Genomic DNA, 57,671 nt, shown 5'->3' on the forward strand with positions numbered 1-57,671 from the left:
TTGAGTTTAATGATGAAAACACCTAATTTTATACATGAAAAAACCAGCCAGGTAAACCTGACTGGTTAATATATTTTTTATTCTAAAATCTGTCAACCTATTTTAGGACGACTCATGATGAAAACCTTAGGAAATAAGGCTTCTTGAAATAACAATTTTTTGGATTTCTGAAGTTCCTTCATAAATCTGGGTGATTTTTGCATCACGCATCATACGCTCTACGTGGTATTCTCTCACATATCCGTTTCCACCGTGAATCTGTACTGCTTCGATAGTAGTATCCATTGCTACCTGTGAAGCATATAATTTTGCCATAGCTCCCGATTGTGAAATATCCTGCCCGGCATCTTTTTCACTGGCTGCTTTAAAGCAAAGCATTCTTGCCGCAGTGATTTGTGTTGCCATATCGGCCAATTTGAAAGCAATTGCCTGGTGTTTGAAAATTTCTTTACCAAAAGCTTTACGCTCCTGAGAATATTTTAAAGCCAGTTCGTAAGCTCCGGCAGCAATACCTAAAGCCTGGGAAGCAATACCAATACGGCCTCCGTTTAATACACCCATTGCAAAGTTAAAACCAAAACCGTCTGCACCGATTCTGTTTTCTTTTGGTACTTTAACATCTGTAAACATTAAAGAGTGTGTATCGGATCCGCGGATACCCATTTTTTGTTCTTTTGGTCCGATCTCAAAACCAGCCCAGCCTCTTTCAACGATAAAAGCATTGATACCTTTGTGTCCTTTTTCTACATCTGTTTGTGCAATTACAATATAAGTAGAAGCAGTATTACCATTTGTAATCCAGTTTTTAGTACCGTTTAATAAATAGTAATCCCCTTTGTCAATTGCTGTTGTTTTTTGTGAAGTAGCATCAGAACCAGCTTCCGGCTCCGATAAACAGAAAGCACCAATAACTTCTCCTTTAGCAAGAGGAACCAAATATTTTAATTTTTGTTCTTCGTTACAGTATTTTTCAAGACCTGCACATACTAAAGAGTTGTTAACTGACATAACAACCGCAGCAGAAGCATCAATTTTAGCAATTTCTTCCATCGCTAAAACATACGAAACGCTGTCTAATCCTGCTCCGCCATATTTTGGATCTACCATCATTCCTAAGAAACCAAGTTCCGCCATTTTCTTTACCTGTTCTTCTGGGAATTTTTGGTGTTCATCTCTTTCAATTACACCCGGTAGTAATTCAGTTTGAGCAAAATCACGAGCCGCTTGCTGTATCATTAAATGCTCTTCAGTCAGTTTAAAATCCATTTTAATTTAAGTATTTTGTTTGCGTGTTTTTTTAAAAAGTTCCCAAATATAGGGTATAAATATCATACTTTCAACTGGATTGCCTAATTTTAACCCATGCAAAATAGTGTATATAAAGTTATCGGTGTAATGTCGGGGACTTCCCTGGACGGAATTGATCTGGCAGTTCTGGTTTTTACTTTTCAAAATCAAAAATGGACCTATACAATTCAGGAAAGTGACACGGTGGGTTATTCTGCTGATTGGGTTGTAAAATTAAAAGAAGCCGTTTCGTATTCTGAATCCCGGCTGAAAGAACTCAATAAAGATTATACGGAATTGTTAGCGAAGGTGATTCGTGATTTTATAAGCCGGCATGATATTCAGGAAATTGATGCGGTCTGTTCCCACGGGCATACGATACTGCATCAGCCGGAAAAAGTATTTACGCTGCAGATTGGCAATCTTCCGGAAATAGCCGCACTTATTCATCAGAAAGTGGTTTGTGATTTCAGGGTTCAGGATGTGGAACTGGGCGGACAGGGTGCACCTCTGGTTCCGATTGGCGACCGCCTGCTTTTTTCAGGATATGACTACTGCCTGAATCTGGGTGGTTTTTCCAATGTGTCCTTTGAAGAGAACGGAGAACGCATCGCTTTTGATATTTCTCCGGTAAATACGGTACTGAATTTTTATGCCGGTAAACTGGGTTGTGATTATGACGACAAAGGGAAGCTGGCTGCTCAGGGAACTGTTTCGGAAGCCTTGCTGGCCGAATTGAATGCGCTGCCGTTTTATCGCAAACAGTATCCGAAATCACTGGGGTTTGAATTTGTAAAAGAAACAATTTTTCCGATCATTGAACAGTATTCCATTACTGCAGAAGCAGTGTTAAGAACGTTTACGGAGCATATTGCTTTCCAGATTGCCGAAGCGTTGCCGGTTAAAAAAGGAAAATTGCTGGTAACCGGCGGCGGTGCCTACAACGATTTCCTGATTGCGCTTTTGAAAGGCCATTTGCCGGACATGACCATTGCCATTCCGGATCCGAAAACAATTGAATTTAAAGAAGCCCTGATCTTCGGATTATTGGGCGTTTTAAAACTTCGGAATGAAGTCAATGTGCTGGCCAGCGTTACCGGAGCCAGGTATAATCACAGTTCCGGAAGAATTTATGATATACAGTAAAAACTTTGAGACTTTAAGAGTTTCAAGCTATATTTGTGCCACTTAAAAAACAACAATACAATAAAATTATATACAATGAAAGATTTATTGAAGAAATTCGAAAATAAAGAGCCGGAAGTAGTATTCCATTGGAAAGATGCTGAAACAGAAGCAGAAGGTTGGACGGTAATCAACTCATTAAGAGGTGGAGCAGCCGGAGGAGGAACCCGTATGCGTAAAGGATTAGACATGAATGAGGTTCTTTCACTTGCCAAAACAATGGAAGTGAAGTTTTCGGTTTCGGGCCCGGCTATTGGCGGTGCAAAATCTGGAATTAACTTTGATCCTAACGATCCGAGAAAAAAAGGTGTATTACAACGTTGGTACAAAGCGGTTTCTCCATTATTAAAAAGTTACTACGGAACCGGAGGGGATTTGAATGTTGATGAGATCCACGAAGTAATTCCGATGACAGAAGAATGTGGGGTATGGCATCCGCAGGAAGGTGTTTTTAACGGACACTTTAAACCGACAGAAGCTGATAAAATCAACAGAATTGGACAATTACGCCAGGGAGTTGTAAAAGTGATTGAAAACACGACTTTCTCTCCGGACATCAACAGAAAATATACGGTTGCCGATATGATCACCGGTTATGGTGTGGCGCAGGCGGTACGTCATTTTTATGATATTTACGGTGGTAATGTTGCCGGTAAAAAAGCAATTGTTCAAGGATTCGGAAATGTAGGTTCTGCTGCCGCATTCTATTTAGCAGAAATGGGTGCGAAAGTAATCGGTATCATCGACAGAGACGGTGGTGTGATCAAAGAAGATGGCTTTACATTTGAAGAGATCAGAACATTATTCCTGAATAAAGACGGTAATAAATTGGTAGCAGACAATATGATCCCTTTTGAAGAGATCAATGCTAAAATCTGGACTTTAGGAGCGCAGATCTTTACGCCATGTGCTGCTTCAAGATTGGTAACAAAAGAACAGCTTGACAACATGATCGCTTCCGGATTGGAAGTTATCTCTTGTGGTGCGAATGTTCCTTTTGCCGATAAAGAAATTTTCTTCGGTCCTATTATGGAAGAAACCGATAGCAAAGTGAGTTTAATCCCTGACTTTATTTCCAACTGTGGTATGGCGCGTGTATTTGCCTACTTCATGGAGAAAAAAGTTCAGATGACGGATGAAGCTATTTTTAACGATACGTCCGATACGATTCGCAAAGCCATTGAAAAGGCACATGCGTTAAATGCTGACAAGAAAAATATCAGTGCGACAGCCTTTGAAATAGCACTAAAACAACTTTTATAATTAAAAAACACCCAACGAAAGTTGGGTGTTTTTTTTAACTAATAATTATTTACCTTTATCTCCGTTATATAAAAAGGAATAATATTTGCTAATACTATAAAAAGCATCTTATTTAATAGACAATGAAAGGATTCGAAACGGAACAGGAAAAGAAATCATTCGTAATAACAACCATCTTATGCGGGCTTATTGTTGCGCTGTTGTTTCTTTTGAAATTTACGTCCAGTCTTGATATCATGCAAATGCAGCTGGAAGGCGGAGGCGGAGGTGGTATTGCCGTAAATTTCGGTGATAGCGATGTGGGTTCCGGGAAAAACTTCCGGAGCGAGGTTTTAAACGTAGCCAATCATGCTAAAGCAACTCCGGCAGCTCCGGCACCGGAGGAGGAAATAATCGGTCAGGATTATGACGATGCTCCGGTAGTGGCAACAACTAAAAAGACAGAAAAAACAAAACCGGTTATCAAACCGGTTGATAAACCGGCAGTGGTACCGGAGAAAAAACCGTCCAAATCGACCAGTGATGCCCTGGCAAATTTGTTAGGCGGATCTAAAAACGGTGGTGACGGCGATGATAAAGCCAGTGGCAATAAAGGAAAACTGGACGGCGATAAAAATGCTTCCGGTTATTATGGCGGCGGCGGTTCCGGCGGTGGAAAAGGTTCCGGTGACGGAACCGGTGAAGGCAGCGGATCGGGATCCGGAAAAGGCGGCGGTTATGGAAGCGGTAACGGAACCGGTGTTGGAAACTACCAGCTGGCCGGACGTAAAGCGATTTCGAAACCACGCCCTAATTATAACTGCAATGAAGAAGGGCAGGTTGCCGTAGCGATCGAAGTGGACAAAAACGGAAAGGTTATTGGCGCAGAACCCGGAGTAAGGGGAACAACCAATGCCGCGAAATGTCTGCTGGACCAGGCTAAAATAGCCGCACTGCAAACAAAATTTGACCCAAACCCGGGCGCACCTGACAAACAGGTCGGGAAAATTATATATAACTTCAAGTTGACAGAGTAAAGAACTTCTTTACTCTTTTTCTTTTACAGCAAATGAATTATCAGGAAACTTTGAACTGGATGTTTGCACAACTTCCAATGTTCCAGCAACAAGGCGCTTCTGCCTATAAAAAAGATTTAACGAATACCTTACTGCTTTGCAAACATTTGAATAATCCTGAAAAAGGGATCAGAACGATACATGTTGCCGGTACGAACGGCAAAGGTTCGACCTCTTCAATGATTGCTTCCGTTTTGCAGGAAGCAGGATACAAGACAGGATTGTACACGTCGCCGCATTTAAAGGATTTCAGGGAACGTATTAAGATTGACGGTGTGGAAATACCGGAAACGTATGTTTGTGATTTTATAGCGCGTAATAAGGCTTTTTTTGAATCCGGTCATCTGAGCTTTTTTGAAATGACTGTCGGACTGGCTTTCGAGTATTTTAAGGACCAGCAGGTCGATGTTGCAGTGATAGAAGTAGGAATGGGCGGCCGGTTGGATTCGACCAATGTGATTACACCGCTGGTTTCGGTGATCACGAATATCGGTTTTGATCATACGCAGTTTTTAGGCGATACTTATGAGGCGATTGCTTTTGAAAAAGCAGGAATCATTAAACCCGGTATTCCGGTGGTTGTGGGCGAATATAATGCCGCAACCCAACCGGTTTTTATTGCAAAAGCCAAAGAGTGTGCTTCGGAGATTTATTTTGCTTCCGATCTGGAACAGCAGGATTATCCGACAGCTTTGCTGGGCGATTACCAGGCGCACAATAAAAAAACAGTATTGCAAACCATCGAGGTACTGAAAAATGTTTTTACGATTTCGGAAGAAAATATAAAAAACGGCTTGTGGCATGTGGTTAAAAACACAGGACTTCACGGAAGATGGGAGCAGGTTCATAGCAATCCTAAAGCAATTTGTGATACGGCACACAATAGTCACGGGCTGAAAATTGTGCTGAATCAGATAAAAAAGGAACAATTTGAAAAATTATTCTTTGTTTTAGGAGTGGTAAATGATAAAGATCTGGAAACGATCCTGCCTTTATTTCCAAAAAATGCAAAATATTTTTTCTGTAAACCAAATGTTCAAAGAGGGCTGGAAGCTTCCGTTTTACAGCAAAAAGCAGCCGGATTTGAATTATTTGGAGAAGTATATAATTCTGTTTCAGAAGCTTATGCGGAAGCGTTGCGTACAGCGGGAAAAGACGACTTTATCTACGTTGGCGGAAGCACTTTTGTTGTAGCGGAAATTTTATAAATTTTTTTTCGATTTTGTTTGCAGATATAAAAAAGTGTCCTATATTTGCACCCGTAATCAGGAACACAATTACTGATCACAACAACAAAAAGGGCGATTAGCTCAGCTGGTTCAGAGCACCTCGTTTACACCGAGGGGGTCGGGGGTTCGAACCCCTCATCGCCCACCAAAAAACTCCTTAAGAAATTAAGGAGTTTTTTATTTTAATATACCTTCCTAATACAAACCGTCTGGTTTGTTTACTGTTTAAAAAACAAATCTCACCTTATCAGAAAAACGTCAATCATAGTTTTTTAAAATTATAGCCTGATTAAGTTTACCCCGCGGGAACTTGAAAAATGGAATTAAAGACAAACAGATTAAGTAATCTGCATAATCATTACCCCCGGTTTATCATAATTTAGAGGTCTGGGCTTAATTCAAAGATAGTTTAATGTGTAGGAAAATTATGTTTCATTTAACTTAAACCATAGATATTATTAACAGTTACTAAAGCAAATTATTATATGTTTGACCTTAACAATCAAATTCTATTTTATGAAAAAAAACTATTTACTAATTATCATTTTCTTTGCCTTTTATTCTGTAAATGCTCAAAATGAAAACGCTGAAAATGTAAAAAAAAATGAATTAAAATTAAATGTAGTTATCCCGCTAGTTGGCAGTGCATTTGAAGGGACTTACGAAAGGAACTTAAACAGTAAGTCATCCATAGGTGTTACGGGTTTGTATGTATTTAATGATAATAAAAATGAGGATATGAATTATTTTGTAGCACCCTATTACAGAAGATACTTTGGGAAGAAATTTGCTTCTGGTTTTTTTGCCGAAGGATTTGGAATGTTAAGTTCAATAGATGGAAAAAAAATATACACATCAGAAGATCATTCAGTATATACAGAAAATCCCGATGTTATTGATTTTTCACTTGGAGTTGGTTTAGGAAGTAAATGGGTTACTAAAAGTGGAATTATATTTGAAGTTAATGCTGGCTATGGAAAACTATTATTTAACGCTGATAAAACTGACCATACCATAGTTGCGAGATTTGGTTTTCATGTAGGCTATCGATTTTAAAACAATAATTGAATAACACTTTTTAGAACGTCGGGCATAATTAAAGTTACTAACGAAAATATCCAATCAGTTAATACTACTGGTAACAACGATTTCACGTTATTGTTGTTTTCGTTGTGGAAGTTTTAAGACCAAAATATTCTTCATTTTATATTTTTGAAAAAAGTCAAAATTGGGATTAAGTGTTCGATTGTAACCCCTGACAGTCCACACTAACACAAAAACCGCGATTGGTAACAATAGCGGTTTTTGTATTTATTACAACTCATTGCTATAATGGGTCATTTTTTCTTCTTCATGTTTAGTAAAATAAAAATGGGATCCTTAATGGTAATTTTTAAATTAGTACATTTACTTTTGTTATAAGTCACGTTGTTTTTAACATACAAATGGCCTTTACATCTATTTAAAGTCTACAATTTTTTATACCCTAAAATGTCCATATTAAAAAATATAAGGGAGCAACAAAATCTTACTCAGGAAGAATTAGCGGATCGATCCGGTATTTCGACAAGAACAATACAAAGAATTGAAGCGGGAACAAAACCGAAAGGATATACCCTAAAAATATTAGCAAAGACATTAGGTGTTAAAGAAGAAGAGTTACTGCACAAAAAAGTACAGGAAGCAATTGCAGGAAATCCGGAAGAGAAGGCAATCCGTATGGAAGAACCGGTTTTAGTAAATTATTCATTAATAAAATTAATCAACCTTTCGTCGATACTCTTTGTCATTCTTCCACCCCTTAATATTCTTCTTCCGGTTGTATTGATGTTTGCAACGAAGCAGAAAAATCAGGTAATCAAACAAATTATTTCGATTCAGATTATCTGGACAATTGCAGCGCCCATTATATTTATGATGGTAATTTTTACAAAGCCTGGAAATAAGGTTACATTGTTTACGATGGTAGCTCTGGTTTTAGTGAATATTTACATAATCCTTAGAAATGCAATGGAGATCGATAGAAATAAAAAGCTGTATTATAGGTTGAATTTCAGTATGATATAAGTTTGTCAGGTATTTGTCGGGTTATTGTCGGGAAGATTTTTATGATTTACGGAAACGTATTTTTAATCTTTGCCGAAAATACGAACAATGGCAAAACAACTTTTTTTAGGCTTCATTTTGCTCATCACTTTTGCGCAAGACAGTAAAGCTCAGGTTGAGCGAAATTCCCGTTTATATACTACAATACTTTTAAAAGACAGCCTGCTTTTTAATGCAGGGTTTAACACCTGCGACATATCCCAATTTGAAAACCTGCTGGCTGACCAGTTTGAATTTTTTCACGATAAGGATAGTATTTCGAACAAACAAAAGTTTCTTAATGATTTAAGAAATGGATTATGCAAATCACCAACAACCTATCGATCAAGAAGAGAATTGGTATCAGGAAGTACCCGGGTTTTCCCGCTGTATAAAAAAAACGTTTTGTATGGAGCGGTTCAAACAGGCGATCACCGGTTTTACGAAACCATTTCAGGTAACAAAGAAACGTATGCAGGTTCGGCAAAATTTACGCATGTCTGGCTGTTGCAAAAAGGTGTCTGGAAACTTGCTAAAGGTTTGAGTTTTGACCACCAGGACACTGATAGTGCCCGTTACCAAGCTGCCGGTTTTGATAATGATGCGGTAATAGAAAAATGGATGAAGGAAATCCATCTGCCAACTTTAGGAATCGGGGTTATTAAAGATGGGAAATTACAGCAGGTAAAGGTTTTCGGATCGTTGCAAAATGGAATTTCGGCACCCTATAATACTATTTTTAATGTAGCGTCATTGACCAAACCGGTGACTGCAATGGTAGCATTACAATTCGTTAGTTCAGGTAAATGGAATCTGGATGCGCCTGTTTATAAATATTGGACTGATCCCGATGTTGCACAAGATGAAAAACACAAAATATTGACGACAAGACATATTCTTACGCATCAAACAGGATTTCCCAATTGGCGATGGAATAATGAGGATGGAAAGCTGCATTTTGAATTTACTCCGGGAACAAAATATCAGTATTCGGGAGAGGGTTATGAATACCTGCGGAAAGCGCTGGAAAATAAATTTCATAAATCACTGGACCAATTAGCGGCAGAAATGATCTTCAAGCCATTGAAGATGACCGATACAAAATATATTTGGACAGAAAGAACAGATAGTACAAGATTTGCAAGGGGATATAACAACCAGGGCAGGCCTTATAAAACGGTTAAGCATAAAACGGCAAATGCGGCAGATGATTTGCTGACAACGATAGCGGATTATGGTAATTTTCTGGTAAGCGTACTGAATGGCGATGGATTATCAGAAAAGGTATTTACTGCTATGATGAGCAAACAGGTTGCGATCAAAAAGGATAAATATTTTGGATTGGGTTTTGAAATCTATGATTTAGGGAACGGAACGATTGCGTTATCGCACGGCGGTGCCGATCAAGGCTGCCAGACAATCGTGTTTTTATTGCCTGAAACCAAACAAGGGCTTATCATATTTACTAATGCAGATGAGGGTTATAAAGCTTATGAAAAAATCCTGACGCACTATCTGGGCGAATACGGAAGAAAAATAATAGCTATAGAAATGCATGCAGAATAATATGGTACGGCAGCCTTCATGTTTTTAGTCTGTGCTTTATAGGTAATATCAGAAGCGGGATACCCGGTTTTTTAGTCATACAATAAGTAATAGTTATTTAAATAGAAACAGCAAGAAACCGGTGCTGCTATTTTGTGTTTTATTTAAGAGTGATACCGTTTATATTTGTAAGTGATATCATATAAAACCACATCTTAATGAAACAGCTACTTCAAATCCTTTTTCTTTTTTTGACAACGTATGGATTTTCTCAGCAAAGCCTGCCGGTTATAAAGGCTGCCTCCAAAGCGGCTACCATACACGAAGAGGGACAGCTCAAAAGAAAATGGAACGTAAGTCCGGAAATAAAAATAGATGCTTTTACGACCAATAAACTTATCCGTCCGACAGCCATAAAATTTAAAACCGATATTGATTCCATCGGCTTTATCCTGAAACCGGGGCAGTACAAAGACTTTATTGTTTTGCTGAATGGCAAGGATTCCTGCTATACAAGAATTGAAAGTCCTGCAATCAAAGATTTCAGGAAATTAAAGCCGGAAATCCATGATACGATTCCGCTTTTCATCAATAGCCAGAATACGATTTCCGTTAAGGCTGTCCTGAATAAAATAGATACCTTAAACCTGAATTTCGATTCCGGAGGCACAGAGCTGGTGCTGATAGAAGAAACGCTGAATAATAAAGTGAAAAGTAAATTAAAACTTTACAACACCCCTTACGAAGTTGTGATCGGGAGCAGGGTGTATAAAACGAAAGTATACGATACCAAGGTAACAGGAAATGGTACCGACGGGCTTATAGGCTGGGATCTTTTTGACGGAATGATTGTAGAACTTAATTATGATAAAAATATAATGGTGATACATTCCAGGCTGCCTAAAGCTTTAAAGCGTGACAAAGCAGCTGTAAAACTGAATATGAAGTATTTTAATTACCGCTTTTTTACAGCGGCACAAATTGCCCATCGCGGGACTAAAGTAAACGACTGGTTCCTGTTTGATACGGGTTACCAAAGAACCGTAATGCTGGATAATGACCTGCTAAGAGAACAAAAATTTCCTGCCGATCAAATGGAAGTGATTAAGAAAGTGATCATGCGCGGTACCAAGAACAACGAAATTCCTGTAATAACCTCAAATCTGGAAAGCCTGAAAATAGGGAAACACGATCTTAAAAATGTTCCTGCACAAATAATGACAACCAGCAAAACGATGTTTGATGCCAACATTCATATCCTGGGGAATGAGGTTTTGAAAAGGTTTAATACTTTTATGGATTTTCAGGAAAACGTTGTTTACCTGCAGCCGAGTCATTTATTTAATGCGGATTATATCGAAAAGACATAAGGTGTGCTTTTGGAAAATTCCTGCTTCAAAGCAATCCATGATATCGGTAATTTTAAATGGTATTAAAAAGGGAGCGGCCGTCTGGCTGTAATTCCCGATACTTTATAAAAAAAACCACAGCTTAGCTGTGGTTTTTTTATTTATTGGTCATAACTTTTCTCAATTTCTTTTAGTGCATTGATAATGCTTTCTGTTTTGTCATACTCTTTGCGCATCTGTTTTTTACCAATGATAAAATAGGCTATGAGCATCCAGGCAATAAAGACGGTTAAGCCGACGGTTTTGAACATTACCGACATTGGCTGCATCACTTCTATAAAGTAAAGTCCGCTGGCAATGCTTAACAGGACAAAATAAAGCAGTGTGTATTTGGTACTTACTTTCTGCTGGAAACTGTAAAAATGCTCCATTTCAGATAAAACTACTTTTGGCGAAAGGGTCAGGTCAATTTTTTTTAGCATGTTGAGCTGGTACAAACGTAACGCGGAATAGGCTAAAATAGTGAACAGCATTAAGGCCACGCCGGTAAATGTTGTTGCCATTTTAAAGTCAATGCCGCAAACAATTCCGCCGATAGCGACAGTGGTTAATAAAAGTACCATAACCTGTATGATGATCTTATTTGCCATTTGCTTTTTCGCTTTCTTTGCTTTATCGATAATGACGGTAACATCGGGAAGTGTGCTTTCTTTTTGTTGCTGCCACAGCTCTTTCAGATTATCAAACTCTTTCATATTTCTTATAGATTGTGCTTAACTGTTGTTTAATACGGTGGATTTTTACTCTCAGGTTGCCTTCTGAAATTTCGGTCGCTGCGGCTATTTCTGAGTAGGGAACGTCTTCCAGCAGCATCGTAATGATCAGCCTGTCGGATTCTGCCAGTTCGCTGATGCATTTGTATAGCAGCTGGATCTGTTGTTCTTTGCTGTCGGGCTCTTCTGTTTTTAAATGAATGTTGCTGTTTTCAATAGCCGTTGTCTTTTTATTTTTTTGAGAACGGATATGATACAGGCAGGTGTTCACGGCAATACGGTATATCCAGGTGGCTATTTTGGATTCTCCCCTGAACTTGTCATAGTTTTGCCATACTTTGATAAAAACTTCCTGAAGCAGATCGTCGGCTTCCATCGCGTTTCCGGTGTATCCGAGGCATATCCGGTGTATTTTAGCCGCGTATTGGGCGTATAAATCCCTGAAAACGGTATCTCTTTGCTGCTCTAATGTCACGTGTGCTTATTTTGAATTTAAAAAAGTATCGATTTCCGTATAAAACCATTCCGGCTGGTCATACATGATAAAATGTTTGCTGTCGGCAACTTTAATGGTTTTGTTCGGAAGGGCGGCATATTGCTGGTTGTAAATTTTCGCACTGTTTTCTTTGGTGTTGAACAAGCTTGTCAGTACTAATACAGGGCTTTTAATGCGGGCAATATCTTTTCGCAGGTCTGTTAATGACATTTCGATAATCGTGGCACCAAGGGTTCTTCTGTCGCTGGCGTAGCTCCATTCGGCAATCTGTCTGGCTCTGGTGGAGTCCTGAACCTGATATAGCATCGCTTTGGTCATATAATCCACATACCCTTCGTTTGGAATGGCTTTAAAGTTGTTGATAACGGCTTCCAGGTTGTATCTCGGATCGTCTTTTAAAGAATCGGCTGTAATGTCGGGATTGGTTAAGGCGGAAATAAACGGAACACCATCCACGCAGATTAATTTGCCAAATAAATCCGGTTCGCTGCTGGAAAGCCAGAGTCCCATAAAAGCACCAAGACTATGACCGATTACAATAGGCTTGTTCAATTTGTTTGTTTTTACATAGGCTATGATTTCATTGTGAACAGTCTGTAGTATCGGGCTGTCTATTGGTTTTGTCCCGGCATAACCGGCAAGGGTTAAAATGTGCAGTTGGTATTTGTTTTTTAAATGATCGGCAGTCTCTTTCCACACATCGCCGCTGCAGGAATACCCCGGGATTAATACTACCGGTTTTCCTTTTCCGATTATTTTTACATCAAATGATTTTTGCTGTGCAAAAGAAGTGAAACCAAGAAATACGATCAGTATTGTAAAGATTACATTTTTCATAAGGTTTGTTTTTTTTATGATTGGTTGTTCTTTTGATACCGATGTATACCATTTGTTACAAAAAAATATAAAAAAATGAAAAACGCCACATTCGTGGCGTTTTATTATAGCAGTTCCAGGGTTCTTTCCAGAGCCATTCCTCGGGAACCTTTTATCAGTATTACAGCGTTTTGTGGTATTGCAGACCTGAATTTTTCAGAGAAATCCTCAAAACGGGCAAAGAAGTGCAAATGCGGGTTTTGTGTTTGATTGGCATAAAAATCATTGCCGATAAAAAACGTTTCGATCTCGTGATTGTTGCTTAAAAGCTGAACGATATTTTTGTGTTCTTCAAGGCTTTCTTTGCCAAGCTCGAACATGTCTCCTAAAATAGCTATTTTGGGAGCGCCGTCCAGTTGTGTAAAGTTTTCAATAGCGGCACTCATACTGCTTGGATTGGCATTGTAAGCATCCAGTATGATATGGTTCGAATTCTTTTCGATCAGCTGGGAGCGGTTGTTGTTTGGGATATAATTCTCAATGGCGTTTTTAATATCGGCTGTGGGAACATTGAAATATTTCCCGATACTGATTGCGGCATTGATATTGTTGGCATTGTAAATACCGATGAGGTGCGATTGGATTTCGGTCCCTTCAAAGCCGATTTTAACCATAGGATTGGCAGAAACGGCATCGATTTTCACATTGGCTGCCTTGTCCCGGGAAAATGTGTAGCGGGTTATTGCCTGTGTTTTTTCCTCCTGTATAGTGTCGTCCAGATTTACAAAAGCCGTTTTGTCGTGCTGTTCCAGGTATTGGTATAGCTCGCTTTTTCCTTTTATTACGCCTTCCGTTCCCCCGAAGCCTTCCAGGTGGGCTTTGCCAAAATTAGTGATATAACCAAAATCCGGCTCGGCTATGGAGCACAGTAATTCAATTTCTTTTTGGTGGTTGGCACCCATTTCAACAATTCCGATATCGGTATGCTCGTCAAAAGATAGCAGCGTCAGCGGTACGCCAATATGATTGTTCAGGTTGCCGATCGTGGCTTTGGTGGTATATTTTTGTGAAAGAACCGTATTGATCAGTTCTTTGGTGGTTGTTTTACCGTTGCTCCCGGTTAAAGCAATTATGGGTAAGCCAAGCTGCTTCCGGTGATAGTTGGCCAATGCCTGTAAGGCTTTTAAACTGTCGGTTACCAGGATCATTTTGTCGGCATCCGTCAGGTACTTTTTATTGTCGATAACAACAAATAAAGCGCCTTTGTTTAACGCTTCCTGAGCAAAGGAATTGGCATCAAAGTTTTCACCTTTCAGGGCGAAAAATAAAGAGTTGGGTGCTATTTTTCGAGTGTCGGTACAAATGGTTGTACTTTGTAAAAAACACTGGTAAAGTTCTTCTATTTTCATAGCGTGAAAGTAATAAAAAAAATAAAAGCCCTAAAATAGTTTTAGGGCTTTTAAAAAAGTATGTATGAAAATTTTATTATCCTCTGGCTTTTTTCTTACCGGATTTTGGTCCTACTTTCGACATCGCACATCTGAATCCGATGTAGTCAGTAGCCATATCTTGTGGATAGTATCTTCTTGATGCCGGATCCAACCAGTAAGCTCTGTCTCTCCAAGATCCACCTTTGTAAACTCTACTGTCGTCGTTTACTAAAGTTGTTCTTTTGTTAGAGTGGTCATATTTTCTAATAAGATTTCCTAAACTGTCTTTCGTTACAGAGTGCTCTGGCGAATCGTACATTTTATTCTTATTGTTTTTCTTCTCGTCAGCACCGTCTTCTTCATTTCCGAAGTTGTAAAAACGAGTCGATTGTTTATCACCATCTCTGTAGTTTCTGTTGTCGCTCTTAGAGAAGTTTTGTCTTAAATAGGTTTCGTTGTCGTCAATAGCTACCTGAGCAATTTGTCCAGGGAAGTTTCTTGCCATGATTCTACCATTACTTAAAGTATCATAAGTGATGTTTTCTGTAGTAACCATTTCCACTTTTCCATCTTCACCAATTTTGTTTTTCATGTAGATGTTACCTCTGTAGTAGTTGAAATCATTTGCTTCATCATCTACAATCGGTCTGTAAACGTCAGCAACCCATTCGGCAACGTTACCAGCCATATCATACAATCCAAAATCGTTTGGTGGGTATTTTTTTACTTCGTTAGTGATATCAGCACCATCGTCAGACCATCCTGCGATTCCGCCGTAATCTCCTTTTCCTTGTTTAAAGTTGGCTAACTGGTCACCTCTGTACTGTCTTTTTCCAGAACGTGTGTACTGACCACTCCAAGGATATTTTTTCTTTCCTTTATAAGTATTGTACTCTCTGATTCCTCCTAAAGATGTAGCAGCATATTCCCATTCTGCTTCTGTTGGAAGTCTGTACTCCGGTAAGATGTTACCGGTAGTTCTTTGAGCATATACGTTTTTAGCGTCTTCTTTACCCGCTAATTTATTTCGTTGACCTTTGTAAACCAATTCTTCGTTACCACCATAAGTAGTAGAAGGAGAAGCTAGGTAAGATTCTGTACTGAAAGTACTTTCTGCTTTTGCCTCTGTGATTTTCGAATCTTTTTTCAAGTATCCATCTCTCTCTAAGATAGCCTCGTTAACACGATCCGTTCTCCATTTGCTAAACTCAACAGCCTGGATCCAGTTTACACCAACTACCGGGTAGTTTGCATAAGCAGGGTGTCTTAGGTAGTTGTTGGTCATAGTCTCGTTATATCCTAAACGATTTCTCCATACCAAAGTATCCGGTAATGCACCAACGTAGATGTTTTTATAATTCTCATCTGTTGGAGGGAAAATAGTTTTTAACCAAAATAAGTATTCAGTGTACATGAAGTTGGTAACCTCAGTCTCATCCATATAGAAAGACTGTACGTGTTGCTGATTTGGAGTGTTGTTCCAATCATGCATTACATCATCTTGTACTTTACCCATTGTGAATGTTCCACCCTCAACGGCAACCATTCCTGGAGGAGTCTCTTGTTTTTTGTACTTCGCATTGTATTGGAAACCACCTTTTTTATCGTTGATTTTCCAACCTGTAGCTGCAGAAGTTCCTTTTGACCCTGATTTTTTACTACAACCAGTAAAACCAATTGATAGCGATAATGCAGCCATCAATTGTAAAGCCATAATTCTGTTGATTTTCATACTTTCAGTTAGGTATAATTTTAGTGCCGCAATATAATAATTAACCATTAAACGACAATAATTTTTTTGTGATTTATTAAAACTAATTATAAATTTTTGTTAAATATAATAGTAAGAACGTTGGATGCTAATATATATTGTATGAAATTAGTTTTTAAAAAAAATATTTTTTCTCTTTGTAATATATGTATAATTAATACGTTTTGAATGTTGATGAAAAAATATATACTCTTTATCTTTTTATTTATTAGCCTGCTTTCCTTTTCGCAGCAGAAAGAACATATTGTTATTACATGGAAACCGGCCGCAGCGATAAGCTATGAAACGGTTAAGTATACCGTGCCGCAGTTTGCTTCCGAAAACTTTGAATTTAATGCCGATTTGAAGGCTGTCCGCTATAAAAAAGCATTCCCCGTTAACGGATTTGTAGATGTTAAATCGCTGAAAGTATTCAATATTGTTTATGAAACCGTTTCGAGAGCAGATTTAAAAGACCTGTCCGTTACCTCACTCAGTGATAGAATCAATGAAAAGCTGGAGTATTTTATTGCAAATGACGAGCAAAAAGCGATCCTTATTTTTTCACCTATTATTAAGGTAGGCGACGGTTTTAAAAGAGTCGTTTCTTTAGATATTGATTTTTCTTCCGGCAGTGCTGCCAAATTACCGGCGCAGAACTTTAACGTAAGTGCCGTTTCCAATTCTGTTTTGGCTTCCGGAGATTTCTACAGGTTTTATGTGGAACGTTCCGGGGTTTATAAAATTTCCAGAAGATTTTTAGAGCAATTAGGGATGAATGTCAATATCGATCCCCGGAAACTTAAAATTTATGGCAATGGCGGAAGAATGCTGCCCTTGTTAAACAGTACGCCATATCCGGATGATCTGACGGAAAATGCGATTCAGGTTATAGGGGAAAATGATGGCGAATTTGGTGAATACGATTACATTGTGTTTTATGCCGAAGGACCGGAAGGCTGGAACAAAGAAAGTTTGACGAATGTTAATTTATATAGTGACCGCTCCTTTTATTATATAACCACGAAAGGCGGTGACGGAAAACGGATCAATACCAATGTGCAGCCAACGGCGGCAGTAACAACAACAATTAACCAGTTTGATGACTACCAGTTTCATGAGGTGGATAAAATCAACATCGGGCGTTTGGGAAGAAAATGGTTCGGGGAATCGTTTAATTTAGAAAATGAGCAAACGTTTAAATTCCAGATTCCGAATATTGTTACATCGGTTCCGGTAAAAATCACGGTAAATGCGGCGTCTGCTTCCTATGGTGTTTCTTCTTTTCTGGTAAAAGCCAATGAGCAGACCATCGGGACCATCGGATTCAGTTCTTTGGATCCGGATGTGCATGTGGCAGCTTATGAAACCCAGTTGCAGGGCAGTTTTAATGCAACCTCCGGAGAGATAGCTGTGAAAATGACTTACGATAACGGTGGTGTGCCGTCCTCAAACGGTTACCTGGATTTTATTGCTTTAGAATCCAAACGGCAGCTGTCGGGATATGGGAAACAATTTTTGTTCTACATAAATGATGCGGCTAATAATATAGGTGTAGGAGAGTATGTCGTGTCAAATGCTTCCGGAATCGGGCAGGTTTGGGATGTTACGGATATTTATAATGTTACAAAATTTGAAAATACCGGTCTGGGTACTTTTTCCTTTAGAGCTAATCTGGGTGAAGTCCGTAAATATATAGCGGTTGATTATAACGATTTGTACACGCCGCTGAGTGATGGTACAAACCGTATTGCCAATCAGGATTTAAAAGGAACGATTTTTAAAAACCAGCAAGGCGAATTTCAGGATATCGATTACCTTATTATAACACCGGGTTCTTTAAACGGACAGGCGGAGCGTCTGGCTAATTTTCACCGGAACTATTCGGGACTGAATGTGAAAGTGGTGAATCTTGAAAATATTTATCCGGAATTCTCTTCCGGTAAACAGGATATAGCAGCGATACGAAACTTTATAAAATATGTGTACTGGAATGCTTCGGCAACCAATAAGAGAGTGCGCTATGTAAATATGTTCGGAGATGCGTCGTTCGATTATAAAAACCGTATTCCGAATAATACAAATGTCGTTCCGGTGTTTCACGGACTGAATCCGAATGATTCGAAAGTGAATAATTCGCAGAACTTTTCGGCGTATGCCTCTTTTATGTCGGATGATTTTTATGTGTTGATGGATCCGAATGAAGGAACAATGCTAACGACTTCCGGATTGGATATTGCTGTGGGTAGAATGCTGGTAAACTCTAATCAGCAGGCTGCGGAAATGATTAATAAAGTGCTGGAATATCACGATGAGAAATCCTATGGAAGATGGCGTAACGGTTATGTGCTGATTTCGGATGATGCCGATAATACTACCGATGCTACATTACAATTTGATCTGAATGCATTGGGTGATGAACTGTATCAGAAAAAGCCGTTTGTGAACGTTAAAAAAATTCATACCGATTCCTATATTCAGGAAGTGGCGGCAGGAGGGGAGCGTTATCCTAAAGCCAGACAGGATATTCTGGATGCTTTTGCCCAGGGTTCTCTGGTTTTTAACTATTTCGGACACGGCGGGGAAGACGGTTTGGCGCAGGAAAGAATTTTTGATAAAGCCGATGCGCAAAATCTGACCAATCGGTACCGTTATCCATTGTTTGTTACAATTACTTGCGAATTTACACGTTTTGATAATCCGTACCGTCCAACCGGAGGAGAGTATATGTACTGGAATACTGCCGGAGGTGCTATCTCTTTAGTGGCAACAACCCGTGAAATAGGGATTACTACCGGATTGAATATGAATAAATCATTGAGTAAGTTTTTGTATTCTTTCGGATCGGATAATTATGATACGATGGCGGAAGCATTGCGAAGAACAAAAAATGAAAACCTGACGGAAAACAGAAATGTCGTGTTTTTTATTGGAGATCCGGCTGTAAAACTGGCTATTCCAAAACCAAAAATCAGGCTTACAAAAGTAAATGATGTTCCGGTGGCACAATCTACCGATGTTTTACAGGCACTGGCGCATGTGAAATTAACCGGAGAAGTGACAGATGAAAACGATAATTTACTGACAAACTATAATGGTGATTTAGCGGTACAGATCTTTGATAAGAAAATTTCCAGAAGCACTTTAGGGAATAATGGAACCTCAGATAATAACGGACTGATCATTATGAACTTTACAACACTGGGAGAAACGGTTTTCAGAGGGAATGCATCGGTTACTAACGGGGCATTCGAATTTGGATTTGTAATGCCTAAAGATATCCGTATCCCGGTAGGAAACGGAAGGATCAGTTTTTATTCGAAAAAGAAACTGGTGCTGGAAAATCAGACCGGTTATGACACGCTGATAAAGATCGGAGGGATTAATGCCAATGCAGCGGTAGATAACATGCCGCCGAAAGTGCGTTTGTATATGAATGACGAATCCTTTGTGTCGGGCGGAATCACGAATGCTTCCCCGTTCCTTTTAGCGTTTTTGGAAGACGAAAACGGGATTAATACAGCCAGTGGAATCGGGCATGATATTGTCGGAATCCTGGATGGCGACGAGACCAGGCCGTATGTGATGAATGATTATTATGAAACCTTTCCGGATGATTATACTAAAGGAAAGCTGCGATTCCCGTTCCGGAATTTAGCGAAGGGATTGCATACGCTCACATTTAAGGCATGGGATGTTTATAACAATTTAGTGACGGCCGAAATTCAGTTTATAGTAGTGGGCGATGAAGGATTGGAACTGGATAAAGTGTTAAATTATCCGAATCCTTTTGTAAGTTATACCGAATTTTGGTTCTCCCATAACAGCCCTTATGAACCTTTGGATGTACAGGTGCAGATCATGACGATTACCGGAAAAATTGTTAAAACAATTAACCAAACCGTACTAACAGAGGGGTTTCTGTCGCGTGACATCAAGTGGGATGGCAGGGACGATTTTGGAGATCGGATCGGAAAAGGAGTTTATGTATATAAGTTAACCGTTAAATCTGCCGTTTCAAATAAAAGGGCAGAAAAGTATGAGAAACTTGTAATCCTTTAATAAAATATTATATTTGTTGAATTAAACCAAATAAAAACGGATGAGAAAAATTGCAATATTATCGTTGTGTTTATTTGCAGGCGCAACGCAATGGATGAATGCGCAGGATAGAGTTATTACAACCGGTGTTCCCTTTTTGATGATCGCTGCAGATGCAAGAGCAGCTGGTATGGGGGATATAGGTGTTTCCAGTTCTACCGATGCATATTCACAACAATATAACCCGGCTAAATATGCTTTCGCATTAACAAAACAAGGGTTTTCAGTGAGCTACACCCCCTATCTTACTTCCATTGCTAATGATATTTCGTTAGGGCAGATAACTTACTTTAATAGAATTAATGAGCGTAGTGCTTTTGCAGGAAGCTTACGTTATTTTGGTTTAGGAGACATACAGTTAACAAATGCTTCTGGGGATATGTTAAACACCGTAAGTCCGAATGAATTTGCTTTGGACGGGTCCTACTCGTTAAAACTGAGTGATCAGTTTGCCATGGCGGTTGCCGGACGTTATATCCGTTCCAATCTGAAAATTAATGACGGAACGAATGACGCTTCTGCAGCAAACACTTTTGCGGTTGATATCGCGGGATTCTACCAGTCGGAAGAAATCGCTTATTCTGATTTCGACGGACGTTGGAGAGCTGGTTTTAACTTCCAGAACATGGGGCCGAAAATCAGTTATGATAACGACGACTTAAGCAGTAACTTTTTACCGGCTAACTTAAAGTTAGGAGCGGGATTCGATTTTATTCTGGATGAATACAATAAAGTTTCCGTAATGGGAGAAGTGAATAAGTTATTGGTGCCAACGCCACCGGAAGTAACAGATGTTAACGGTGACGGAGTAATTGATAATAACGACAGAAATATTGCTATTTCCGATTACAGAAAAACAGGATGGGTTTCCGGAATGTTTAAATCTTTTGGTGATGCACCGGGCGGTGTTAGCGAAGAGTTAAAAGAATTTACCTGGGCTTTGGGAGCAGAGTATCTGTATCAGGATGCCTTTGCACTACGTGCCGGTTACTTTAATGAAAGTGAATTAAAAGGAGCCCGTAAATATTTTACTATGGGAGCCGGATTTAAATACAGTGTTGTAAAAGTAGACGTTTCTTATTTGTTCTCTACGTCTAAAGTTAGAAACCCACTTGAGAACACCTTGCGTTTCTCCTTAACATTCAATTTTGGAGATTCTTATGATGAATATTAGCAGATAGATAAAATAACAAACAAAGTGTCCAAATTCCGTACGGAATTTGGATTTTTTGTCTAAAAGAAGTTTAGAATGAAAAAGATAGATTTTACTACTTCATTTTTGGTTTATGATTCAGAAAATGAATTGCCGGAAGATGTTAAACCTTTAATGGAGCAGGCAGTAGCGATCCGGAAAAAAGCGTATGCGCCATACTCGAAATTTAAAGTAGGAGCCGCCATCCTGTTGGATAACGGGAAAGTAGTGGTTGGTTCCAATCAGGAAAATGCAGCCTATCCGTCAGGATTATGTGCCGAAAGAGTAGCAATATTCCAGGCCGGAGCAATTTATCCGGACGCACAGATTTTAAAAATAGCCATTTCGGCCACTTCCGAAGAAAAACCGGTCGAATCGCCTATCCCGCCATGTGGCGCCTGCCGCCAGTCGATAGCGGAATATGAATTCAAACAGGAAAATCCGATTGAATTGTATTTTATGGGAGAAGTAGGAGAAGTGTACCACTCGGATTCCCTGAAAAATATATTGCCTTTCCACTTTGATAAAAAGTTTTTATAGGAATTAAAGTGTTAGCCGTGTAACTATTTTATGCCGGATTGTGATGCGATAAAGGGAGGAACTTCTTTATCGTTAATGAAGAGTGTCTTTGTGAAGCCGTTTTTTAAAAGTTGATAAAAAATTAACGAAAATACATCCGTGTAAATTTTCACGTGTTCGGGCGATGTCTTATTTTTGCACTTCGCAAAATTGTGTAATGTGCCATGTTCTGCTTCAACAGATAAGGGACAACAGCAAAAGTAAAAGCAATATGAAAGAAATTACAAAAGAAGTTTACCTTAAATGGTATGAAGATATGCAGCTTTGGAGAAAGTTCGAAGACAGACTTGCTGCATTATATATCCAACAAAAAGTTAGAGGTTTTTTACATTTGTATAATGGGCAAGAAGCCGTTTTAGCAGGTGCACTTCACGCAATGGATCTTACAAAAGACAAAATGATTACTGCTTATCGTAACCACGTTCAGCCAATTGGTATGGGTGTCGATCCGAGAAGAGTAATGGCAGAACTTTTAGGAAAAGCAACCGGAACGTCTAAAGGATTAGGCGGATCGATGCACATTTTCTCTAAAGAGCATGGTTTTTATGGAGGTCACGGAATTGTTGGAGCGCAGATTCCTGTTGGAGCGGGTATCGCATTTGCGGATAAATATTTCGAAACAGGCGGAGTAACCTTAACCTATTTTGGTGATGGAGCAGCCCGTCAGGGATCACTTCACGAAGCCTTTAATATGGCGATGTTGTGGAAACTTCCGGTTGTATTTATTGTTGAAAACAACGGTTATGCAATGGGAACGTCTGTAGAAAGAACAGCAAACCATACCGACATCTGGAAATTAGGATTAGGATATGAAATGCCTTGCGGACCTGTAGACGGAATGAACCCGGTGAAAGTTGCCGAAGCAATGGCGGAAGCTATTGACAGAGCCAGAAGAGGGGACGGACCTACATTTATCGAAATGAAAACATACCGTTACAGAGGTCACTCTATGTCGGATGCACAACACTACAGAACAAAAGAAGAAGTAGAAGAATACAAAAAAATAGATCCGATTACTCAGGTATTGGATGTGATTAAAGAAAATAACTATGCTACCGAAGCAGAAATCGAAGCGATTGATCAGCGCGTAAAAGACTTGGTTGATGAGTGTGAGAAATTTGCAGAAGAATCGCCATACCCGGACTTAAACGTAATGTATGACGTAGTGTATGATCAGGAGAATTACCCATTTTTACCACATAAATTATAATCGATTATGGCAGTAGTTATTACCATGCCACGTTTAAGCGACACCATGACAGAAGGTGTTGTAGCGACCTGGTTAAAGAAAGTAGGAGATGTTGTTAAAGAAGGCGATATTCTTGCTGAGATAGAAACAGACAAAGCGACCATGGAATTTGAATCATTCAATTCCGGTACCTTGTTACATATAGGAATTCATGAAGGAGAATCGGCACCGGTAGATGCATTGCTTGCAATCATCGGAACACCGGGAGAAGACATTTCGGCACTATTGAATGGTAGCGGAAAAGAAGCCACAGCGCCTAAAGAAGAAGCTCCGGCAAAAGCGGAAGAAACCAAAACTTCCGATAAACCACAGGCAGCTGCAGCTATTCCTGCAGGTGTAAAAGTGGTAACCATGCCGCGTTTAAGCGATACCATGACAGACGGAACAGTGGCAACTTGGTTGAAGAAAATCGGGGATACTGTTGCGGAAGGTGATATCCTTGCTGAAATTGAAACGGATAAAGCAACTATGGAGTTTGAATCGTTCAATTCCGGAACACTATTGTATATTGGTGTTGCAGAAGGGCAAACAGCTCCGGTAGACAGTATACTGGCAATCATCGGACCTGCGGGAACAGATGTTGCCGGAATTGCAGCCAATTATACTTCTGGAGGAAATGTTGAAGCTCCGGCTGAAGAAAAAGCAGCTGAGGTAAAAACAGAAACAACAGCAGTAGCAGCGGAATCACAGGCAGCGGATAACAGCAGAATCTTTGCTTCTCCGTTAGCGAAAAAAGTAGCTCAGGAAAAAGGCGTTAATCTTTCTCAGGTAAAAGGTTCCGGTGAAAACGGACGTATCGTTAAGAAAGACGTTGAAAATTATACACCGCAGCAAACTGCAGCGGCAGCACAGCCACAAAAAGCAGCAGAACAAACAACTGCAGCGGCTGCACCACAGGTGAAACCATTTGTTCCGGCAGGAGAAGTTTATGCAGAAGAAGTGAAAAACTCACAAATGCGTAAAACAATTGCCCGCAGACTGGCCGAATCAAAGTTTACAGCACCGCACTATTATTTGACCATTGAAGTGGCTATGGATAATGCCATCGCTTCCCGTGAAATGATCAACGGATTGCCGGAAACGAAAGTTTCGTTCAACGATATGGTTATCAAAGCCTGTGCCATGGCATTGAAAAAACATCCGCAGGTAAATTCACAATGGAAAGATGATGTAACCGTTATCAACCACCATGTGAACATCGGAGTAGCAGTTGCTGTTGAAGACGGATTGGTAGTACCGGTATTGCGTTTTGCAGACCAGCTGACGTTGTCTCAAATCGGGGCTAATGTAAAAGATGTTGCCGGAAGAGCAAGAAACAAAAAATTACAACCTGCAGAAATGGAAGGGAGTACATTTACCGTTTCTAACCTGGGAATGTTCGGTATTACTGAATTTACATCAATCATCAACCAGCCGAACTCCGCTATTCTTTCGGTAGGAGCTATTGTTGAAAAACCAGTAGTTCGCAACGGACAGATCGTTGTCGGGAATACAATGAAAGTAACGTTAGCCTGCGATCACAGAACTGTTGACGGAGCTACCGGAGCACAGTTTTTACAAACACTAAGACAATATTTGGAAAATCCGGTGACAATGCTTGCCTGATTCCGGAAATTATCACAATAAATAAAATCCCGTCCTGAATTTCAAGACGGGATTTTTCTTATTTTAGCAAAAGTGTAAAAAACATTTTCAATGAGAAAAATACTCTACTTTTTGCCCTTTTTGTTTTTAGGATGTTCAACATCCAATACTAAAAAAGCGGATGATAAATCGGTTACGGCTGTTAAAACGGCTTATCAGGTACAACAGAAATCGGTTTCCGGTACTTTGGAATACCTGGCTTCAGATGAACTACAGGGACGTGATAGCGGAAGTGAAGGAATCGAAAAAGCGGCGCAGTTTTTAGAAAAGATGCTTAAGGATAATAATATTAAGCCCTATTTTAAAACCTATAGAGATACTCTTGGAAACTTCGACAAACCGGCCTATAACATTGTAGGGGTGATTGAAGGGAATGATCCGAAACTAAAAAAGGAATATGTGATTATCGGGGCGCATTACGATCATATCGGATTGGCGCAAAAAGCGATCAATGGCGATAATATTGCAAACGGGGCAAATGATAATGCCTCCGGAACAACGGTAGCTTCCGAAGTCGCTAAATACTTTGCCAAAAATAAAACCAACAAAAGAAGCCTGCTGATTGTTTTTTTCTCGGCAGAAGAGAAAGGATTGCTGGGATCGTATCATTTAGCGAAGAAACTGAAAGCACAAAACTTTAACCTGTATTCCATGCTGAATTTTGAAATGCTTGGTGTACCGATGAAAAGAGATTTTGCTTCGTATATAACCGGATTTGGAAAATCGAATATGGCTAAAAAAATAAATGAATATACCGGAAAGAATACAGTAGGTTTTTTACCGGTTGAATTGCAGTACCGCCTGTTTATGGCATCGGATAATTACCCGTTCTTTGTGGAATTCCATGTGCCGGCACAAACAGTATCAACATTCGATTTTGAAAACTTCGAATATTACCACCATGTTTTTGATGAGTTCAAGCTGATGGATACGGCACACATGGCTGCCTATGCACAGGAAATTATTCCGGCTGTAGAAGGCATGACCAACTCTAAAGAAAAAGAAATCAAATTAAATTAATGCAAAAAAGGAGGTGTTGCAGCATCCTTTTGATTACCATAAAAAATGAAAAATATTATAATAACAGGAACCAGCAGAGGTATAGGATATGAATTAGCCTTGCAGTTTGCCAAAGCCGGACACAATGTTTTAGCTATTTCAAGAAAACAACCGCAGGCGCTATTGGAAAATGAAAAGGTTACGTGTTTAAGCGTTGATTTATCAGTAGAAACAGAACTGGAAGAGGTGAAACAGTTTATCGTGACCTCCTGGAAAAAAGTAGACATTATCATTCATAATGCCGGTTCTTTATTGTTAAAACCGTTTGCTGAAATTGAAGCTCAGGAATTTGAAAATATCTATAAAGTAAATGTTTTTGGTGTTGCTAACCTGACCAGAATTTGTTTGCCCTATTTGCAAAAAGGAAGCCATGTGGTCACCATAAGCAGTATGGGAGGGATTCAGGGAAGTATGAAATTTGCCGGATTGGCGGCTTACAGTTCCAGTAAAGGAGCGGTGATTACGTTATCGGAATTACTGGCAGAAGAATATAAGGAAAACGGTATTTCGTTTAATGTTCTGGCATTGGGTGCGGTACAAACCGAAATGCTGCAGGAAGCATTCCCGGGTTATGAAGCCCCGGTTTCGGCAACGGAAATGGCGGATTATATCTGTAATTTTGCCCTTACCGGGAATAAATATTACAACGGAAAAGTGTTGCAGGTTTCTTCTACAACACCATAATACAACGAGAAGAAAGGTAAAAGCCAGGAAAGAAGATGAAAGAGAAATTAGCTCCCTACATACCGGAACATGCTTTGGACAATATCTTTGAGCTTATTAAGGCAAATCGTGTCCATCTGAAAATTGTGAATGAAAGGGTAACCCGTCATGGCGATTACCGAAAACATCCCGACGGTTACCATCAGATTACCGTAAATGCCAGTTTGAATAAATACCGGTTTTTGATGACATTGATTCATGAGATTGCCCATTTGGTTGCTTTTGAAAAATTTGGCAGAAATATAAAACCGCATGGCGATGAATGGAAGCTTACTTTTCAGCGTTTAATGGTTCCCTATTTGCGTCCGGAGATTTTCCCGGGACAATTGCTGCCGTTACTGGCAAGACATTTCCGGAATCCGAAAGCGAGCAGCGATACCGATGCAACTTTAGCATTAGCCTTAAAACAATTTGACCCCGCAAACGATAAAAATTATATCTTTGAGATTCCGTATGGAAGTGTTTTTCGTATCCATAATGGCAGAATCTTTAAAAAAGGAGCACAGCGAATCAAACGTTTTGAATGTATGGAAGTGAGTTCGGGAAGAGTATATCTTTTTAACCCCAATGCAGAAGTAGAATTATTGCCGAACTAAACGAACAGAAAATAAATAAAAGCCACGTGCAAAGTGGTGCTTTACAATGAATAAAAATTATTACGCAATATTAATGGCCGGTGGAGTCGGATCCCGATTCTGGCCAGTCAGTACTGTCGATTTCCCAAAGCAGTTTCACGACATGTTAGGAACAGGGGAAACATTAATTCAAAAGACCTTTAGCAGACTTTCCAGGATAATTCCCGCAGAAAATATTCTGATTTTAACCAATGAGCGTTACAACCAGCTGGTGCTGGAACAATTGCCTCAGGTAAAGCAGGATCAGGTGATTTTAGAGCCTGTAATGCGAAATACGGCACCTTGTATACTGTTTGCTTCTTTAAAAATTCAAAAGCAAAATCCGGACGCCTTAATGGTGGTTGCGCCAAGCGATCACTGGATAGAGGATGAAGAACAATTTATAGCAAACCTGGAGCGGTCGTTTGAATGTTGTAAAAAAGACAATGTGTTGATGACTTTAGGGATTTTGCCGACTTTTCCGAATACCGGTTACGGTTATATCGAGTTTAATAAACTGGATAATAATCCGATAAAAAAAGTCGTTCAGTTTAGAGAAAAACCAAACTATACCACTGCAAAAAGCTTTATTCAAAGCCGAAACTTTTTATGGAATGCCGGAATCTTTATCTGGAGCGTACAGTCCATTATAGAAGCTTTTGATACCTTTTTACCGGAAATGGTAAGTTTGTTTGAAAAAGGAAAAGCCTATTATAATACTCCCCGTGAACAGGAGTTTATCAATGAGCACTATGCTGATGCCGAAAATATCTCGATTGATTATGCGGTATTGGAAAAAGCAAAAAATGTATATGTATTGCCGGCAACGTTCGATTGGAACGATTTGGGTACCTGGGGTTCATTACATGAAAAACTACCGAAAGACGAACAGTTTAATGCGGTTGTAAATGCGACTATGATCTTGGAGAATGCATCTAATAATATTATTCGTACCGAAGGAAAGAAACTGGTTGTAATTAATGGGCTGAGTGACTTTATTATTGTGGATAAAGACGATACGCTGTTGATCTTTCCTAAAGAGAAAGAGCAGGAGATCAAGAAAATTAGTGTCCTGTTGGATAAAAAATAAAAAGAGCCGTATGGCTCTTTTTTTATGATTCTCTGTTTTGTGCTTTTCGTACCTTTTTAAACAGGTTCGAAGAGTATACGAAATCAACAATGGCTTCATTGTCGGTTTTGAAAATTTCTTTTTTGGTTCCTTCCCAGGCTAAGACACCTTCTTTCAGGAAAATGATCTTTTCGCCAATTTCCATAACGGAGTTCATATCGTGGGTGTTGATCACCGTTGTAATATTGTATTCTTCCGTAATTTCCTTAATTAGGTTGTCAATTACAATAGAGGTTTTAGGATCCAATCCGGAGTTGGGCTCATCGCAAAACAGGTATTTCGGATTGTTTACTATTGCACGGGCAATAGCCACACGTTTCTGCATACCTCCGGAAATTTCGGATGGTTTTTTCTTATGGGCATCAATCAGTTTGACACGCTCAATAACAAAATCAACGCGTTCCTGGATTTCTCTCGGACTTTTGTTGGTAAACATTTTTAAAGGGAAACCAACATTCTCTTCTACCGTCATCGAATCAAAAAGCGCACTGCCCTGGAATACCATTCCGATTTCTGTACGCAAATCACGCTTTTCATCATTGGTAAGATCGGAATAAATTCTGCCGTCAAAGGAAATGGTTCCTTTGTCGGGCGTGTGAATTCCCAGTAAACTTTTTAAAAGTACCGTTTTTCCGGAACCACTCTGTCCAATGATAAGATTGGTTTTTCCGGTTTCAAAAATGGCAGAAATGCCTTTTAGTACTTTGGATTCACCAAATGATTTTTCTATATCTTTTACTTCTATCATTTCTAATTGGTTAAAAGTAATTGTGTTAAAATATAATTGGCCAGAATAATAGCCACACTCGTCCAGACGAATGAAGTTGTACTGGCTTTACCTACTTCAAGAGCACCGCCTTTCATGTAATAGCCATGGAAGGAAGGGATCGTTGCCAGTAAAAGAGCGAAAACAACCGTCTTGATAAAGGCGTAGGTAACGTGAAACGGGTTAAATTCTACCTGTAACCCGGTCATAAACTCGTCACTGGAAGCAAAACCACCGTAAACACCGGCAATCCAGCCGCCTAATATTCCTAAAAACATACTCAGTCCGATAACGAACGGATACAGGAGTAAAGCAATTACTTTTGGAAAAACAAGGTAGTTCAGGGAGTTTACACCCATTACTTCCAACGCATCAATCTGTTCGGTAACCCGCATTGTTCCAATACTGGAAGTGATAAAAGAACCCATTTTACCGGCCATAATGATGGAGATAAAAGTAGGGGCAAATTCAAGAATCACAGATTGTCTTGTAGCAAAACCAATAAGGTATTTCGGAATTAACGGATTGGTTAAATTTAAAGCCGTTTGTATGGCGACAACACCTCCAACAAAGAATGAGATAAAAGCAACAATTCCAAGAGAACCGATAATCAAATCATCTATTTCTTTAAAAATCAGCTGCTTCATCGCCGACCATTTTGTCGGTTTGTTGAAGACTTCCTTCAACATCAGAAAGTATTTTCCTATTTGAGATAGATATCGAATCATAATGTTTAATAAATCTTGGCTAAAATACCAATAAGTTACGAGTTATGGGGTATGAATAGGGAGTTTTTTGGCTTACAGCAACTTCGATTTCATTTTCTGCAGGCGGTATTTCCGGATAAAACGGCCTTGTTCCGGAGTAACCAGATAAGCCTTTTTATGACGCCATGCCTTGAAAAAACCAACGATATAATCCACGAATAAAAGCGGTTTCTTTTTTAATAAAGCCAGCTTTAAGGAAGCAATGGCAGTAATGAAAAAACCATAACGAAGACTGTAAAAAGCTTCTCCCTGTTTGTAGCGGGCTGTTTTGTTATAGTTGGCTCCTGTAGGTTTTAAATGCTTAACCTTTAAAGTACTGTCCGTAACAACTTTCCAGTTGTAGAATTTGCACAGCAATTCGTCAACGGTGTCCCATCCCATAGCAGGTTTTAAACCGCCTATCTGATGAAAACACGCTTTTCGGTAGGCTTTAAAAGCCCCGCGGATGTGGTCTTTATCGGTCAGGTTTTCCAATATCCAGTCGCCGTTTTTTTCAATATAGGCAAATCCGCCGGCCATACCAACACGTTCGTCTTTTTGGAAAGCAGCGATTATGGTTTCAAAATAATTATCGGGCAAAATTAAATCGGCGTCCAGTTTTACAAGAATGTCATAATTGTCATCAATAACTTCCAGTCCTTTTTGAAATGCCTGGATGACTTTGCTTCCGGGTAAATGAATCGCATCCGATTTTTTTTCAATCACAGAAATCCAGGGATATTTCCGGGAAAAATCGTTTACAATTGCTCCGGTATCATCGGTAGAATTGTCATTCACCACCACCACTTTTTCGGGTAGTACTGACTGCCCGGCTAACGATTGTAAGGTTAAAGCGATATAGGCTGCTTCATTATGTGCCGGTATAATGATATAATACCTCATTATTTTACTTTTTCAGCGTAAACAATGTAGTATCTCGGCGTGAAACGGCGTAGTATAGGGCGGATTCCGATTTGTTTTACCGGATTGGTGAATTTTTGACGGTCCAGTACTTTCCAGCCTGTTTTTTCTAAAAGCCAGTCCAGCTGCCAGTCTTCAAATTCATGGTAATGTCTGTCCCACATATCTGTTTTGCTGCGATAAGCAGGCGAAAACCAAAGGCGTAACGGAATGGAAAGTACCAGTTTATCGGATTGGATGTTTTCCAGTATTGTATACGGATTCAGTAAGTGCTCGAAAATTTCAAAAGCCGTGGTAACGGTGTATTCATTTTGATGTAAAGAAGACTGATCGATGTCCAGGTCTTCCCCTGTGGTATTGGATACGCTATAACCGTTTTCTTTCATGATCTTTGAAAACGGATTTTCTACTCCCAGGTCTAATATCGACTCGGAAGTAGAAATATGTTTTTGAAGGAATTCTAAAGTGTGTTTAAATCTTTTGTTCGGAAATGTTTTTTCGTACATAGTTATAATCGATAAACGAAGGCGTTTATGTTCATTCCTGCGCCTACGGATGCAAAGATAATAACATCTCCTTTATGAAGTTCCTGATTTTCAATTTTTCCTTTTACGAGTAAGTCGTACAGGGTTGGAACCGTCGCAACGCTGGAGTTTCCTAATTTGTGGATGCTCATCGGCATAATGTCTTTGGGTGTCGGTTCCTTGTACAGGCGGAAAAACCGCTGTATGATCGCCTCATCCATTTTTTCATTTGCCTGGTGGATCAGTACTTTTTTGACCTCCGATATCGGAATGCCGCTTTTGTCCAGGCATTCTTTCATTGCTTTCGGTACCTGACTTAAGGCAAACTCATATATTTTACGGCCGTACATTTTAATATAGCGTACATCCGGATCGTGTGTTTTGTTAAAAGAATTTCCGAAATACAGGAAATAAGCTTCATCATAGGTAAAGGAAGCGGTTTCGTGTCCTAAAACACCAACTTCTTCTTCTGTAGCCTCGATAACAGTAGCACCGGCGCCATCGGAATAAATCATACTGTCCCTGTCGTGTATGTCCACCACACGGGATAATGTTTCGGCTCCGATAACCAGGCATCTTTTTGCCATACCGGCTTTTATATAGGCATTTGCCTGAATAACTCCCTCAATCCAGCCCGGACATCCGAAAAGGATATCATAGGCAACACATTTGGGATTTTTAATCTTTAAGCTGTGCTTTACTCTGGAGGATAAGCTGGGCAGTATATCTGTTTGAATAGCGCCTTGTTTTACATTTCCAAAATTGTGGGCAAAGATGATGTAGTCTAAGGTTTCGGGATCGATACCGGCATCTTCAATTGCTTTTTGTGCAGCAAAATAGGCAATGTCCGAAGTTAAGAGATTACTTTCAACATACCGGCGTTCTTCTATACCGGTTATTTCCAGGAATTTTTGAGCAACTACGTCATTTGGATATGGAAAAGGGGAGCCGTCATCGTTTAGAAACTGATGCTTTGCGAAATCCAGATTGGTTACCGTGATATCTGGGATATAACTTCCGGAACCTATTATTTTACTATTCATATGAGGAAACTTTATACTAAGTTATTGATTTTAAATACTCCCTGATAATTAAAAATTTTGTTTAAAATAATTATTACGGAATAACGGTAGAAAAGAGTGTAAAATTATCGAAAGTGAAATTAATTGTTATTTTTTTGAGAAATCTTTATCTGCATTATCGTAGCAATAGAAAGGGCACGGGTTTTTATAAGTTCTGCGTTTTCTCCTGTAAAGTTTTCGGTGACGGTTTGATCGAAATACTGCAGCCAGGTGTTAAAATGTTCAGTGGTGAGCGATTCTTTTGCATCCAGATCCAGATGGAGCTGTAATACATTTTTTTTATAGCTTCCGGTATGTAAAAGGGTTTGTTCCCAAAAATCGGCCAAATGGGGCAGGTGTGCTTCCAGGTCTATTTTGGCAACTTCCGTGAATATATAGCTGATGCTGTCGTCTGTTAAGAGTTTGTTGTAAAACTTCCGCATTAACAGCAGTAGATCTTCTCTGTTATTAATATCATTCATCTTGTAAAGTTATTGAATCATTACAGGAATTAAAATTAATTGACGGTCTTTTTGTGCTATAATGAGTATAGCTTACGGTTTCTGAAAATGATTTGGCAGTATAAAAAAAGCCGCTTTATCAGCGGCTCTTTTCATTTGTATTTATTCTTAGTGTTCCATGTAAGCCTCAATTGGCGCGCAGGAACAAACTAGATTTCTGTCTCCGTAAGCATCGTCAACACGACGAACAGATGGCCAGAATTTATTTTCAGCAATATATTCTAACGGATAAGCTGCTTTCTCTCTTGAATAAGGGAATTCCCAACGATCAGTAGTTAGCATTGCCAGCGTGTGCGGTGCATTTTTCAATACATTGTTTGTATCGTCTGCTGTGGCTGCTTCGATTTCTTTTCTGATGGAAATCATCGCTTCACAGAAACGATCCAATTCTCCTAAATCTTCACTTTCTGTCGGTTCGATCATCAAAGTACCGGCTACCGGGAAAGAAACTGTTGGTGCATGGAAACCATAATCCATTAAACGTTTTGCAATATCGGTAACTTCAATTCCGTTTTGTTTGAAAGAACGGCAGTCCACGATCATTTCGTGAGCAGCACGACCACATTCTCCGGTGTATAAAATAGGGTAATGCTCTTCCAGACGTGCTTTCATATAGTTAGCGTTCAGGATAGCAAACTGAGTAGCCTGTTTCAGCCCTTCTGCACCTAACATCGTGATATAACCGTAAGAGATCAGGCAAACCAAAGCAGAACCGAAAGGAGCTGCTGAAATAGCGGTGATAGCCTGGTTACCACCTGTAGCAACTACAGGGTTTGTAGGTAAGAACGGAACTAAATGTTCGGCAACACAAATTGGGCCAACACCTGGTCCACCACCTCCGTGAGGAATCGCGAATGTTTTGTGTAAGTTAAGGTGACAAACGTCTGCACCAATAGTAGCCGGATTGGTTAATCCAACCTGTGCATTCATATTTGCACCATCCATATATACCTGACCTCCGTTTTCGTGGATCAGTTTTGTAATTTCAATGATAGAACTTTCGTAAACACCGTGTGTAGACGGATACGTTACCATTAAACAGGATAAATTGTCTTTATGCTGAATGGCTTTTGCTCTTAAATCTTCTACATCGATATTTCCTTCCGGAGTGGTTTTGGTTACAATAATGTCCATTCCTGCCATAGCAGCAGAAGCCGGATTGGTACCGTGTGCAGAAGCCGGGATTAAACAAACATTACGGTGTCCTTCACCTCTTGAAATGTGGTAAGCACGGATTGCCATTAAACCGGCATATTCTCCCTGCGCACCAGAGTTAGGTTGTAATGATGTTCCGGCAAAACCGGTTACCACGTTTAATTGTTGTTCCAGTTTTTTAAGCATGGTTAAATAGCCTTCCGCCTGATATGCCGGAGCAAAAGGGTGGATGCTGTTCCAGTTAGCCATACTTAAGGGTAACATTTCTGCAGCAGCATTTAATTTCATTGTACAAGAACCTAAAGAAATCATGGAATGATTTAACGCTAAGTCTTTACGCTCTAATTTTTTGATATAACGCATTAAAGCCGTTTCAGAATGATGGCTGTTAAATACGTCATGTTGTAAGAAAGAAGACGTTCTGATTAATTTCTCAGGGAAATGCACAGTGTTGTCTAATGTTGTTACCGTGATGGTTTCTTTTCCGGCTGCTTCAGCAAAAATAGCGATTACCAGATTGATGTCGTTTAAAGAAGTGGTTTCGTTAAAAGAGATCGAAATAGTATCGGCATCGGCATAGAAGAAGTTAACATCGTTTTTCTCAGCGATTGCTTTCACTTTGGCAGCATCGGCTTTAACAGCGATAGTGTCAAAGAAAGCAGAGTTTACCTGGCTGATGCCTAATTTTGTTAATGCATTGGCAGTTGTAGCTGCTGCTGCATGAACTTTTTCAGCAATATATTGTAATCCTTTTGGTCCGTGATATACGGCGTACATTCCGGCCATTACAGCTAATAATACCTGAGCGGTACAAATATTTGAAGTGGCTTTTTCACGTTTAATGTGTTGCTCACGTGTCTGTAAAGCCATACGAAGCGCACGGTTTCCGTTAACGTCCTGCGAAACACCGATAATACGTCCCGGCATACTACGCTTGTATTCTTCTTTAGTTGCGAAGAAAGCTGCGTGAGGTCCTCCGTAACCCATCGGGATACCAAAACGTTGTGAAGTACCCACTACCACATCAGCACCTAATTCTCCCGGAGAAGTCAGTTTTACCAAACTTAAAATATCAGCAGCAACCGCTACTTTAATTTCTTTGGATTTGGCTGTGTTAATAAAACCGGCATAATCATAAACCTGTCCGTATTTACCCGGATATTGTAATATCGCTCCGAAGAAATCTTCAGCGAAATCAAATGTTTCGTGATTACCAACAACTAATTCAATACCGATTGGCGTTGAACGTGTTTCTAAAACCGATAAGGTTTGCGGTAAAATTTCTTCTGAAACGAAGAATTTATTGGCATTATTTTTCTTTTGATCTCTTGTTCTTACATCAAACAACAAAGCCATTGCTTCTGCTGCCGCTGTTCCTTCATCAAGAAGAGAGGCATTTGCAATTTCCATTCCTGTCAATTCAATTACAGTAGTCTGGAAATTCAATAAAGCTTCTAAACGACCCTGTGCAATTTCTGCCTGATACGGTGTATAAGCGGTGTACCATCCCGGGTTTTCGAAAATGTTTCTCTGGATAACCGGAGGAACGATAGCCGGATGATAGCCTAAACCGATATACGATTTGAATACTTTGTTTTTAGCACCCAATTGCTGGATGTGTGTCAGGTATTCGTATTCGGTTAATGCCGGGTCTAATTGTAAATCATTTTTTAAACGGATTCCGTCGGGGAAAGTTTCATAAAGTAGTTGGTCCATGTCCTTAACACCAATGGTCTTGAACATGTGTTGAAGGTCGCTCTCTCTTGGACCTAAATGTCTTAAAGCAAATGCATCTGTTCTCATCAGTTCTTATGTACTGTTTATAGGCGTTTGAAGTATCTGAAATACAAATATGTCAAACGGTAATTAAGTTGTGTATTTAAGCGAACAAAAATAGCTATTAATCTCTTAATAAAGTTCTTTTTTAACGCCATTTTTTACCGAATTTTCAACCAAATACAATAGTTGTTAACATATTGATTATTTTTGTAAGTATGCAACTACTCAAGAAATTACTTGATTTTTATATAAACGGAAGCATTCATGTTGCCTTTGCTGTTTTTGCACTGGTACAAATGACCTTTCATTTTTTTCATATTCCGTATGATAATCCAATGGCAATGTTCGCTTTTCTGGGAACCATTGTGGGCTATAATTTTGTGAAATACGATGCGTTGGCGCGTTCTAAAAAGCTGACAATGAGCAGGCAGCTCAAAGCAATAGTACTGCTTAGCGTTCTGGCTTTTGCCGGCACAATTTATTATTTCTTTTTGCTGAAAAGGCAAACGCAGCTACTGGCTTTTGGGTTCCTGTTGCTAACATTGCTGTACACACTGCCTTTCTTTCCGAAACTTGGAAATGCAAGAAACTGGGCCGGAGTTAAGATCTATATTGTTGCCTTTTGCTGGGCCGGAATTACACTGTTTCTGCCCATTTTTAATGCCGATCTGCCGCTTTCCCAAGATGTGTTTCTAAAATTCTTCCAGCGGTTTTTACTGGTCATTATCCTGATTATGATTTTTGAGATAATCGACTTAAAAAATGACGACCTTTCTTTAAAAACGGTTCCGCAGCGCCTGGGTGTTTATAAAACAAAAATGCTGAATCTGTTTTTACTGATTCCGTTTTACTGTCTCGAGTTTTTTAAAAGCGATTTTCAGATTATCCAGCTTTGGATTAACCTGATACTGATAGCGGTAATTGCCCTTTTTACCGTTTTTTCAAGTCCGAAGCGTTTGGACTATTATACTTCTTTTTGGGTAGAGAGCATCCCTGTTTTCTGGTGGATTCTCGTTTTGGCTTTTGCTTAATTAGGGAATATTCTTACTTTTTGTAGGTTTTACTTGTTTTGTTTTTAGCGTATTAATGCGCTGTTGCAGCCATTTTTATCTTGATAAGTTTGGAAGACAATAAAAACGAATAAAGTGAGCCGGTATGCACTTCAACAAAACGGGGCGGAAACTGAAAAGCCTATGAGTAAGTAAAAAAACCAAATCGAAACATTATGGAAGTAGAATTAGTATCAGTATCGGAAGGAATGGTTATCAAAGCCTTTGGCGGCGATGGCGGTTCGGAATTTGCGGCAGATTATATTCAGTCAATTGGAATATATGCCGGGAAAGAGGTAGATTCAATTACAATAAACGGAAAAAAACACGGCGGTGGCGGTGGCGGAGATGCTGGAACATTAATTTTAAGTTCTGATGAATATATCTCAGAAATAACCATCCGTTCCGGAGCACGTATCGATAAATTAATGCTGACAACAAACAAAGGAAGAACCATCGGCGGCGGCGGCGGTGGAGGCGGAGAAACCGTTCTTAAAGGAATACGTGTAGTTGCCATTGGCGGTAAATCCGGTTCCAGAGTTGATAAATTGAGAATAACGTATGTTGAAGATTATAAGCCTTCAACACTGATTGAAAAGAGAGGCCGTTTTATTATCGGTTTTACACCACAGGGAACCGTTCTTAAAGAATATACGGAATCGACATCAAATACTTCCGACAGTTATGAGAACATTACCAGTACCATGCTTAGCCAGCAGTATAATGCCAGTGTTGAAGCCGAGTACTACGCTAAAGTGTCCTTTGCTACCGAAATTAAGTATGAAACAACGCAGTTAACCACTGTTAAAAGAGAACTTTCCACACAGCTTGTTAACCAGCAGTCGAAAGAAATCACAATTGCTCAGGGAATGGTAGGCGTTCTTTTGCTGAACGGAAGCGTTATGCAGGGTTCAGACGGCGTGTACTGGATGTTTCCAAACAGCGTGCTGAGTTATGCCGTTATCGCTGTTACAGATTATCAGAATGTATTGGATCATTATGATTTAACAGGAGAGCTGTCTACGCAGATGCCGGAACTGTTAAAATATAAGACCGAAAAGAATGATTACGTTTTTTACCAAAAAGCACCCTTGCGTTAATTGATTTCCAGTTAACAACAGCTGTCATACAGCTACATATCTTAAAACCACGATGTTTATTCGTGGTTTTTGTTTTTAATTAAGGATAAGGATTTGATTCCCGGATGGTTTCTTTCCGGCATCCGTTTGTTGCTGTGAAACACCGCAACAAACGGTTATGATAATAAGGTGCTTAACTTTAAAACAAGTAAGCCGGTAAATACGGAAGCGAACAGCAGAAAAAGGGCGTTCATAAAATAACTTCCGATTTTAAAATGGATTTTTTGAGGGATTTCATACATAGGATAATAGGCAATTTGTGTCGCTACTTTACCCACCCAGTAAGCCGCTATTAAGGCTGTAACAGCAAAAGCCAACCGGGTGTCTTGCTGCAGGTCTTCCCGGAGAAAGATGGTAATGATGCCAAAGGAAAAATTCAGTCCCTGTATATACCTGCCGTATGTTTTGGCAATTTCCTGGTTAAGTGGTTTGAGTTGCTTAACATCGTTGTACCAGTCAAAAACCTGATGCCGGATATACGGATATATCATAGCGGTAAAAATCTGGCCTGTTCCGGCAGCTATCCATAAGCCGTCTGGTATCTGAAAGTTCATGATTTATGCTTTAAAGATTATTTTTTCCTGCTGTTGTGCCTCTCTTGCTTTTCTTTTACCTCTGAAAAAGAAATATAAATTGATGAATAACATGATGCCGAGATAAATGGCAAAACCACCTATTTTATAGCTCAACAACTCGATCAGGGTTTGATAGGTATTGTCATAGACATTCATCTCCAGTATCATAAGGGCAAAGCCAATGTTTAAAAGATAGAATCCGGTTTCGAATAATTTGTTTGTGGCTTCGGCAATTTCTTCCCGTCCTTTAAAAATGTCCAGCATGTAAATCTTTCCGTTTTTAAATAATGTTTTAGAAACATAATAGGTCAGAAATAGTGCTATGGGTAAATAAATGGCATAACCGATAATTGTTTTGGTAGTTTCCATAATTGTAAATGTTTGATGTTATTGAATTAATGCTTGAACGTAATTTTTGATTGCAAAAATGTTGATATAGTGTAAAGCCGCTAAGGTGAAAATGATAGCGGATGTTTTCAGGGCAACACTTTCAAAGAGCATTTCCAGGGAGGTTATTTTCTCCCAGTTGAGCAGTGTCATCGCGCAGTAACCAATGTTGATGAGGTAATAACCGGTTAACAGTACTTTATTGATCTGCTGGCATAATTCCTTGTGGTTGGGTAAAAGGGTTGCCACAAAAATGTTTCCGTTCTGATAGCAGATTTTACCAATCCTGACGATGATGAAGATCATGATCGCCAGAAAGAACAGGTAGGCGGGAATGTTGTAGTTCATGGTTCAGCTTCTTTTTGTTTTTTACAGTTATATCAGAACCTTCAACAAAGAATACGGATTCCGGTTGCTGGTTTGTCAGTGCTTTGAAAGCAGTACCGTAATTGCTCTCGAAATCAACATTAATGCGGTAGTTTTTTACCGGGTAATAATGCCATCTGGGATGCGTCACCTCATATTCGAACGTTACTTCTTTGGTGTATCGGGTATAGCCAAAATAATGTTCGGTAATAAAATCGATTTCAGTATCCGGATCAATTTCACTGCGAAAATCATAAGCGTTTACCGCTATAGTATTCCATTTGGATTTGTTTTGCCATTCGTAGGAAACCGTACGGATTTCGGCGTCAAGTTTGTTAGTGTGTTTAATCGGAGCAGTACTGTAATGCTCTTTATAAAGCGAATTGGCGATTAGTGTTATGGCCTTTTTAGGAACAATTTCCTTGATAAAAACCACACCCCGTTTCCATTGCCCGTTTTCAAAGCGCTTTACATAGAAGCGCAGGTTGATCTCGTCAAAATGAACATGATACGGTACCCGGATCCCTAAAACCCTGGTATTTCTGAACTGAAAGCCGATTAGGCTGATATAGTGTTTGTTGTTCCAGGAATCCAGTTCGGTTCCGGCGGGCAGATACTGTTGTAATACATCCGGATTGATGGTGTAATTAGCCATAATCAGGTTTTTCCATTGTGCAGTTAAGAAGTTCATAATTTATTGTATTTATTAAACTTTCAGAAAAAAATGAAACTTTTATTTAAATTTTTTTACTTCATGATTTTGAGAACCAGCTTGGTTAACCAGTTGTCTTTGTATTCGGTGATTTTGTCCAGTACATTATCGGCTTTTAAAACAAAGTCATGCAGCTTGGTTGTCTGTTCCACAAAGTGTCTGGCTTCGGCAGACTGGGTATCTTCTATAGAGGAAACCTCTTTTAAAATTTTTAACGCAGGCTTCAGTTCTCTTTTACTTCTTTCCTGTGAAATTTTTACTGCCAGTTCGTCCAGATCTTTTTCGGCAGTGAAAAACTCTTTACGCTCGCCGGCTTTGTATTCTTTGTATACAATTCCCCAATCAATCAGCCCTCTCAGGTTCATACTGGCATTACCTCTGGAAATCATTAATTCTTCCATAATGTCTTCCATAGAAAGCGGTTCGGAAGCAACCATCAGCAAAGCATGAATCTGGGCCATTGTTTTGTTAATGCCCCACTGAGAGCCTAAGGCGCCCCATGTTTGTACAAATTTATTTTTTGCTTCGTTGAATTCCATGAGACAAATGTATAACTAAATTTCTAAACTTTCAAAAATAATTGAAAGTTTGTTTAAAAAAATAACCCGAAATCATATCGGGTTATTGTAAATTATAGTAATCCGGCTCTTTTTAACAGGGCTTCCGGTTTTGGTTCCTGTCCTCTGAAATTTTTATACAATGTCATCGGATGGTCCGTTCCGCCTTGCGACAGGATATTGTCTTTGAATTTTTGGGCAACTTCACGGTTGAAAATTCCCTGTTCCTGGAAATAAGCAAATGCATCGGCATCCAGTACTTCAGCCCATTTGTAGCTGTAATACCCGGAAGAATATCCGCCCTGGAAGATGTGCGAAAAGGCAGTACTCATGACATTTTCGGCTACGTCCGGATATAACTTTGTGGAAGCAAACTGTTCGTTCTCAAAAGCTTTGATGTTCGTAACAGCCGATGGGTCCTGACCGTGCCATCCCATGTCTAATAAACCGAAGCTTAGCTGACGCAGGGTTGCCATTCCTTCCAGAAAGCTGGCACTTTCCTTTATTTTTTCAACATATTCCATCGGGATAATAGCGCCGGTCTGGTAATGTCTGGCAAATAAAGCCAAAGCTTCCGGTTCGTAACACCAGTTTTCCATTACCTGACTTGGTAATTCCACAAAATCCCAGAAAACACTGGTTCCGGAAAGACTCGGGTAGGTAGTGTTGGCTAACATTCCGTGTAGGGCATGCCCGAATTCATGGAATAAAGTTGTCACTTCGTTAAATGTCAGCAATGATGGCTTGGTTCCGGTTGGTTTTGTAAAATTACAAACGATGGACACATGCGGCCGTTCATTTTTTCCGTTTTGTATGTATTGCGGTTTGAAGGAAGTCATCCATGCTCCGTTGCGTTTTCCTTTTCTCGGGAAGAAATCGGCATAAAATACCGCTACTAAATTTCCTTCAAAATCGGTTACCTCAAATGTCTGTACTTCTTCATGGTATTTGTCAATATCGGATACTTCTTTAAAAGTGATGCCAAATAATTTTCCGGCCACTTCAAAAGCACCGTTCAGGACGTTTTCCAATTGGAAATACGGTTTTAATTTTTCGTCATCCAGATTGAAAAGCTCCTGTTTTAATTTTTCAGCATAATAAGCACTGTCCCATTTTTCCAGGTGGTCAATGGCATCCAGTTGTTTGGCAAAATTGGTTAACTGCGCAAATTCTTTTTCGGCAGCCGGTTTTGCTTTTGTCAGTAAGTCGGTCAGGAACGTTTTTACTTTTGCCGGATTTTGAGCCATTCTTTCTTCCAGAACAAAATGGGCATGTGTTTCATAACCCAGTAAATTGGCTCTTTCGTGTCTTAGATTGGCAATACGGATCACGATTTCCTGATTGTCATACGGATTGTTCTGGAAACCTTTGCTTCCAAAAGCGATTGCAATTTGTCTGCGCAGTTCCCGGTTGTCGGCATAGGTTACAAACGGCAGGTAACTCGGATGGTCTAATGTAAAGATCCAGCCTTCTTTGTCGTGGCTTTTTGCAAGGGCATGTGCCGCTTCTATCGTTCCTTCCGGTAAACCTTTTAAATCACTTTCGCTGGTAATGTGCAGCTCGTAATTGTTGGTTTCTGCCAGTACGTTTTCACCGAATGTAAGCGATAGCTTGGCTAATTCGGCATCGATTTCCCGTAAACGTGTTTTTTTGTCTTCTGCCAATAAAGCACCGTTTCTGGAAAATCCTTTATATTTTTTGGTTAAAAGCGTATGTTGTTCTGTGGTAAGATTCAGGCTGTCAATTTGTGTGTAAACGGCTTTTACTCTATCGAATAAAGCGATATTTAACGTAATGTCATTGCTGAAAGCTGTTAAAAGCGGCGATACTTCCTGTGCAATTTTCTGCATTTCGTCACTTGTTTCTGCCGAGTTCAGGTTAAAGAAAACAGACGATAAACGGTCCAGTGTTTCACCGGCATAATCCAGAGCTGCAATAGTATTTTCAAACGTTGCCGGTTCCGGGTTATTGGTAATGCTGTTTATCTCTTCACGGGCAAGTGCAATACTTTCGGTAAAAGCAGTGGCATAATCGGCTGTTTTTATTTTTGAGAAAGGCGCAGTATTGTGTTTTGTATTGAATTTTTCTGTTAAAATGCTCATATATAGTTTGTTGTTGTTTTTAAACGTGTTATTTTTGTAAAACATATTCCAATTGCAAATAACCCTTTTTTAATCCAAATCAAAACTGAACAAAAAAAATGACTGGTACTTTTGTATCGGTTTTGCCCCAAAGAAGCTCTGACCACAAGAGCTTTTTTTATTTGTTTAGATTCTCAGATGCCTTTAGAACGGCTTGTTTTAAACCTTCTTTATAACTGGAAATTTTGTCCTGTATGTTTTTATCATGACTGCCGATAATTTGCGCGGCTAAAATCCCGGCATTTTTGGCACCGTTTAAAGCTACGGTTGCCACCGGAACACCGCCCGGCATTTGCAGAATGGATAAAACGCTGTCCCAGCCATCAATAGAATTGCTGGATTTAACCGGTACGCCAATTACGGGTAGCGGCGACATGGAAGCAACCATTCCCGGTAAGTGTGCTGCACCTCCGGCACCGGCTATAATTACGGCGATACCTCTTTTATGGGCATGGGTACTGAAATCGAAAAGTTTTTCCGGTGTGCGGTGTGCCGACACGATATCGACTTCCGTTTCAATTCCGAATTCTTTTAAAATATCGATGGCATCCTGCATTACCGGCATATCCGAAATGCTTCCCATTATAATGGCTACTTTACTCATTGGTGTGTGTTGTTTTTTTGTCTATTGCTGACTGATTACTTTTATCGTGTTTTTTACTTCCTCGGCAATTTTCCGGGCCTTGGCAATGTCTTCATTAACGATTGTTACGTGGCCCATTTTCCGGAACGGACGGGTTTCTCGTTTTCCGTAAATATGCGGAGTTACACCGTCAATCGCTAATATTTTGTCAATATTCTGGTAAACTACCGAGCCGGAAAAACCTTCTTCGCCTACTAAATTAACCATAATTCCGGCTGCTTTGCTGTCGGTATTGCCTAATGGCAGGTCCAAAATAGCGCGGATGTGCTGTTCAAATTGGGAAGTATAGCTGGCTTCAATGGAGTAGTGACCGGAATTGTGCGGTCTTGGCGCTACTTCATTGACCAATATGTCGTCGTTTTTGGTCTGGAACATTTCTACGGCAAGTAAACCTACATGGTTGAATTTTTCCGAAACCTGTAAAGCGATTTCCCGGGCTTTACGGGCAACTTCTTCCTCAATACGCGCCGGGCAGATCACATATTCCACCTGGTTGGCTTCCGGGTGAAATTCCATTTCCACAACAGGATAGGTTTTAATTGCTCCCGAAGGATTGCGGGTGACAATCACTGCCAGTTCATTTTTAAAAGGGACCATTTGTTCGGCAATACATTCCGTATCGGGCAAATCGAGAACATCCATAGTAGAACGGATGATCTTTACTCCGTTGCCATCATAGCCAAATTGGGCACTTTTCCATACAAAAGGCAATTCCAGTTCGTCGTTTTCCAATGCCTTTGCCAGTGCATTTTTGTCTACAAAACGCTGGTGTGGTGAGGTCGGAATACCATTGGCGAAGTAAAAATCTTTCTGTCTTCCTTTATTTTGGATCAGGCGCAGTGTTTTTGGAGAAGGATAAACTTTTAGTCCCTCTGTTTCCAATTGATCTAAAGCGTCCAGATTGACATTCTCAATTTCGATGGTGAGCAGGTCAACCAACTGGCCAAATTTGTAAACCGTATCGAAGTCCATCAGGTCGCCCTGGAAAAACCGGGTCGCTCCAAATTGACATGGTGCTTCCGGACTCGGGTCCAATACATAGGTTTGAATATCGAATTTCCGGGTTTCAGACAAAAGCATTTTGCCTAATTGTCCGCCGCCTAAAATTCCTAATTTAAAATCGGAAGAAAAATAATTCATTGTGTTGTTGTTTGTTGTGCAAAGATACTTATCAAAAGATAAAACACAATTGATAATTTTTGTTTTTGATCCGGATACTATTTTTTGAAAGAAATGTTTTAAAAATATGTATAATGTTTGATTTGTGACAAAATCCAATTAATGGGTTGTTTTTTAACAATTTAATTGTAGGGTAATTATAAATATTGTAAATTGTGCTAACGTTTAATCAAAAAAGCACATATTATGATTAAAAAACTACTTTATGGACTAGTACTTGCTCCATTGTTTAGCTATGGGCAGTTCTTACAAAATTTTGACGCAGGAACAACGATTCCTGCCGGTTGGACAGTTGCTAACGGTGGTGATACCGGAACCTGGCAAATTATCAATTTCTCTTCTTCAACAACGCTTACAGCACACAGCGGCACGAATGCGGCCGGAATTGGATACGGATCCACAGCACACGATGATTATTTGATTACACCGGCTATTACGGTTACAGCAGGTGTATCGGACTTCCTGACTTTTTGGGGAAGAAGCAGAGATCCGCTTTATCCGGAGGTAATTAGTGTGAAAATATCTACAACAGGAACAGCTCCGGCTAATTTTACAGTAGTATTGGATCCTAACGTAGCACCATCCAGTGGCGCTTCTTTCTATAAATACCAATATGACTTAACACCTTATATAGGACAAACCATTTATGTTGGTTTCTATTCTTCAACAACAGACATGTTCTATTTTGATATTGATGATGTTGAGGTAACGGCTTTACCGGCTTGTCTGGCGCCAACGAATCCTGTAGTGGCAGGAATTACTTCTCAAACAGCTGATTTGTCGTGGACAGCCGCTACTGGAAATTTCCAGGTACAATACGGTGCACCGGGATTTACGGCAGGATCAGGAACAGCAGCTCCTCCTGTGGTTGGGGCAACTACTACTACTTTAAGCGGCTTAACAGCTAATACTGCCTATGAGTATTATGTGAGAAGAGATTGCGGAAGTGGAACATACAGTGCCTGGGTTGGTCCTAAAGCATTTACAACAAGTTGTGCTTCGGTAACGGCATTTCCATTTACGGAAGGTTTTGATAACGCAACGATCCCTTCCTGCTGGAGTAATGAAACGATTTCGGGTACTGCAAACTGGACCTATGTTACTGCAAACGGAAATAGTTCTATTACACCAAGAACCGGAGCGCGAATGGCTGAATTCAGAACAACGACTACCGGTAATAAAACAAAACTGGTTTCGCCTCCATTGGATTTAACAGGAGTGGCGAGCCCTCAGTTGGATTTCTATTATGCAAATGTTAACTGGTTTGGTGATATCGACGAATTAAGAGTGTATTACAAAACAAGTGCAGGCGGATCATGGGTACAGCTAGGTACTGATTATGTTACTGAACATACAGCCTGGACTCAGGTAACATTGCCATTGCCAAATCCATCGGCAACATATTTCATTGCTTTTGAAGGTACTTCAAATTGGGCAAGAGGTCTGAATCTTGATGATGTAACGGTTAGCAGTTCTTTAGCAAATGCCAGCTTTACAGAAGCAGCTTTCAGAGCTTATCCGAACCCGGTTAAAAACGCGTTGAATTTAGCGTATAATGAGACGATTTCTTCCGTTGAGATTTATAACCTTTTAGGACAAAAAGTTTTGGCTCAAAAAGTAAATCTTTCTGAAACACAAATCGATATGAGCAATCTTTCAGCAGGTAATTATTTGGTGAAAGTTTATGCCGGTGATTTAGTGAAAACAATTAAGATCATTAAAGAATAATCCGGACAATTGATCGGGAATATAAAGGCAGCTCTAAGAGCTGCCTTTGTTTTTTTAGATTTTCTTTAAAATCCTTTTGGCTACGCTTTTATAGGCAGGTGTGTGGTTCGGGAAATCCTGGGATAAGATCTGTTTTAATTCCGGATAGACCCATGCCTCCGTTTTGCCAATGAGGTATAAGGATTGGATGGCATAGGCTTTTGAGGCTACTTTCATATCGTTGATCAGCCAGTCAAAGCAGGTTTCGGTGATTTTCTGAAGATTGTCCTGTGATAAAACAGGCTGCTTTTTATGGTTGTGGGTAACTAAAAACAATACAATTTTGGATACCGGGCGAATGGCGCTGTCGTTTGTGAACTTATTGATGGTTTCGCAGAAAATGTTGGTGTACGGAAAGATAAAATCCAGTTTTTGTTCTAAAACCAGTTCCATGACCCAGCAGGCTCTGTGGTGGTTTTTGTCTTTCAGATTGGTGGCTAACGAAAATAAATCGCTGAATAAACCGGGATTTTCAAACAGGTAAGCGGTGTTTTGTTCCCTGCTGGCACGATGTGCGGTGCTGTTCGCAATTTTAGTATAGAAAATTTCGTTCATTTTTTTCTAAGAATCTTCATCGAAAATACAAATTAATTTAAAATTTTATAATTCTTAATTGTTAATTATCAATAGTCCATCTGCAATTATTATCTTTGCCAATTATTCTAAAGGTTACAATGGAAATACAACTTCATGACAAACAGTTTGTGCCATTTCTTTCTGCAAAGGAAATTGATGATGCAATTGCAAAAATGGCAAATAAAGTTGCTGCGGATATGGGTGAGGAGACTCCTGTTTTTGTAGGAGTGCTTAATGGTGCGTTTATGGTTGTTTCAGATTTTATGAAACATTATCCTAAACCGTGTGAAGTGAGTTTTGTGAAAATGGCTTCTTATGAAGGTATGGAAACAACACACGAAGTAAAGCAGCTAATCGGATTAAATCAGGATATAACCGGAAGAACGGTGGTGATTATTGAAGACATCGTGGATACGGGCAATACGGTTGTGGAATTGCAAAAAATGTTTCAGGACAGAAATGTGAAACAGCTCAGATTTGCAACCTTATTCTTAAAGCCGGAGGCTTATGATAAGGATATCACGATTGATTATATAGGTCTGGAAATTCCAAACAAGTTTATTGTTGGTTTCGGACTGGATTATGACGGATTGGGCAGAAACATTCCGGAAGTTTATCAGTTAAAATAAAAAGAAGTTAACCATAACTATATACCATTAAACAACAATTTAAAAAACAACAATGATTAATATCGTATTATTTGGAAAGCCAGGTGCCGGAAAAGGAACGCAAGCTGAATTTTTAAAAGATAAATACAACTTAAAACACATTTCTACAGGTGATGTATTTCGTTACAACATTAAAAACGAAACACTATTAGGAAAAGAAGCGCAGACTTATATTGATAAAGGAGATTTGGTTCCGGACAGTCTGACCATAAAAATGCTACAGGATGAAGTTGAAAAAAACATGGAATCCCGTGGATTTTTATTTGACGGTTTTCCAAGAACTTTAGCGCAGGCAGAAGCACTGGATGCTTTTTTGAAAACAAAAAACTGGGAAATCACCGGAACGATAGCATTAGAGGCCGACGATGAAATTCTGGTACAACGACTGCTGGAAAGAGGAAAAACTTCTGGAAGACCAGACGATCAGGATGAAGAAAAAATCAGAAACCGTTACCAGGAATACAACGAAAAAACAGCACCGCTGATTGCGTATTACCAGGGACAAAATAAATTTCATGCGGTTAACGGAATCGGGAGTATCGCAGAAATTACCGAAAGATTAAGCAGTGTAATCGAGCAATTATAAGCATTGCCCTTTACGATATTTTTACAATAATTTATATTAAAATTTAAAAGTAAGTCAGGAAAACTGATACGATAACTAACTAGTAATCACACATTGGAAATAATAATAATTTTCTTTTTAATCCTTTTGAATGGTGTCTTTTCCATGTCGGAAATTGCATTAATATCCGCTCGGAAAAATCGCCTTGAAACTGCAGCTAAAAAAGGGAATACAAGCGCGAAAACAGCTTTGGATTTAGCTAATTCGCCAAATAAATTTTTGTCAACAGTTCAGATAGGGATTACCCTGATCGGAATTCTTACCGGTATTTACAGCGGTGACAAAGTAACCGGAGATGTTAAACTCTTTTTAGACGGGTTTGAAACATTAAGGCCATATTCGCCAACATTATCCGTTGGTATTGTGGTTGTTATTTTAACCTTTTTCTCATTGGTTTTAGGGGAATTACTACCCAAACGAATCGGACTGAATTACCCGGAAGCCATTGCTAAAACGGTAGCCGTTCCGATGAAAGTGATCTCTATTGTAACAGCTCCGTTTATATGGTTGTTAACAACTTCTACCGATTTTATACTGGATGTTTTAAAGATCAAACCTACCGCCGACGGAAAAGTTACGGAAGAGGAGATCAAAGCCATTATTAAAGAAGGTACCGAAGGCGGCGAGGTTCAGGAAATTGAACAGGACATCGTGGAACGTGTTTTCCATATCGGTGACCGAAAAGTAAACTCGCTGATGACGCACCGTAAATCGGTCGTGTACCTTTCCGTTGAAGATGATGTTAACGAACAGAAGGAAAAAGTACTGGAAGAAATACATTCCGTTTATCCGGTTTGTGATGATAATTTAGATGAGGTAATTGGTATTGTATTGTTGAAAGACCTGTTTCTGAGCTTTGAAACCGGAAATTTTGACTTAAAGGCAATTATCAAGGAGCCGGTTTACCTTATTGAACATACTTCTGCGTATAAAGCGCTGGAGATTTTCAAAAAAACAAAAGTGCATTATGCTTTGATCACGGATGAATACGGCGTGGTTCAGGGGATTATAACACTTAACGATATTCTGGAAGCTCTGGTAGGGGATGCCTCCGAGTTTTATGAAGAAGAATTCCAGTTAATTGCAAGAGAAGACGGAACATGGCTGGTTGACGGCCACTATTCGCTGCATGACTTTTTAACATATTTTGATATGGATGACCTGATTAATGACTATGACGTTACTACGGTAAGCGGATTGATCATGACGGAGTTGTCCTATATTCCGAAAGTAGGTGAAAAGCTGATCTGGAATAAAATGGAATTGGAAGTGATTGATATGGACGGTGTTAAAATCGATAAGGTTTTAGTACGTTCATTAAAAGAATAAAAATAGTTTTTAGTGCCGCCTGCCGGTAACTGAAAACCAAATGGATATTAAATGACAGAAGGGAATTTTGTAGACTACGTAAAAATATATGTTTCTTCCGGTAAAGGAGGTAAAGGTTCTACGCATTTACACAGAGAAAAATTTATTGAAAAAGGTGGTCCTGACGGAGGTGACGGAGGTCGCGGCGGACACGTGTATCTGGTGGGAAATAAAGGACTATGGACTTTGTTTCACCTGAAATTTGCACGTCACATCAAAGCCGGACACGGCGGCGATGGGGGAAGTGCCAGAAGTACCGGTGCAGATGGAGAAGATAAATTTATCGAAGTACCGTTAGGAACAGTGGTAAGGGATAAAGAAACCAATGAGATTCTTTTTGAAGTTACCGAACACGGAGAGAAAAAGATCCTGGTTAAAGGAGGAAAAGGTGGTTTAGGAAACTGGCATTTCAGAAGTTCGACAAATCAGACACCACGTTATTCCCAACCGGGTATGCCGCCGGAAGAACTGGATGTTATTCTGGAATTAAAAGTATTGGCCGATGTTGGTTTGGTAGGCTTTCCGAATGCCGGAAAATCGACGTTACTATCGGTGCTGACTTCTGCTAAGCCAAAAATTGCTGATTACCCGTTTACAACCCTGAAACCGAATCTGGGCATTGTGGCCTACAGGGATTTTCAATCGTTTGTAATTGCCGATATTCCGGGAATTATTGAAGGTGCTGCCGAAGGTAAAGGTCTTGGGCATTATTTCCTGCGTCATATTGAGCGTAACTCGACGTTATTGTTTCTGGTTCCGGCAGATGCTCCGGATATCAAAAAAGAATACGAAATCCTTTTGGATGAGCTGAGACGATACAATCCGGAAATGCTGGATAAAGACCGTCTGGTAGTAATCTCAAAATCGGATATGCTTGATGACGAATTGAAGGCAGAAATGAAAGCACAACTGGATAAGGAATTTAACGGCATGCCGTATTTGTTTATTTCTTCGGTTGCCCAGCAGGGTCTGGTAGAACTGAAAGATAAATTATGGCAAATGCTTAATCAAGAATAAGATAGCTTGCATATTTGTAAAAAGGCGTTCCACGGAACGCCTTTTTTTATTTTTTGTCACACAATGTTGGAATAATAATAAAATAAAAAGTTAAAGTTGTTTTGTTAGGGATTTTTTGTAATCCATATATTTTATAAAATTCTTAAAAAAAGGTATATTCGCACCACTAAAAATAACAAATTAATTATGAAAAAAATTATTTTATCCTTAATCGCTACGATACTACTTGTTCCTGCAAGTGTTAGAGCAGACGAAGGGATGTGGTTTTTGATGTTCATCGAGCGTTTGAATCACAGGGATATGCAAAAAATGGGATTGCAGTTAACTGCTGAGGAGATTTACAGTATTAATCACCACAGTTTAAAAGATGCAATCGTTCAGTTCAACGGAGGTTGTACAGCAGAAATGATTTCTAAAGATGGTTTGGTATTAACAAATCACCACTGTGGTTATGATGCTATTGCAGAATTATCGACTCCGGAAGCAAACTATTTGAAAAATGGTTTCTGGGCAGCGAACAGAAAAGCGGAATTAAAACCAAAAAGTTTATTCGTTCGTTTCTTCGTTCGTATGGATGATGTTTCTAAAAGAATTTTATCAAAAGTAAATGATAAAATGACAGAAGCAGAGCGTGAAGCAGCAATCAACAAAGAGATCGCTGTAATTGAAAAAGAAAACAACGAAGGTGGAAAATATACGGTTTCCGTTCGTCCTTTCTTCCAGGGTAATGAATACTACTATTTCGTTTACCAGGATTATAAAGACGTACGTTTAGTAGGAACACCTCCTGAAAATATCGGGAAATTCGGTGGGGATACAGACAACTGGGAGTGGCCTCGTCACACAGGAGATTTCTCTATGTTCAGAATTTATGCTGATGCAAACGGAAACCCTGCTGACTTTTCACCAAACAACGTTCCTTTACAGCCAAAACACCATTTACCGGTTAATTTAGGCGGTGTAAAAGAGAATGATTTCGCTATGATTTTAGGATATCCTGGTAGAACAAACCGTTGGATGCCGGCAGGTGGAATTGAGCAAAATGTGAAATTTGCTTATCCTGCATGGGTTGAAGGTTCTAAAATGGGTATGGACAAAATGAAAGTTCATATGGACGAAAGCGATGGAGTACGTTTAATGTATGCTTCAAAATATGCGTCATTGGCGAACTACTGGAAAAACCGTCAGGGAATGATTGACGCACTGACAAAATTCGGTACGGCAAAAACAAAAGCAGCTCAGGAAGCGAAATTCAACAAATGGGCTAACCTGAAAGAAAATAAAGGTAAATATGGTAATGTTGTTGAAACAATCAACAAATATTATACGTTAACGAACGAGAAATCACGTCATGACAACTATTTAATGACGCTTTTAAGATCAAGTTCATTCGGAACAATCTCAAGATCTCTTGGAAGACAATTGGAAAACTACGCGAAAGCTGACGAAGCGAAAAGAAAAGAAATGTATCCAGGTTTTGTAGAAATGATTGATGAGTTCTACAAAGAAGCTTACATTCCTGCAGAAAAAGATATCTTGGCCGGACAGTTAAACCTTTATGCTACAAAAGCAGGTTATACGTTAGCGCCAATGGTTGAAAAATTAGGTAAAGAAAATAACAACAACTTTACAAAATATGTAAACAATGCTTTTGACAGCAGTATTTTTGCTTCACCGGAAAAAGTAAAAGCATTTTTAAATAATCCGAATGCAGCTACTGTAACAAATGATCCGTTAGTAGTATTGTCTAACGACTTATTAAACCACTACAACGCAAAATCGGAAGTGATTGCTAAAGCACAAAACGATTTCGGAGCTTCTTTCCGTTTATTGGTTGAAGGACTTCGTGAATCTAAATTAGCACCAATCCAATATCCGGATGCTAACTCTACATTGCGTTTAACGTATGGTAAAGTTCGTACATTACCTGCAGATAAACGAAATGATGCTAAAGTAAACAACTATACTACTATGGACGGTATGGTTAAGAAATACAAAAAAGGTGATGAGGAATTCGATTTACCGGTTCGTTTAATTGAAATGAACAAAGGAAAAGACTACGGTCGTTATGCTGATAAAGACGGTTCTATGCACGTGAACTTCTTAACAGATAACGATATCACTGGTGGTAACTCTGGTTCTCCGGTATTAAACGGAAAAGGAGAGTTAATCGGTTTAGCATTTGATGGTAACATCGAAGCTATGGCTGGTGACGTTATCTTTGACAAAAACCTGCAAAGAACAATCAATGTGGATATTCGTTATGTATTATGGGTAATTGACAAATTCTCAAATGCGAAACACATTGTTGATGAAATGACAATCGTAAAATAATCCGATAGCATTTTAAAAATATTCAAAAGCCGTTTCAACAGAAGCGGCTTTTTTTATGCAGTACCGGACAATAAATTTCAGAAGATTTGGTTTTGTTTTTAAACAAGGTCAATTTGAAAGTTTATTATTATAAATTTGAACTAAAAGTGAAGAGAATAGTTATTGGTTTCGTTTCCTTTTTCCTGCTGCTGTCCTGCTCGGAAGAACAGGTACAACCGGAGGTTTCCTTTTATTACTGGAAAACAATTTTCCAGCTGAATAACAACGAGAAAACAATTTTAGAAGCAAATAAGGTGTCTAAAATTTATGTTCGTTATTTTGATGTGAGCCTGAAAGATAAGGAGGCTATTCCGCTGTTGCCGGTGGTTTTTAAAGAGAAGAAGATACGCTATGATATTGTTCCGGTTATCTACATCAAAAATGAAGTCATGCTGGAAGAAGCGGTTAATCTGGAAAATATGGCGCGGAATATTTATACCTTTATTGCACAGATGAACGATAAGAACGGTATCCGGTGCCATGAAATACAGATTGATTGTGACTGGACGCTGAAAAGTAAAGACCGTTACCTGAAGTTTATAGAAGATTTCAAAAAGATCAGCACCAAGAAACTCTCGGCAACCATTCGTTTGCATCAGGTAAAATACTATCAGAAAACCGGTATTCCAAACGTAGATAAAGGCGTGCTGATGTTTTACAATATGGGTAGTATTGCGCCGGATAACCTGAATTCTATTTACGACCGGAATATTGCCCAGAGCTATATCAGGAGCCTTCACAAGTTCCCGTTGCAGCTGGATATTGCACTGCCGATTTATTCCTGGGGAATTCACATCCGGAATCACAAGGTGATAAAAGTAGTGGGTAAGCTCGATCATGCGGAGCTGGAAAAAGATACCCATTTTAAAAAGACAGACGGGATGCACTTTACCGTTGTGGAAAGTGTTATCAGAGGCGGGAATTACTATAAAAAAGGCGATGTCGTTAAAATAGAGTGCATTACAAAAAAAGATTTAAAAACAATGGCTGAGGATCTGAAGGAACATCTGGCCGGGCAGCCGGAAGACATAATTTTTTACGACCTGGATTCTTTTAATTTAAAAGCATATAATGATGATGAGCAATTCTTTAAAAAAGTGGCTGGTTGGTTTTAGCCTGTTAACAGGGGTTACCTATACTGTGATTTATGCCTGCGCGGATGATTTTTGGGGCTATCGGTACCAATCAAACTTTACACCCGAAACCTATGTGGATAAGTCGTATACGCCTTTGCTTTTTTCGGATGAAATGTTTTATAGTATCGGGCATGATACCGAATACACCTCTCGTTTTAACAATGATATTATACAGGAATGGGACGGCTATCTGGATGGCAAAATAAAAAAAGAAGACCTGACCTACCTTATTCTGAAAGACAGTGCGAAGGCTGAATTGAATAACCTGTATGAGGCTGCTTTTGCTAAAAAGAGCCTTAACTATGCCGATAGAAAGATAGCACTTAAGGACAAAAAAGTAAAAAACTTTTTGGAGTTTATGTATTATGCCAAAATGATCGAGGAGCATGCAACGGTGGCCTATCATTACTGGGATTACGAAAGCCGGCAGGTTTCCTATGTGGCTCCGGAAGTAATCAGGGATGTGGAAAATAAATTCACAAAAACTACTGATGCCTTTCTGAAAAACAGGTATTGGTTTCAGGTGATGAAAGCCTGTTTTTACAGCGATTCTCCACAGCAGGCTATTGCCTTTTTTGAAAAAACAAAAGCACAGGTTCCGCAAAATGTATTGTACTACCGCGCGCTTTCCTATATCGCCGGTGTGTACTATAAAGACAAAGACTATGTAAAGTCCAATTACCTGTACAGTGTGGTGTTTGACAAATGCCCGCAGCTGCGTGTTGTAACGGCATATAGTTTTCATCCGCAGGAACAATCCGACTTTGATGCCGCATTGCAACTGGCCAAAAACAATGATGAAAAAGCCGCTTTATGGGCATTGCTGGGCTATTATGCCGATGAACGAAAAGCAATCGATGCGATTTACCAGTTAAACCCGAAGAGTGAACACCTCGAGTACCTGCTAACCCGTTTGGTCAACAAAGAAGAAGCGGAATTAAACGGGGAGGAATTCAAATCGGTAAAAGAATACAAGAAAGTTGTCAAAGAAAAACTGAATAAAGAATCCCTGGCATTTCTCAATAAGATAGCCGGTGAGGAAAAAACACTAAAGCCGTATCTGTGGAATATCGCAGCGGGGTATCTCAATATCTTTAACGGTGATTATACGCTGGCCGAAAAACAATTTTCGAAAGCGGAAAGCAAAACACCCAAAACAGAACTGTCGGCAAAACAGTTACGCCTTTTAAAACTGATCAATACGCTCAGCAGGCAGAATGCCATGAATGCCGATGCTGAAAGTAAACTGCTGACGGATTTAAACTGGCTGTATCACGAGTGTCCGAAGAGTGACTATTACGAACCGTTCCGGTACACCAAAGCCTTGGGTTGGAGTAAAAAATATATTGCCGCGCTTTACAAGACACAAAAGAACGGTGTAATGACCGAATTATTCGACCGGGACAACAAATACTATTTAACGGGAGCCAATCAGGAAGCGATGAAAACCTTTTTGATGCGGAACAAAAAAAGCCCCTGGGAACAGTTAGCAGTGAGTATTTATGATGTTACGCTTTCCGATATTTACGAATACCAGGCCGTGATGAGTGCCTACGCCAATAAAATAGAGCAGGCGATTGCCTTTATGGAGAAATCGGAAAAAGGAAAAGAAGTCATCTTGGAAGGGAACCCGTTTAACGGAAAGATCAGGGATTGTAATGATTGTGACCATCAGGCATATCAAAAAGTAAAATATACCAAGCTTTCGTTTTTGCAAAAACTAAAAGAAATGCAGGACAAAGTAACCAAAGGGGAAGAGGTCTACAGCAACAGTCTGCTGCTGGCAAATGCCTTTTACAATATGACCTATTACGGCAATGCACGTTCCTTTTATTATAGCAATATAATGGATCAGGGAGGAAATTATATTGATGAAGATTATAAACCCTACCTGTTAAACCCGGCTTTGGCCAATTCCTATTATAAAAAAGCTTTTGAAGCGGCAGCCAATCCGGAACAAAAAGCAAAATGCGTATACATGATGACCAAGTGTGAACGCAATGTGTTTTATACCGATAACTACCATACCAATCGCTATGATTACCGCCAGCCGGAAGTGCATTTTTTAGCCTGGAACGGTTTTAAAAAGCTAAAAGCAGAATATTCGAACACGCAATATTATAAAGAGGTCATAAACGAATGCGGTTACTTCCAGAAATATCTTGGCATGAATTAACACAAAAGGAGGCTGGCTGCCTCCTTTTTTATTTTGTGACCTCCATGTCTAAACCGTAATCAAAAGGAAGCATGTCGCCCGCTTTTTTCCAGCCCATATATCCGAAAATAATAATGGCTTCCGGATCGGCTATCTGTCCGTTGTGGTAAATTTCAAGAGCGCCTTCAGCCAACTTCAGCTGTGAGGTTTGAAAAGTAGGATTCCGGTTACGGGCGCCAATGTAGTTGTCCTCTTCTTTTTCCCGGGTGTAGGTTATATTCAGGTAATCGTCAAAAGCAATAGACTTCCTGTTGGATTCCTCTGTGATAAACGATTCCCTTCTGCTGGAATTCGGTTCGATCACCGTTATAAAAGGCTCTTTGACTGCCCGCAGGTATTTTAGATCCCTGGTTTCGCGGTACAGCTTCATATAATAAGGAATACTGTCGGCACCGGGATATTTAGGATTGCTTTTCAGGAACATCTTACGAACCGTAAAACCTTCACTGCTTAAGGTGTTGTAATAGCAGGCCCTTATAAAATGCATAAAAGAACCTCTGTAGGCATCAAGTCTGTTGCGTTCAACAACTTTCGGATTCAATTTTTTCTCATTTACTATGTCTGTAAAATAAGGATAGCCGAAATGAATTACTGCGGTGCTTGTTGTGCCGTAAACACCGGGTACATGCCCGCGCGGACATTCAAAGCGGACAAGTTCATAACGAATCTGGTAGCCCAGTTTTTCATTATAGATCTGTAACGGTGCGTCAGCATTGGCAACAATTTTTAAAGAATCATCACTGATACTGAAATACAGCACTTCGGGATTTAGAATTTTTGCCTGTCTCGCTATTTTGCTGTTGCCCAGAAATTCGGTCTGGAACATGTCATAATATTGCTGCCAGTTTTTACGGTTCATTTTCTTTCGCTTCCGGACAATGACCTCATTTAATTCGCTGACCTCGGTTTTTAAATAAATAACGTTCAGGCTTTCGTCTTTTGTCAGCAAAGCCACTGGAGCCATAACACTTTCATAGCCCATAAAGCTGACGATAATCGCATCGTTGTCTTTGAGCCATATTGTAAATAAGCCGTTTTGGTCACTGCTCACCCCATTTGTAGTTTGCGGAACATAAACAGAAGCACCGCTAACAGGCAATTTAGTAGCCGCATCTTTTACAATTCCGGTTATTTTGGTTTGAGCCTGTAAGC

Annotated in this window: 50 protein-coding genes and 1 tRNA gene (1 of these 51 running past the window's edge); 28 read left to right on the plus strand and 23 right to left on the minus strand. The window is 39.5% G+C overall.

All coding sequences use genetic code 11. From position 1 onward, the window contains the following. Positions 1–126: 126 nt before the first annotated feature. Entirely contained in the window at positions 127–1,266 is a 1,140-nt protein-coding gene (locus BGO42_RS10385) for an acyl-CoA dehydrogenase (protein WP_177732240.1), read from the minus strand. A 96-nt stretch (positions 1,267–1,362) separates the two neighbouring features. On the opposite strand from BGO42_RS10385, the gene BGO42_RS10390 reads away from it, so the two are divergent. From BGO42_RS10390 to BGO42_RS10430, 9 genes are all read left to right on the plus strand, one after another. After that, positions 1,363–2,433, plus strand: coding sequence for an anhydro-N-acetylmuramic acid kinase (locus tag BGO42_RS10390; protein ID WP_273246442.1), 1,071 nt, complete (start codon positions 1,363–1,365; stop codon positions 2,431–2,433). 75 nt (positions 2,434–2,508) lie between these two features. Further along, positions 2,509–3,735, plus strand: a complete 1,227-nt coding sequence (locus tag BGO42_RS10395) for a Glu/Leu/Phe/Val dehydrogenase dimerization domain-containing protein (protein ID WP_177732246.1) — start codon at positions 2,509–2,511, stop codon at positions 3,733–3,735. A 122-nt stretch (positions 3,736–3,857) separates the two neighbouring features. Then, positions 3,858–4,751, plus strand: a complete 894-nt coding sequence (locus BGO42_RS10400; RefSeq protein ID WP_273246441.1) for an energy transducer TonB family protein — start codon at positions 3,858–3,860, stop codon at positions 4,749–4,751. A 32-nt stretch (positions 4,752–4,783) separates the two neighbouring features. Further along, a complete protein-coding gene (locus BGO42_RS10405; protein ID WP_273246440.1) occupies positions 4,784–5,998 on the plus strand; it encodes a bifunctional folylpolyglutamate synthase/dihydrofolate synthase in 1,215 nt (404 codons plus the stop codon). A gap of 91 nt (positions 5,999–6,089) precedes the next feature. Continuing rightward, positions 6,090–6,167: transfer RNA gene (locus tag BGO42_RS10410), tRNA-Val, on the plus strand. 368 nt (positions 6,168–6,535) lie between these two features. Next, positions 6,536–7,075, plus strand: a complete 540-nt coding sequence (locus BGO42_RS10415) for a DUF3575 domain-containing protein (protein WP_273246439.1) — start codon at positions 6,536–6,538, stop codon at positions 7,073–7,075. A 435-nt stretch (positions 7,076–7,510) separates the two neighbouring features. Beyond that, the gene (locus tag BGO42_RS10420; protein ID WP_273246438.1) at positions 7,511–8,086 is read left to right on the plus strand and encodes a helix-turn-helix domain-containing protein; all 576 of its coding nucleotides are present in this window, start codon (positions 7,511–7,513) and stop codon (positions 8,084–8,086) included. A gap of 87 nt (positions 8,087–8,173) precedes the next feature. Next, on the plus strand, positions 8,174–9,670 hold the full coding sequence (locus BGO42_RS10425; RefSeq protein WP_273246437.1) for a serine hydrolase domain-containing protein: 1,497 nt from the start codon (positions 8,174–8,176) through the stop codon (positions 9,668–9,670). A gap of 197 nt (positions 9,671–9,867) precedes the next feature. Beyond that, entirely contained in the window at positions 9,868–11,019 is a 1,152-nt protein-coding gene (locus BGO42_RS10430) for a pepsin/retropepsin-like aspartic protease family protein (RefSeq protein ID WP_273246436.1), read from the plus strand. Positions 11,020–11,159: 140 nt separating this feature from the next. Here the strand turns inward: BGO42_RS10430 and BGO42_RS10435 are convergent, their stop codons facing one another. The 5 genes from BGO42_RS10435 to gldJ form a co-directional block, all read right to left on the minus strand. Next, on the minus strand, positions 11,160–11,753 hold the full coding sequence (locus BGO42_RS10435; protein ID WP_273246435.1) for a hypothetical protein: 594 nt from the start codon (positions 11,751–11,753) through the stop codon (positions 11,160–11,162). Beyond that, positions 11,740–12,246, minus strand: a complete 507-nt coding sequence (locus BGO42_RS10440; RefSeq protein ID WP_273246434.1) for an RNA polymerase sigma factor — start codon at positions 12,244–12,246, stop codon at positions 11,740–11,742. Before BGO42_RS10440 ends, BGO42_RS10435 begins: the two co-directional genes overlap by 14 nt. 6 nt (positions 12,247–12,252) lie before the next feature. Continuing rightward, positions 12,253–13,104: an alpha/beta fold hydrolase gene (locus tag BGO42_RS10445; protein WP_273246433.1), complete on the minus strand. Its 852-nt coding sequence runs from the start codon at positions 13,102–13,104 to the stop codon at positions 12,253–12,255. 104 nt (positions 13,105–13,208) lie between these two features. Next, positions 13,209–14,492, minus strand: a complete 1,284-nt coding sequence (locus tag BGO42_RS10450; protein WP_273246432.1) for a UDP-N-acetylmuramoyl-tripeptide--D-alanyl-D-alanine ligase — start codon at positions 14,490–14,492, stop codon at positions 13,209–13,211. A 76-nt stretch (positions 14,493–14,568) separates the two neighbouring features. Continuing rightward, positions 14,569–16,245 carry a gliding motility lipoprotein GldJ gene (gene gldJ, locus BGO42_RS10455; protein ID WP_177732277.1) on the minus strand — a complete coding sequence of 559 codons (1,677 nt, stop codon included), beginning with the start codon at positions 16,243–16,245 and terminating at the stop codon, positions 14,569–14,571. Positions 16,246–16,458: 213 nt separating this feature from the next. Here gldJ and porU point away from each other — a divergent pair, with 213 nt between their 5' ends. From porU to BGO42_RS10500, 9 genes are all read left to right on the plus strand, one after another. Next, positions 16,459–20,325, plus strand: a complete 3,867-nt coding sequence (porU, locus tag BGO42_RS10460; protein ID WP_273246431.1) for a type IX secretion system sortase PorU — start codon at positions 16,459–16,461, stop codon at positions 20,323–20,325. 40 nt (positions 20,326–20,365) lie between these two features. Further along, complete coding sequence (gene porV / locus BGO42_RS10465; RefSeq protein ID WP_273246430.1) at positions 20,366–21,538, plus strand: type IX secretion system outer membrane channel protein PorV; 1,173 nt, start codon at positions 20,366–20,368, stop codon at positions 21,536–21,538. Between the two features lie 75 nt (positions 21,539–21,613). Then, positions 21,614–22,096, plus strand: a complete 483-nt coding sequence (gene cdd, locus BGO42_RS10470; protein ID WP_177732287.1) for a cytidine deaminase — start codon at positions 21,614–21,616, stop codon at positions 22,094–22,096. Between the two features lie 250 nt (positions 22,097–22,346). Continuing rightward, positions 22,347–23,345, plus strand: a complete 999-nt coding sequence (gene pdhA / locus BGO42_RS10475; protein ID WP_177732290.1) for a pyruvate dehydrogenase (acetyl-transferring) E1 component subunit alpha — start codon at positions 22,347–22,349, stop codon at positions 23,343–23,345. A 6-nt stretch (positions 23,346–23,351) separates the two neighbouring features. Continuing rightward, positions 23,352–24,989 (plus strand): pyruvate dehydrogenase complex dihydrolipoamide acetyltransferase, encoded by a 1,638-nt coding sequence (locus tag BGO42_RS10480; protein WP_273246429.1) that lies wholly within the window; start codon positions 23,352–23,354, stop codon positions 24,987–24,989. Between the two features lie 90 nt (positions 24,990–25,079). Beyond that, on the plus strand, positions 25,080–26,048 hold the full coding sequence (locus BGO42_RS10485; protein ID WP_177732298.1) for a M28 family peptidase: 969 nt from the start codon (positions 25,080–25,082) through the stop codon (positions 26,046–26,048). Positions 26,049–26,093: 45 nt separating this feature from the next. Continuing rightward, positions 26,094–26,771, plus strand: a complete 678-nt coding sequence (locus BGO42_RS10490; RefSeq protein ID WP_273246428.1) for an SDR family NAD(P)-dependent oxidoreductase — start codon at positions 26,094–26,096, stop codon at positions 26,769–26,771. Positions 26,772–26,806: 35 nt separating this feature from the next. Next, on the plus strand, positions 26,807–27,406 hold the full coding sequence (locus tag BGO42_RS10495) for a SprT-like domain-containing protein (RefSeq protein ID WP_177732304.1): 600 nt from the start codon (positions 26,807–26,809) through the stop codon (positions 27,404–27,406). Between the two features lie 46 nt (positions 27,407–27,452). After that, entirely contained in the window at positions 27,453–28,514 is a 1,062-nt protein-coding gene (locus BGO42_RS10500; protein ID WP_273246427.1) for a mannose-1-phosphate guanylyltransferase, read from the plus strand. Between the two features lie 22 nt (positions 28,515–28,536). On the opposite strand, the gene BGO42_RS10505 is transcribed toward BGO42_RS10500, so the two are convergent. The 7 genes from BGO42_RS10505 to gcvP form a co-directional block, all read right to left on the minus strand. Further along, on the minus strand, positions 28,537–29,301 hold the full coding sequence (locus BGO42_RS10505) for an ABC transporter ATP-binding protein (RefSeq protein ID WP_177732310.1): 765 nt from the start codon (positions 29,299–29,301) through the stop codon (positions 28,537–28,539). Between the two features lie 2 nt (positions 29,302–29,303). Beyond that, positions 29,304–30,047: an MlaE family ABC transporter permease gene (locus BGO42_RS10510; protein ID WP_177732313.1), complete on the minus strand. Its 744-nt coding sequence runs from the start codon at positions 30,045–30,047 to the stop codon at positions 29,304–29,306. Positions 30,048–30,119: 72 nt separating this feature from the next. Next, positions 30,120–30,968, minus strand: a complete 849-nt coding sequence (locus tag BGO42_RS10515) for a glycosyltransferase family 2 protein (RefSeq protein ID WP_273246426.1) — start codon at positions 30,966–30,968, stop codon at positions 30,120–30,122. After that, positions 30,968–31,492, minus strand: coding sequence for a methyltransferase (locus BGO42_RS10520; RefSeq protein WP_177732319.1), 525 nt, complete (start codon positions 31,490–31,492; stop codon positions 30,968–30,970). Before BGO42_RS10520 ends, BGO42_RS10515 begins: the two co-directional genes overlap by 1 nt. 2 nt (positions 31,493–31,494) lie before the next feature. Further along, on the minus strand, positions 31,495–32,553 hold the full coding sequence (locus BGO42_RS10525; protein WP_177732322.1) for a 3-oxoacyl-ACP synthase III family protein: 1,059 nt from the start codon (positions 32,551–32,553) through the stop codon (positions 31,495–31,497). A 119-nt stretch (positions 32,554–32,672) separates the two neighbouring features. Beyond that, positions 32,673–33,053 (minus strand): group III truncated hemoglobin, encoded by a 381-nt coding sequence (locus BGO42_RS10530; RefSeq protein WP_177732325.1) that lies wholly within the window; start codon positions 33,051–33,053, stop codon positions 32,673–32,675. A gap of 147 nt (positions 33,054–33,200) precedes the next feature. Continuing rightward, positions 33,201–36,050, minus strand: a complete 2,850-nt coding sequence (gene gcvP / locus BGO42_RS10535) for an aminomethyl-transferring glycine dehydrogenase (RefSeq protein WP_273246425.1) — start codon at positions 36,048–36,050, stop codon at positions 33,201–33,203. Between the two features lie 191 nt (positions 36,051–36,241). On the opposite strand from gcvP, the gene BGO42_RS10540 reads away from it, so the two are divergent. Together BGO42_RS10540 and BGO42_RS10545 are read left to right on the plus strand one after the other, a co-directional pair. Continuing rightward, positions 36,242–37,057, plus strand: coding sequence for a UbiA prenyltransferase family protein (locus tag BGO42_RS10540; RefSeq protein WP_273246424.1), 816 nt, complete (start codon positions 36,242–36,244; stop codon positions 37,055–37,057). A 194-nt stretch (positions 37,058–37,251) separates the two neighbouring features. After that, positions 37,252–38,175 (plus strand): jacalin family lectin, encoded by a 924-nt coding sequence (locus tag BGO42_RS10545; RefSeq protein WP_177732334.1) that lies wholly within the window; start codon positions 37,252–37,254, stop codon positions 38,173–38,175. 155 nt (positions 38,176–38,330) lie between these two features. Here BGO42_RS10545 and BGO42_RS10550 read toward each other — a convergent pair whose 3' ends face one another. The 8 genes from BGO42_RS10550 to BGO42_RS10585 all read right to left on the minus strand — a co-directional run bounded on the left by BGO42_RS10550 (position 38,331) and on the right by BGO42_RS10585 (position 44,735). Continuing rightward, on the minus strand, positions 38,331–38,768 hold the full coding sequence (locus BGO42_RS10550; RefSeq protein WP_273246423.1) for a hypothetical protein: 438 nt from the start codon (positions 38,766–38,768) through the stop codon (positions 38,331–38,333). A 3-nt stretch (positions 38,769–38,771) separates the two neighbouring features. Further along, the gene (locus BGO42_RS10555; RefSeq protein WP_273246422.1) at positions 38,772–39,158 is read right to left on the minus strand and encodes a hypothetical protein; all 387 of its coding nucleotides are present in this window, start codon (positions 39,156–39,158) and stop codon (positions 38,772–38,774) included. A gap of 18 nt (positions 39,159–39,176) precedes the next feature. Then, entirely contained in the window at positions 39,177–39,524 is a 348-nt protein-coding gene (locus BGO42_RS10560; protein ID WP_273246421.1) for a hypothetical protein, read from the minus strand. Then, positions 39,454–40,233 (minus strand): YqjF family protein, encoded by a 780-nt coding sequence (locus BGO42_RS10565; RefSeq protein ID WP_273246420.1) that lies wholly within the window; start codon positions 40,231–40,233, stop codon positions 39,454–39,456. Before BGO42_RS10565 ends, BGO42_RS10560 begins: the two co-directional genes overlap by 71 nt. Positions 40,234–40,289: 56 nt before the next feature. Continuing rightward, complete coding sequence (locus BGO42_RS10570; RefSeq protein ID WP_273246419.1) at positions 40,290–40,793, minus strand: GbsR/MarR family transcriptional regulator; 504 nt, start codon at positions 40,791–40,793, stop codon at positions 40,290–40,292. 92 nt (positions 40,794–40,885) lie between these two features. Then, positions 40,886–42,913: a M3 family metallopeptidase gene (locus BGO42_RS10575; protein ID WP_273246418.1), complete on the minus strand. Its 2,028-nt coding sequence runs from the start codon at positions 42,911–42,913 to the stop codon at positions 40,886–40,888. 157 nt (positions 42,914–43,070) lie between these two features. Beyond that, the gene (purE, locus tag BGO42_RS10580) at positions 43,071–43,556 is read right to left on the minus strand and encodes a 5-(carboxyamino)imidazole ribonucleotide mutase (RefSeq protein ID WP_273246417.1); all 486 of its coding nucleotides are present in this window, start codon (positions 43,554–43,556) and stop codon (positions 43,071–43,073) included. A 21-nt stretch (positions 43,557–43,577) separates the two neighbouring features. Continuing rightward, entirely contained in the window at positions 43,578–44,735 is a 1,158-nt protein-coding gene (locus BGO42_RS10585) for a 5-(carboxyamino)imidazole ribonucleotide synthase (protein WP_273246416.1), read from the minus strand. Positions 44,736–44,960: 225 nt separating this feature from the next. Here BGO42_RS10585 and BGO42_RS10590 point away from each other — a divergent pair, with 225 nt between their 5' ends. Further along, positions 44,961–46,502, plus strand: coding sequence for a T9SS-dependent choice-of-anchor J family protein (locus tag BGO42_RS10590; RefSeq protein ID WP_273246415.1), 1,542 nt, complete (start codon positions 44,961–44,963; stop codon positions 46,500–46,502). A gap of 54 nt (positions 46,503–46,556) precedes the next feature. On the opposite strand, the gene BGO42_RS10595 is transcribed toward BGO42_RS10590, so the two are convergent. Then, positions 46,557–47,096, minus strand: coding sequence for a HEAT-like fold family protein (locus BGO42_RS10595; RefSeq protein ID WP_273246414.1), 540 nt, complete (start codon positions 47,094–47,096; stop codon positions 46,557–46,559). Positions 47,097–47,215: 119 nt separating this feature from the next. On the opposite strand from BGO42_RS10595, the gene hpt reads away from it, so the two are divergent. From hpt to BGO42_RS10630, 7 genes are all read left to right on the plus strand, one after another. Next, positions 47,216–47,746, plus strand: coding sequence for a hypoxanthine phosphoribosyltransferase (hpt, locus tag BGO42_RS10600; RefSeq protein ID WP_273246413.1), 531 nt, complete (start codon positions 47,216–47,218; stop codon positions 47,744–47,746). Between the two features lie 52 nt (positions 47,747–47,798). Then, the gene (locus tag BGO42_RS10605; RefSeq protein ID WP_177732372.1) at positions 47,799–48,371 is read left to right on the plus strand and encodes an adenylate kinase; all 573 of its coding nucleotides are present in this window, start codon (positions 47,799–47,801) and stop codon (positions 48,369–48,371) included. A gap of 144 nt (positions 48,372–48,515) precedes the next feature. Next, entirely contained in the window at positions 48,516–49,739 is a 1,224-nt protein-coding gene (locus BGO42_RS10610; protein WP_246297046.1) for a hemolysin family protein, read from the plus strand. Positions 49,740–49,790: 51 nt separating this feature from the next. Next, on the plus strand, positions 49,791–50,795 hold the full coding sequence (obgE, locus tag BGO42_RS10615) for a GTPase ObgE (RefSeq protein WP_177732378.1): 1,005 nt from the start codon (positions 49,791–49,793) through the stop codon (positions 50,793–50,795). 186 nt (positions 50,796–50,981) lie between these two features. Continuing rightward, positions 50,982–53,129 (plus strand): S46 family peptidase, encoded by a 2,148-nt coding sequence (locus tag BGO42_RS10620; RefSeq protein WP_273246412.1) that lies wholly within the window; start codon positions 50,982–50,984, stop codon positions 53,127–53,129. Positions 53,130–53,275: 146 nt separating this feature from the next. Continuing rightward, on the plus strand, positions 53,276–54,283 hold the full coding sequence (locus BGO42_RS10625) for a hypothetical protein (protein ID WP_273246411.1): 1,008 nt from the start codon (positions 53,276–53,278) through the stop codon (positions 54,281–54,283). Continuing rightward, positions 54,240–56,480 (plus strand): hypothetical protein, encoded by a 2,241-nt coding sequence (locus tag BGO42_RS10630; RefSeq protein WP_273246410.1) that lies wholly within the window; start codon positions 54,240–54,242, stop codon positions 56,478–56,480. The genes BGO42_RS10625 and BGO42_RS10630 overlap by 44 nt, the downstream gene beginning before the upstream one ends. 28 nt (positions 56,481–56,508) lie before the next feature. Here the strand turns inward: BGO42_RS10630 and BGO42_RS10635 are convergent, their stop codons facing one another. Beyond that, a protein-coding gene (locus tag BGO42_RS10635; RefSeq protein WP_273246409.1) for a carboxypeptidase-like regulatory domain-containing protein crosses the window boundary here: on the minus strand, positions 56,509–57,671 show its 3' portion. It continues 46 nt past the right edge of the window; 1,163 of the gene's 1,209 nt are visible here — the last part of the coding sequence; the start codon falls outside the window, past its right edge; the stop codon is at positions 56,509–56,511.

The organism is Flavobacterium sp. 40-81 (genome assembly GCF_001898245.1).
GTDB classification, from domain to species: domain Bacteria; phylum Bacteroidota; class Bacteroidia; order Flavobacteriales; family Flavobacteriaceae; genus Flavobacterium; species Flavobacterium inviolabile.

What these genes read in the sequence shown, in the direction of transcription:
- BGO42_RS10480 (WP_273246429.1), top strand. Translation starts at nt 23,352, where the DNA reads ATGGCAGTAGTTATTACCATGCCACGTTTAAGCGACACCATGACAGAA.
- BGO42_RS10395 (WP_177732246.1), top strand. Translation starts at nt 2,509, where the DNA reads ATGAAAGATTTATTGAAGAAATTCGAAAATAAAGAGCCGGAAGTAGTA.
- BGO42_RS10420 (WP_273246438.1), top strand. Translation starts at nt 7,511, where the DNA reads ATGTCCATATTAAAAAATATAAGGGAGCAACAAAATCTTACTCAGGAA.
- BGO42_RS10515 (WP_273246426.1), bottom strand. Translation starts at nt 30,968, where the DNA reads ATGAGGTATTATATCATTATACCGGCACATAATGAAGCAGCCTATATC.
- BGO42_RS10435 (WP_273246435.1), bottom strand. Translation starts at nt 11,753, where the DNA reads ATGAAAGAGTTTGATAATCTGAAAGAGCTGTGGCAGCAACAAAAAGAA.
- BGO42_RS10605 (WP_177732372.1), top strand. Translation starts at nt 47,799, where the DNA reads ATGATTAATATCGTATTATTTGGAAAGCCAGGTGCCGGAAAAGGAACG.
- BGO42_RS10565 (WP_273246420.1), bottom strand. Translation starts at nt 40,233, where the DNA reads ATGAACTTCTTAACTGCACAATGGAAAAACCTGATTATGGCTAATTAC.
- BGO42_RS10450 (WP_273246432.1), bottom strand. Translation starts at nt 14,492, where the DNA reads ATGAAAATAGAAGAACTTTACCAGTGTTTTTTACAAAGTACAACCATT.
- porV (WP_273246430.1), top strand. Translation starts at nt 20,366, where the DNA reads ATGAGAAAAATTGCAATATTATCGTTGTGTTTATTTGCAGGCGCAACG.
- BGO42_RS10540 (WP_273246424.1), top strand. Translation starts at nt 36,242, where the DNA reads ATGCAACTACTCAAGAAATTACTTGATTTTTATATAAACGGAAGCATT.
- BGO42_RS10630 (WP_273246410.1), top strand. Translation starts at nt 54,240, where the DNA reads ATGATGATGAGCAATTCTTTAAAAAAGTGGCTGGTTGGTTTTAGCCTG.
- gcvP (WP_273246425.1), bottom strand. Translation starts at nt 36,050, where the DNA reads ATGAGAACAGATGCATTTGCTTTAAGACATTTAGGTCCAAGAGAGAGC.
- BGO42_RS10505 (WP_177732310.1), bottom strand. Translation starts at nt 29,301, where the DNA reads ATGATAGAAGTAAAAGATATAGAAAAATCATTTGGTGAATCCAAAGTA.
- BGO42_RS10390 (WP_273246442.1), top strand. Translation starts at nt 1,363, where the DNA reads ATGCAAAATAGTGTATATAAAGTTATCGGTGTAATGTCGGGGACTTCC.
- porU (WP_273246431.1), top strand. Translation starts at nt 16,459, where the DNA reads ATGAAAAAATATATACTCTTTATCTTTTTATTTATTAGCCTGCTTTCC.
- BGO42_RS10445 (WP_273246433.1), bottom strand. Translation starts at nt 13,104, where the DNA reads ATGAAAAATGTAATCTTTACAATACTGATCGTATTTCTTGGTTTCACT.
- obgE (WP_177732378.1), top strand. Translation starts at nt 49,791, where the DNA reads ATGACAGAAGGGAATTTTGTAGACTACGTAAAAATATATGTTTCTTCC.
- BGO42_RS10415 (WP_273246439.1), top strand. Translation starts at nt 6,536, where the DNA reads ATGAAAAAAAACTATTTACTAATTATCATTTTCTTTGCCTTTTATTCT.
- BGO42_RS10610 (WP_246297046.1), top strand. Translation starts at nt 48,516, where the DNA reads ATGTCGGAAATTGCATTAATATCCGCTCGGAAAAATCGCCTTGAAACT.
- BGO42_RS10400 (WP_273246441.1), top strand. Translation starts at nt 3,858, where the DNA reads ATGAAAGGATTCGAAACGGAACAGGAAAAGAAATCATTCGTAATAACA.
- BGO42_RS10595 (WP_273246414.1), bottom strand. Translation starts at nt 47,096, where the DNA reads ATGAACGAAATTTTCTATACTAAAATTGCGAACAGCACCGCACATCGT.
- BGO42_RS10560 (WP_273246421.1), bottom strand. Translation starts at nt 39,524, where the DNA reads ATGAACTACAACATTCCCGCCTACCTGTTCTTTCTGGCGATCATGATC.
- BGO42_RS10500 (WP_273246427.1), top strand. Translation starts at nt 27,453, where the DNA reads ATGAATAAAAATTATTACGCAATATTAATGGCCGGTGGAGTCGGATCC.
- gldJ (WP_177732277.1), bottom strand. Translation starts at nt 16,245, where the DNA reads ATGAAAATCAACAGAATTATGGCTTTACAATTGATGGCTGCATTATCG.
- BGO42_RS10520 (WP_177732319.1), bottom strand. Translation starts at nt 31,492, where the DNA reads ATGTACGAAAAAACATTTCCGAACAAAAGATTTAAACACACTTTAGAA.
- BGO42_RS10585 (WP_273246416.1), bottom strand. Translation starts at nt 44,735, where the DNA reads ATGAATTATTTTTCTTCCGATTTTAAATTAGGAATTTTAGGCGGCGGA.
- hpt (WP_273246413.1), top strand. Translation starts at nt 47,216, where the DNA reads ATGGAAATACAACTTCATGACAAACAGTTTGTGCCATTTCTTTCTGCA.
- BGO42_RS10490 (WP_273246428.1), top strand. Translation starts at nt 26,094, where the DNA reads ATGAAAAATATTATAATAACAGGAACCAGCAGAGGTATAGGATATGAA.
- BGO42_RS10550 (WP_273246423.1), bottom strand. Translation starts at nt 38,768, where the DNA reads ATGAACTTTCAGATACCAGACGGCTTATGGATAGCTGCCGGAACAGGC.
- BGO42_RS10590 (WP_273246415.1), top strand. Translation starts at nt 44,961, where the DNA reads ATGATTAAAAAACTACTTTATGGACTAGTACTTGCTCCATTGTTTAGC.
- BGO42_RS10530 (WP_177732325.1), bottom strand. Translation starts at nt 33,053, where the DNA reads ATGAATGATATTAATAACAGAGAAGATCTACTGCTGTTAATGCGGAAG.
- BGO42_RS10385 (WP_177732240.1), bottom strand. Translation starts at nt 1,266, where the DNA reads ATGGATTTTAAACTGACTGAAGAGCATTTAATGATACAGCAAGCGGCT.
- BGO42_RS10425 (WP_273246437.1), top strand. Translation starts at nt 8,174, where the DNA reads ATGGCAAAACAACTTTTTTTAGGCTTCATTTTGCTCATCACTTTTGCG.
- BGO42_RS10510 (WP_177732313.1), bottom strand. Translation starts at nt 30,047, where the DNA reads ATGATTCGATATCTATCTCAAATAGGAAAATACTTTCTGATGTTGAAG.
- BGO42_RS10575 (WP_273246418.1), bottom strand. Translation starts at nt 42,913, where the DNA reads ATGAGCATTTTAACAGAAAAATTCAATACAAAACACAATACTGCGCCT.
- BGO42_RS10525 (WP_177732322.1), bottom strand. Translation starts at nt 32,553, where the DNA reads ATGAATAGTAAAATAATAGGTTCCGGAAGTTATATCCCAGATATCACG.
- pdhA (WP_177732290.1), top strand. Translation starts at nt 22,347, where the DNA reads ATGAAAGAAATTACAAAAGAAGTTTACCTTAAATGGTATGAAGATATG.
- BGO42_RS10495 (WP_177732304.1), top strand. Translation starts at nt 26,807, where the DNA reads ATGAAAGAGAAATTAGCTCCCTACATACCGGAACATGCTTTGGACAAT.
- BGO42_RS10620 (WP_273246412.1), top strand. Translation starts at nt 50,982, where the DNA reads ATGAAAAAAATTATTTTATCCTTAATCGCTACGATACTACTTGTTCCT.
- purE (WP_273246417.1), bottom strand. Translation starts at nt 43,556, where the DNA reads ATGAGTAAAGTAGCCATTATAATGGGAAGCATTTCGGATATGCCGGTA.
- BGO42_RS10485 (WP_177732298.1), top strand. Translation starts at nt 25,080, where the DNA reads ATGAGAAAAATACTCTACTTTTTGCCCTTTTTGTTTTTAGGATGTTCA.
- BGO42_RS10570 (WP_273246419.1), bottom strand. Translation starts at nt 40,793, where the DNA reads ATGGAATTCAACGAAGCAAAAAATAAATTTGTACAAACATGGGGCGCC.
- BGO42_RS10405 (WP_273246440.1), top strand. Translation starts at nt 4,784, where the DNA reads ATGAATTATCAGGAAACTTTGAACTGGATGTTTGCACAACTTCCAATG.
- BGO42_RS10555 (WP_273246422.1), bottom strand. Translation starts at nt 39,158, where the DNA reads ATGGAAACTACCAAAACAATTATCGGTTATGCCATTTATTTACCCATA.
- cdd (WP_177732287.1), top strand. Translation starts at nt 21,614, where the DNA reads ATGAAAAAGATAGATTTTACTACTTCATTTTTGGTTTATGATTCAGAA.
- BGO42_RS10430 (WP_273246436.1), top strand. Translation starts at nt 9,868, where the DNA reads ATGAAACAGCTACTTCAAATCCTTTTTCTTTTTTTGACAACGTATGGA.
- BGO42_RS10545 (WP_177732334.1), top strand. Translation starts at nt 37,252, where the DNA reads ATGGAAGTAGAATTAGTATCAGTATCGGAAGGAATGGTTATCAAAGCC.